The organism is Allobosea sp. 2KB_26 (genome assembly GCF_052115715.1).
Classification (GTDB): Bacteria; Pseudomonadota; Alphaproteobacteria; order Rhizobiales; family Beijerinckiaceae; genus Allobosea.
Map to the genome: position 1 here is coordinate 167,726 of NZ_JBFRHE010000001.1, position 55,806 is coordinate 223,531.

The window sequence follows — 55,806 nt, forward strand, 5'->3', positions numbered from 1 at the left end:
GACGAGGTGCAGTATCGTCTCGCCGCCACCATTGCTCTTGCCCTGGTGGCCGCGAGCCCTTCGGGCTTTGCCCAGCAAGTGCGCCCCCGCCCTGCCGCACCGGTCCAGCCGCCAACCCTGTCGGCCTCGCGTAGCGCGATGGCCGGCTCGATGTTGACGGTGTTCGCCAGCAAGGCGCCGGCGCAATCGCAGCTCGCGATCGCGCGCCCGGGCGATCCGGCTGAATCGGCCATCGTCTCGGTCATTCTCGGCGCCGTGTCCGCAACCGCGATCACGACCCCCGGCGAGCCCGGCAGCTATGAACTCCGCCTCATCCGCCAGGATTCCGGCAAGCCCGAAATCCTCGCCAGGCAGCCCCTGGCGGCGACGGTCCCTTCGGCGACCTTGTCGGCGCCGGACCGCGCCAAGGCCAAGACAAGCGTCCCGGTACGCGGGATCGGCCCCAATGGCGAGCGCGATCGCGTCGTCATCACGGCGCCTGATGCAGCCGTGGACGCGGCAGGCCCGTCCTTCTTTCCGGCAGAGAATGTCGAAGCGCTGCTGGAAGCACCGGACACGCCGGGCAGCTATGAACTTCGCTATGTCATGAACGCACCGCTGAGCGGCCAGCGTATCCTTGCTCGCCGTCCCCTCACGATCGAGTAGCGATCATCCTGGGCACGTGCCCGAGCATCGCGATCGGATGTCTCAAGGCGTGCGATAGCGCGGAGCTCTCCGAACGAGACGGCTCCACAGTGAGTTTGCTGGTCATCCCGCAGAGGCCGCCCAACCGAGCGACCAGGTTCCCTTCGTCGAGGACAGATGTCAGCAGCAGCACGTGCGGATCACCCCGCTGACGTCACGCCAGCGGTTGGCTTGGTCAGCACGGCACGACATGCTGTGTCGTCGCATGCACCTTGGTCCCGACAGCAAAAAGCGCCCGGATCGGGATCCGGGCGCTTCAAGTCATTCAATCAGGATCGCAGGGCTCAGGCAGACATCGCCTTGCGCATGTTCTCGCTGACCTTCTCGAGGAAGCCAGTGGTCGAGAGGAACTTCTGGTCGGGACCGACCAGCAGCGCCAGATCCTTGGTCATGTCGCCGGCCTCGACAGTGTCGACCGTGACCTTCTCGAGCAGCGTCGCGAACTTGGCGAGTTCAGCATTGTTGTCGAGCTTGGCGCGGTGGCTGAGGCCACGCGTCCAGGCAAAAATCGAGGCGATCGAGTTGGTCGAGGTCTCCCTGCCCTTCTGATGCTCGCGATAATGGCGTGTCACCGTGCCGTGCGCGGCTTCCGCCTCGACGGTCTTGCCATCCGGCGTCATCAGCACCGAGGTCATCAGGCCGAGCGAACCAAAACCCTGCGCCACGGTGTCGGACTGCACGTCGCCATCGTAGTTCTTGCAGGCCCAGACATAGCCACCCGACCACTTCATCGCCGAGGCGACCATGTCGTCGATCAAACGATGCTCATAGGTGATGCCGAGCTTGTCGAATTCAGCCTTGAACTCGGCCTGGTAGATTTCCTCGAAGATATCCTTGAAGCGGCCGTCATAGGTCTTGAGGATGGTGTTCTTAGTCGAGAGATAGACCGGGTATTTGCGGATCAGACCGTAGTTCAGCGACGCGCGAGCGAAATCCCTGATCGACTCGTCGAGATTGTACATCGCCATGGCGACGCCGGCGTCGGGAGCCTTGAAGACCTCCTTCTCGATCACGGCGCCATCGTCGCCGACGAACTTGATCGAGAGCGTACCCTTGCCGGGGAACTTGAAATCGGTGGCGCGATACTGGTCGCCATAAGCATGGCGGCCGATGACGATCGGCTGCGTCCAGCCCGGCACGAGGCGCGGCACGTTCTTGCAGATGATCGGCTCGCGGAAGATCACGCCGCCGAGAATGTTGCGGATCGTGCCGTTCGGCGACTTCCACATCTGCTTGAGGTTGAACTCCTTCACTCGGCCCTCGTCCGGGGTGATGGTGGCGCACTTCACCGCGACGCCGTGCTTCTTGGTGGCGTTGGCGGCATCGATCGTGACCTGGTCATTGGTCGCGTCGCGGTTCTCGACGGACAGGTCGTAATAATCCAGCTCGAGGTCGAGATAGGGGAAGATCAGCGTGTCCTTGATCTTTTGCCAGATGATGCGGGTCATCTCGTCGCCGTCCATGTCGACGACGGGATTGGCGACCTTGATCTTGCTCATGTGATTTCGACCCCTGCTGCTGGCCAGTCTGGAACGTTTCCGGGCTGCAGCCATAGCTCCGCAGCCCGCCCGCGCGCTTCCTAGCGGGTTACGTGCCACTGGGGAAGCACGGCTTTTGGCCGAGTTGCCCAAGCCTCATGCCGCACTGCCTTCATGCTGCACTGCCGCAAAAACTGCACCTTCCCGTTCTAACTTCGATTTGAGAGCGCCGCCGAGGAAGAATGCCGACTTTGTATCACCATCCCTGCAGTATTCGTGCTGGCCGGCCCATCGGGGCTCGGGCCGGCATCGTTGCCCTCCTCCTCGCCACGGGCTGGGCGGCGAAGGCCAATGACGACGGTGCCTACAGCCCGCGCTTCCCCATTCCCAAACCTATCCTCACCCACGAAGAGCCTGAGGACGCGGTCGAACCACAGGCTCAAGAGGCACAGGACGATCTGGACGCCGTGCCGTTCGATCCGGCTCTGAGCGCGCGCGCAAACTGGCCCGCCACGCCGAAGGCCAACCGGCAGTTGCCCAGGGAAATCCCGCTCAGCGTCATTCGCCAGGGCTTTTCGACACGTGGCCCGGCAGGGTCTGCGCCCGAGCGGAGCGTCGGCCTCCAGCTCGGCGCCGACACGTTCTCGGTCTCGACCAAGCTGATCGCACCGCCCGGGCGCGAGCAGGTCGGCGACGCACGCATCGACTGGAAATTGGCCCGGCCCGTCGCCAACAAGGGGCCCGGCTTCATCTGGACGATCTCGACGGGAGGCGGCAGCAGCACGGCCGGAAAGCCCGAGCAGAACGCCAATCTGCTGGTCGGCTTCCGCCATCAGCTTCTTCAGCATCTGACCATGAGCTCGCAGCTCTCCATGGCCGGCAGCTATGTCTTCGCCCCCGACGGCGGTCCGCACTCGACCCTCGTGCCTGAGGTCAAATTGACCGCCGACCTCGCAGCCCTGGCCGATCTCTCCTGGGAGGCCTCTCTGGATCTGGCGCTGGCACGCCAGATGCCGCTGGTCGCGAGCCAATATGAGACGCGCGGCACCGCCCTGCTGCGCCTGAAATACAGCCTCGAATGAAGGGACCCTGCTCTGCCTTTGCCGGCCTTCCGTGATCGCGCCGGTCGCTCTAGCCTTGGGGCATGACAGAGACTCCCGCTCCCAAATTCGCTCTCGTAACCGGCGGTACACGCGGCATCGGCTCAGGCGCTGCGCTCGCGCTCGCCCAGGCCGGCTACGAGGTCATCGCCACCGGCCTCACCGATGAGGAGGTCGCAGCCTCCCCGCCTCACCCCGCGATCCGTCACGCCAAGCTCGATGTGACCAGGGATGATCAGGTCGCGGCCATCGTCGCGCTCTGCCCCCGGATCGATGGGCTGGTGAACTGCGCCGGCATGATCCAGCGCGGCGGCAAGGAATTCGAGATCGAGGCTTTTCGCCTGACCATCGAGGTCAACCTCACCGGGTCGATGCGGATGTGCGTTGCAGCCAAGGACAAGCTCGCCGCCAATGGCGGAGCGATCGTCAACATCGCCTCGATGTTGACCTTCCACGGCTCGCCCTTCGCCCCGGGTTACGCCGCATCGAAGGGCGGCATCGGCCAGCTCACCAAGTCGCTCGCCGCCGCCTGGGCGCTTGAAGGCATCCGCGTCAACGCCGTTGCTCCCGGCTGGATCGCGACCGAGTTGACCAGGCCGCTGGTCGAGGACGCTGCCCGTTCGGCGCCGATTCTGGCGCGTACACCACAGGGTCGCTGGGGCGAACCCAGCGATGTCGGCGGCGCCATAGCCTTCCTGCTCTCGGATGCGGCCAGGTTCGTGACCGGTGCCATCCTGCCCGTGGATGGCGGGTACCTCGCCGTCTGACACCACCTGCATCGGCAGAAAACACCAAACGCAGCAACGACATAGAACCGCTTCCGGAATCACCCCGGCAACGACTTGAATCAAGATCTCAGGCAGGAAACGCCATGACCAAACCGAACCCCATGCCCGTCGAGGCGAGTGTCGAAGAGCGGTGGACGCCCTATCGCCACCCCCAGCCGAAGGATTCCCCTCCCGAACTGATCGTGCCCAATGTCATTCCAACCGACGAGCGGGTCTGGGTCCCGGTCGATGACAATGTCTGGTTCCGCCCGCTGCTCTTCTGCGTGACGCGCGGCTACTGGATGAACCTCCTGAAAGTGCGCCGCGCCGGCGTGCTCTCGCGCCACCGCCACCCCCTGCCCGTGCACGGCTATGTCCTCAAGGGAAAGTGGCGCTACCTGGAGCACGACTGGGTGGCGACGGAGGGGTCCTATGTCTACGAGGCGCCGGGCGAGACCCATACGCTCGTCGTCGACCCGGACGTCGAAGAGATGATCACCATGTTCCAGGTCAATGGCGCGATGATCTATGTCGACCCCGACGGCAAGTGCCTGGGCTATGACGACGTCTTCACCCGCATCGACAAGTGCCGCGCGCACTACGCGAGCAACGGACTGGGCGCGGAGTACGCGGACCAGTTCATTCGCTGACGACCCGTTTCCGTGCCGGATCGACACGCGTCGATTCGGCAGAGTGGGCGAATCCTAAACGGTCTCTCGGCTAGTTCCGGTCAAACCGACCGAAGCCTGTGCCACCTCTGGAGAACCGTTTATGCGCGCCATCCTCGCCCTGCTGATGTGGATGTCGGCGGCCAGCTTCCTCTCGCCAGCCAAGGCGCAATCGGACTTCTATACGGCGACATCTGCCGAAATCGCCGGAGGGCGTCCCGGAACGTTGATCCGGACCGAGATTCTGAACGGAACGCCCGAAGGCGCCAGCGCCTACCGGATGCTCTACCGCTCGATCGGTCTCGACGGACGGCCGATCGCCGTGTCCGGGGTCGCGATCGTCCCGCCCGGCCCCGGTCCGGCCGAGGGACGCCCGGTCGTCGCCTGGGCGCACCCGACGACCGGGGTCCAGCCGCAATGCGGACCGTCGCGCTCCGGCGGCATTTTCCAATCCATTCAGGGCCTGCGTCCGATGCTCGCGCGTGGCTACATCGTCACGGCAACGGACTATCCCGGCCTGGGCGCCCCGAGAATCCATCCTTATCTGGTCGGCGCCAGCGCGGCCCGCTCCGTCGTCGACTCGGTGCGCGCAGCCGCCCAGCTTCCCAATGCCTCCGCCGGACGGCGCTTTGCCGTCTGGGGCCACTCGCAGGGTGGGCACGCGGCGCTGTTCACCGGCATCCTGGCGAAGCGTCTCGCACCCGAACTCGACCTCGTCGGTGTTGCCGCCGCCGCGCCTGCGACTGAACTCGCAACATTGCTGTCCGACGACATCGACACGGATGGCGGCCGGAACCTGACGGCAATGACCTTGTGGTCCTGGACGCGCGTCTACAAGGCGCCCCTGAACAAGATCGTCAGTTCGGAGGCGATCCCGATGGTCGATCAATTGGCCGCGGATTGCCTGGAAAGCCTGACGGACATCTTCAGCAGGCTGCGCCCGACCAAGGCGCTGGAGCGCCGCTTTCTTGTCGACAACGCCTTCGCCGAGCAGCAGCCTTGGCGCGCGCTTCTCAGCCGCAATACCCCCGGCCTCCTGCCGCGCAGCATCCCGGTCTATCTGGCACAGGGCACGAGCGACACGCTCGTCCGGCCCCAGGTGACACGCGATTACGCAGACAAGCTCTGTCGCGCCGGCAGCGCGGTGCAATTCGAAGCTTTATCGGGCGTCGGCCATCTCCTCGCAGCGCGTGACAGCGCCGAGGCGGCCATCGCCTGGATGGATCAGCGCTTCAAGGGCGTGTCGCCGCCGAGCGTGTGCGCCCAGTCGCAGTAAGGGTCTCGCTGCGACCGCTCGGTTCTGATCGGGCCAGCGGCAGGTTCGAAGGCTACCGCATCGGCCCGAAAAGTGGTTTGCAGTTTTCGGGAAAGCCGATGCAAACACAAAGCGTTAGATCATCGGACCGGACACGATTTCCGGTCCGATGATCTAACGCCCGAGCTTGGCGAGCTCGACCGCCGCCCGCAGCTCGATATGAGCCAGCACATCGTCGAGGCGCGGATCATCGGTCGTCTCGCGCCGCAACGACAGCGTCGTCTTGAGGCGTTCCAGCTCGGCAATCTGGACGCGGCCGGAGAGGAGCGCAGCCTTCAGCCTGTCGAGCCCGTCGAGAAGGTCATGCCCGCGCCTGGCCTGACGCTTCTTGCGCTCCTGCGCATCGCCTTCGGCCTGGACCGCGAGCAGGAGGTCGAGCGAACCCGCATTGCTGACCGTGCTTCCCTGTGTCGCCGTCGCGGATTCGCGGCCGGGCAATGAGAACGACGCCGCGCCGGCCCGCCGCGTCTGGCTGGCCGAGCCAGCCCCGATAACGGGCGTGCGCGGGTCGATACGGATCATGACGGCCTCGGTTGACGATGCGCCAAGCCTTGGACCCGCATGGTTAACAAGCGGTGAATCGCCCGGCAAAAACTGCCGATCCGGCAAGAACGACATAGCGACAACGGCAAGCGCCAGACAGAGCCAACATTACAACAGGCTGGCAAATAAGGGTTTTCAGTAAACCAGCAGTTGGCACGCCCCTCGCAAGGCATGAACCACTACTGTCTCATTCACGCCGGTGCCCGATGGTTCGCCTGCCCTCCCTGAAACGCCTTGTGACGCCGCTGGCCGCGCTGCTGGCTATCGGCCTGTCCTGGGCGGCGGAACCGGCGCAGGCGCTCTCCCGCATCAAGGACCTCGCCGCCGTCGAAGGCGTGCGCAGCAACCAGATCCTCGGCTATGGCATCGTCGTCGGCCTTAACGGCACCGGCGACACGCTCAACAACACGCCGTTCACCAAGCAGTCGCTCCAGGCCATGCTGGAGCGACTCGGCGTCAATACCCGCGGCGCGAATATGCGCACCGCCAATGTCGCCGCCGTGATGGTGACCGCGAACCTGCCGCCCTTCGCCACCCAGGGCACGCGCCTCGATGTCACGGTCTCCGCGCTGGGTGACTCCAAATCGCTGCAGGGCGGCACGCTGCTCGCAACGCCGCTGCTCGGCGCCGATGGCGAGGTCTATGCCGTTTCGCAGGGGCCGGTCGCGATCTCGGGCTTCTCGGCCGAGGGCGACGCCGCCAAGATCACGCGCGGCGTGCCGACGGTGGGCCGCATCGCCAATGGGGGCATGGTCGAACGCGAGATCGACTTCGCGCTGAACAAGCTGAAGACGCTGCGGCTCTCGCTGCGCAACCCGGACTTCACGACAGCGCGTCGCGTCGCCGCTGCGATCAATGATTTCCTCGGTGGCGATGCCGCGGAGCCGACCGATCCCTCAACCGTCGTGCTGCAGATCCCGCCACGCTTCCAGGGCAACATGATCCGCATGCTGACCGAGATCGAGCAGCTGCGGGTCGAGCCTGACCAACTCGCCCGCATCGTCATCGACGAGCGCTCCGGCATCATCGTCATGGGCAAGGATGTCCGTGTCTCCACCGTCGCCGTCGCGCAGGGCAACCTGACGGTGACGATCAGCGAGCAGCCGGAAGTCAGCCAGCCCGAACCTTTTGCCCGCGGTCGCACCACGGTCGTGCCCCGCACCAACGTCAAGGTCGATACCGAAGGCGGCAACAAGCTCGCCCTCGTCAAGGAGAGCGTGACGCTCGCCGAGCTCGTCGACGGACTGAACGCCCTCGGAATCGGCCCGCGCGACATGATCTCCATCCTTCAGGCGATCAAGGCCGCCGGCGCCCTCCAGGCAGAAATCGAGGTGATGTAATGACCGCCGCACTCGCCCTTCCCGCTGCGAAACTGGCGCTCGGCGTTGCCGGAAGCCTCGTCAACGGCCTGGCAAACGCGCTCGATCCCGCCAAGGCGAAGGCCAAGAAGCAGGCCGACGAGTTCGAGACCGTCTTCCTCGAACAGGTCACGGACAAGCTGATGGCCTCCAGCGAGACCGAGGGGCCGCTCGGCGAGAACGGCACCGGCGGTGGCGTCTATCGCTCGATGCTGACCCAGGAATATGCCCGCAATCTGCAGCGCGCCGGTGGCATCGGCCTGTCCGATCCGATCATGCGCAGCCTGCTGCAGGTCCAGGAACAGGCCACCGCGGCGACAACGACCGGAGCTGCCCGTGTCGCTGGCTAGGCGTGTACTGGATGAACGGCCGCGCATCGCAAGCGCTCTCGAGGCGCAGGCTCTGATCGAAGCCGTGCTGGAGACGCTTGGGGCCCTGTCCCATGTCGTTGGCGAGGAAACTGAGCTGGTTCGCGCCGGCAAATTGTCGGACGCGATGGAGCGCGAGCCGCGCAAGACCGAGCTTGCCGGCATCTATATGCGCGGTGTCGAGCAGGTGAAGCTGAACGCGGTGGCACTGGCACGTTTCGTCCCCGATCAGGTCAAGCGCCTGAAGGCCGCTCATATCGCGTTCCAGGACCTGATCGAGATCAACCAGATCGTACTTGCGACCGCGCGGGCGGTCTCGGAATCGATCGTCCGCGATCTCGCCTCCGAGGCGAACCGCCCGATGCGAGCCGCCGGTTACGGTCCGACGGCAACTGTGGGAGCCGGCGCCTTTGTGCGACCGAACTCCGGGCCGCTCGTGATCTCCCGCAGTCTCTGAACCGCGGGGGGAGCCAGGAGGCGACCTTCCCCCGGGAAGCCCCGCACTAAGGCGGCGGCTGCCACGTCAATCGTCAAAATTTACCTAATCTCCTTACGGAAGATTCAATCTCCTCCGCCATTGTCGATATGATGCGAAGGGTGCGGCTTGTCCGCGCCTTCCGTACGACGGCCGCGAGGGGCGGCTGTTATCCGACTCCAGAAGGAGTGAGTGATGGATTTCGGGGCCTCGACGAGGGCGACGGCGGTCGGCGCCTATCACGTGACCGCCAGAAGCGATGCGGCGGCGACCAAGGGCAGCATCCCGGTCGAACTGCCGGCGGCGCAAACCGTCCAGTCGACAGCGGCAGGCGAAGCCGTCCATCTCGACCTGCAGGCCCGCTCTGAGCAGGCTCGGCGTGATGCCGCCGCCGCGAAGCAGAACGCGATGCTCGACGATCAGTCGACGCGCCAGCGCGAAAGAGATCTGCGCGACGTCATTGAGCGACGCCTTGTGATCGACCCCCGCACCCGAACCGTCGTCCTTCAGAAGAAGAACAAGGCGACCGGTGAGATGATTTCGCAGCTTCCGGATGAGATGCTGCTGAGATTACGCGTTTATTCGCGGGAACTCGCCGAACGCTCCCGGCAGGCAGACGAGACCGCCGCCCGGCATTATGTCGAGCGAAGCGCCTGACGCGCAGCCGCGTTTCCTCTCGTTTGCAAATCACCGCCCGCTCCTGCGGGCGGTCTGCGTTTGGATCCACCGAAACCTGATCAGGCTATTATCAAGCACTTAACCATGCCGCGGCTTTGCCCAATCTCGCGGCAATTCGATCAGTGAAATTTACCAGTCATTACGGGTTGGCGACCGAGTGTCCTCCGGTCGCGGCCAGAAGGCCACGACGCCAGAAGGCACCATCCCAGAAGGGTATTCTACAATGGCTACCGTTTCCGTTTCTGCCGGCGTCCGCGCCGCGCTCGGCTCGCTCGGCTCCACCAAGACCGAAGCTCAGCAGGCCCAGTACCGCCTCGCCACCGGCAAGAAGGTCAATTCGGCCGTCGATAGCCCGGTCAACTTCTTCACCGCCGCCAGCCTGAACGATCGCGCCGGCCAGTTCACCGGTCTGCTCGACGGCATCTCCAACGGCATCCAGACGATCCAGGCAGCCTCCAAGGGCATCGACTCGATCACCAAGCTGGTTTCGTCGCTGCAGTCGACGGTCAAGCAGGCTCAGAACGAAGCCGCCGCAAACCGCCCCACGGTCGCAGGCACAGTTGCTCTGGGCAAGGCCTCTGAGGCGACAGCGACGAACAGCTCGATCCGCGACGTGGCGCTAAACAAGGTGCTTCAGGGCACTGCGGCCGATGCAACGGCGTCCTCCGGCGGCAACCTAGGTTTGGCTGCTGGTTCGACAACGATCCGCCTGACATCAGCCAGCGCGACGCCCGTTACCTATGACATCACCATTGGCGCGACGACAACCGTGCGCGACCTGGTCGAGAATATCAACAAGTCGGGTATCGCGACTGCTTCAGTCGGCAATGACGGCAAGCTTTCCGTGATCGGAACTGGTTCCGACGCCCTGTCGGTCCAGGCTGGTGCTATCGCTGGCGCACCACCTGTCTTTACGGCAGGCGCAGCAACCGAGAACGAATTGCTGTTCGGTACGGGCACTGTCACCACCGCCGTCACCAAGGCCGGATCCTCCGCCACGCGCACCTCGCTCGTCGCGCAGTTCAACGACCTGCGCGACCAGATCGATGCGCTCGCCAAGGATTCCGGCTTCAACGGCATCAACCTGCTTGGCGGCGACAAGCTCTCGATCACGCTGAACGAGAAGACCGGCAGCAACAAGAACAAGATCGACGTGCAGGGCGATCTGCTGACGTCGGAATCCCTGGGTATCGGCAAGGCCAACGATCTCAAGGTTTCGATCGCCGGCGAATTCAGCCTGCAGAACGACAATGACCTCGCCAAGGCAGCCGATTCTCTGACCAACTCTCTCTCATCGCTGCGGGCCACGTCGTCTTCACTGGGCTCGAAGCTGCAGGTCGTTCAGACCCGCCAGGACTTCAGCAAGGACCTGATCAACACGCTGACCCAGGGTGCCGACAACCTCGTCCTCGCCGACACCAACGAGGAAGGCGCCAAGCTGCTCGCTCTGCAGACTCGCCAGCAGCTTTCGCAGACCGCCCTCACCCTGTCGAACCAGGCTGACCAGGCCGTCCTGCGGATGTTCTGATCCTTCGTCCGCAGAAGCGGGCATGCCCACAGAATGTGGGCCGAAGACAACAAGCGGCGGGGCGCGAGCCCCGCCGTTCTTATTTGCCGGCGCCCTATCGTCGCAGATCGGGCCGGCAAAGCGCCGTTTCTGGCGGAATTAACGGAATATTATCCTTAACGAGGAATTGTCGGGTCCACAGCAAAACCGGAGCAGCGCAGAATCGCGCTTTCAGGGGACCACGATGGCCAACACGATCCTTTCCAGCGGCGTCCGCAACAACCTCCTGACGCTTCAGCAGACGACCGCGCAGCAAAGTGTCATTCAGAATCGCCTCGCCACGGGCAAGAAGGTCAATTCGGCCATCGATAATCCGGTCAACTACTTCACTTCGTTTAATCTGAACGATCGTGGTGAGCAGTTGACGGGCTTGCTGGACGGCATTTCGAACGGCATCCAGACCATCACGGCCGCGTCCAAGGGCATCGACTCGATCACCAAGCTGGTTTCGTCGCTGCAGTCCACCGTCAAACAGGCTCAGAACGAGGCCGCTGCAAACCGTCCGACGGTCGCCGGCACATTGGCCCTCGGCAAAGCCTCTGAGGCAACCGCGACGAACAGCACGATCCGCGATGTGGCGCTAAGCAAGCTGGTTCAGGGCGCAGTATCCGATGCAACGGCGGCTCTGCCAGGTAACGCCGGATTGGCTGCTGGTTCGACGACGATCCGCCTTACATCGGCCAGCCCGACCCCCGTCACCTACGACATCACCATTGGCGCGACGACAACCGTGCGCGACCTGGTCGAGAATATCAACAAGTCGGGTATCGCGACTGCTTCGGTCGGTAATGACGGCAAGCTGTCCGTCATTGGAACCGGTTCGGACGCCCTGTCGGTCCAGGCTGGTGCGATCGCTGGCGCGCCACCTGTCTTCACGGCAGGCGCAGCAACCGAGAACGAATTGCTGTTCGGTACGGGCACTGTCACCACCGCCGTCACCAAGGCCGGCTCCTCTGCCACGCGCACCTCGCTGGTCCAGCAATTCAACGACCTGCGCGACCAGATCGATGCCCTCGCCAAGGACGCCAGCTTCAACGGCATCAACCTGCTCGGCGGCGACCGGCTCTCGATCACGCTGAACGAGAAGACCGGAAGCAACAAAAACAAGATCGACGTGCAGGGCGATATGTTGACAGCGGAATCGCTGGGCATCGGCAAGGCCAACAATCTCAAGGTTTCGATCGCCGGCGAGTTCAGCCTGCAGAATGACAATGATCTCAACAAGGCGGCAGATGCCTTGACGAACGCAATCTCATCACTTCGGGCCACCTCGTCCTCTTTGGGGTCGAAGCTCGCCGTGGTGCAGACGCGTCAGGACTTCACCAAGGAACTGGTCAACACGCTGACGATCGGCGCAGACAAGTTGGTCGCCGCCGATCCGAACGAGGAAGGCGCCAGCCTGCTCGCGCTGAACACGCGCCAACAGCTCTCGCAGACCGCGCTCTCGCTGGCCAACCAGGCCGACCAGGGTGTGCTCCGGCTCTTCGGCTGATCACGCCGAAGGACCGGACCTCCCCTCCCAAACGCCAGAAGGCAGGATCGTCATGGCTCTCAAAGTCGAGCTCAAGCCAAACGAGCGCATCATCATCGGCCAGGTGGTGATCCGCAACGACGAGCAGCGCACCCGTTTCTTCATCGAAGGCGACGCGCCGATCCTGCGCGAGAAGGATATTCTCACCGCCGCGAGCGCCGACAGCCCGGCGAAGAAGATCTATCTCGCCATCCAGCTGATGTATCTGGCGCAGGACCCGACGCATGAGCACGAGACCTATTTCGAGCTCGTGCGCGACTTCATGAAGGCAGCGCCAAGCTCACTGCCGCATATGACCGAGATCAATAACCGCATCTTAAGCGGCGATCTGTACAAAGCACTCAAGGCAGCCAAACAGCTGATCGCCTACGAAGCGGAACTCATCGAGAATGCAACACGGGTTTAACGCGTACGCCTCTGCCGCCAAGACTGCCCAGTCTGCCGTCTCCCCTCGCGAACTCGAAGCATCCCTGCTCCTGAAAGCCGCCGTCCGGCTTCAGTCGATCACCGATGATTGGCTCGGCCGTCAGCGAGAACTCGACGACGCCCTGAACTATAACCGCAAGCTCTGGACCCTGCTGGTCTCGGCCGTCATCGCCGAGGACAACCCGTTGCCGGTCGAGATCAAGCGCAATATCCTGGGCCTCGCCAATTTCATCTTCAACCAGACCTTTCGCATTGCCGCTAGTCCGACACCGGAATCCTTGACCGTGCTGATCGGGATCAACCGCGACATCGCTGCCGGCCTGCGCGGACGCTGATCCGCCGGCGCGCCAGGCATCAGCCGAAACCCCAAACGAAAACGGCGCCAGATTCGGGCGCCGTTTTCGTTTCTGCTTCGCCTCGATGATTCAGATATAATTCGTCAGCGTGAGCTTCGAGAGGATCGCGGTCGTCTGGTAGCTCGCCTGGAGACGTGTCTGCAGCGCCAGGATCTGCGTTGCCACCTCTTCAGTTGTGACCTCTTCGACCCCGGCGAGCGTGGTCGTCAGGTAATTCTGGGTAGCGGTATGGCGCTCCTTGGCGCTGGCCAGGGCTTTCTGCGCCGTGCCGAGCTCGACGATGATCTCGGCCGGTTTCTGGGTGCCGTTGGCGTAGCCAATCGTGTCGTTGACGCGCTCGGCCAGGGCTTCGTAGCGATCCTTTGAATTGGCATCGCCGGCCGGGAAGGTCTCGGCAGCGAACACGGCAAACTGGGCCAGCCCAATCTTGAAGGCCTCTTCATTGGCGCGGGCGCCGATGCCGACGGTCTCGGTCTGATCGACCTGCACCGTCGAGGTCGCGCGCGCCGAACCCGGCGCATCATCGCCCTGGTACCAGATCACCGTATTCGCCGCAGTGCCCGGCGCAGGCGCGGCCGTCGCGGTGGCGAAGGGCGGGCCCGGTACACGCACCGGCGGATTGCTGCGACTGCCGTCGAAGACGTTCTTGGCCGCGACCTGGGCCGACGAGGCCGAGAGCGTCGTCTGGGCCTCCTTGCCGAACGCGGCCGAGACCGAAGCGCGCAGATTGGCAGCCGTGGCGTTGACGTCGGCACCGATCTCGAACGTATCCGCCGCGTTGCCACTGGTCCCGGGTGCACGCGCCGTCAGGACGATCTCCTTCTGGGTGCCATCGGGCAGATCGACCTTGAAGCGCAGCGTGTCGCCGGGCTGCGGTTGAGCAGCGACATTCACGGAGATGTCGGCCGGCGGACCCGCGGTATAGGTCGGCACCAGTCCCGCCGAGGTCGTCGTGGCGGACTTCAGCTTAAACCCGTAATTGGGATTGGCGGCCTCTTCCGCGATCGTCGCGGTCGTGCCGGCGCCACCCGCCGTGAGGCGCCCGAGCCCGGTCACGCCGAGATCGGCCTCCTTGCGCTCGGCGATCAACTGCTTCAGCCCGGCGCGGCCGGCACCATCGCCATCCATGATCAAGGAATAGCTGACCACCGGTTCGATATCCGACGTCCGCCCCGAGAACAGGTAGCGCCCGCCGACATTGGTGTTGAGCAGGTCGAGCGTCTGCTTGAATTTCTCTTCGGCCAGCAACTGCGGCGCCGTGCGGCCGCTGGCACTCTCGACATAGCTGCCGGAGCGCGCATCATTCTTGGTCTCGGCCGTCATCTTCGCAAAATTCTCGACCACCTTGGTCGAGAGCTTGAGATTGACGTCGGCAAGCTGGATCCCAGAGAGCCAGGAATCCAGGGAGGCCTTCTTGGCGTTGAGGTCCAGGCTGGTGCGCCGCTCGATTCCGAGATCGCCATAGCTGGTGACCTTCTTGCCGGTATCGAGCTGGCGCTGCAGGTCATCGAACTTTGCCCGGGTCGAGACGAATTCGCTCGGCCTGGCGGCGCGATAGGCTCCGGTGCCATAGGAGGTAATCGTCATGATGGCGTCCCTCAGACTCTCATCAGCATGTCCATCATCTCCTTCACGGTGGAGATGATGCGGGCATTGGCGGCATAGGCGTTCTGCAACTCGATCAGCGTCGCCATTTCCTGGTCGACATTGACCTGCGAGGTCTCGGCGAAGCGGCTCTGCACGGAGGCAAGCGCCACCTGCTGGCCTTCATCGAGGCGCTTGGCATTTTCGACCGCCTGCCCCTGCGATGCGACGACGCGCTGCACAAAATTCGAGACGGTGATGTTGGAGGTGGCCGTCGAGCCGTCGAGGCCGACCGCGTTGGTGACGCTTCGCAGTCCCTTCGTCAGCCGGTCGAGCAGCATCTGCGGCCGGGTGGCGTCGCCCTGCGGCGTCGCTGGCGTGGTGTTGAAGACGACCAGCTTCGAGCGGTCTGCGATCAGGCCAGGATTGACCGTGATACGGCTGGCAAAACCCACGGCCTGGGACCGACCTTCGAACGAGCCGGTATAGGCGCCGTTGCCGTTCCCGGCGTCGACGAAGAAGGGCAGTTCGGGCGATCCGTTGGCACCGGACAAGCTGGTAGCGGTCGGTCGCGCGGTCAGGCCGAGCACGTCGCGGGTATTGCCCGCTCCGTCGTCGACGATGCGCAGCATCGAACCGGTATTCGAAACCGTGAACCCGCCGCCGATCGCGGCCTGGATCTGAGCTGCCACCGAAGCCGGCCCGCCCGAGAAATCAATGCCGACCACGGTGTTGTTGGCATCGCCGCTGGCCGATGCCGGCAGCGGCAGCGATGCGCCGGATTCCACACGAACGAAAGTAAAGCGCCGCGTCGCCCCACCAGGAGTGACCTGGTAGTCGAGCGTCACGCTGTTGCCGGACTGAAGCCCGGCGAGGTCGACATCGAAGCCTGACGCCGCGCCTGCAGTAACGGCAGTTCCCGCGATTTCCCGATCAGACAAGGCGCTCGAGAGCTGCGCGGCCATCTCGTCGAGCTGGGCCTGCATCTGCACCAGCGTCTTGTCACGAAGCTCGAGATTGGCCGCAATTTCGCCTGACCGGAATACCTTGTTGGCGATCGCGTCGATCTGGTTGCCGGAATTGTCGGTCATCGTGATGGTGCCGACACCACGCGTCGCCGCGTTAGGGCTCCATTGCGACTCCGGGCCAAGCGCCGAGCGCCCGTCGAAGCTGAACTTCACCGCCGGACGGCCGTCGAAGATCTGGGCACCTGATCCGGTGACGATGCTGAGCGAGCCGCGCGCATCCTCGCTGGTCTTGATGTCCATGTATTGCGAGAGCTCGGAGACGATCCGGTCGCGCTGGTCCTTCAGACCCGCTGTCGCCTGGTCGGTCTGCCCCTGCACGATCCGGGCATTGACGCTGGTCAGCGAGTCCAGCAGCTGGTTGATCTGGTTGACGGCACCGCCGATCTTCGTCTCGGCCTGGGTGCGTTCAGCCTGAACGCCGGCAGACAGCCCGTTCAGGCGGTTTGCGAGCTGGCTGGCTGCATCGAGCACAGCCGTGCGGTTTGTATAGGATGACGGGTCGTTCTTCAGCGCCTGGAGCGAGGTGGTGAAGGAGCTGTAGACCGAATCCAGCGCCGTCGCGCTTCCCGGTGCTCCGAACAGCTTGTCGAGGTTCGAGAGCGCATCCGCCCGGGTCGAGGTGTAGGCGGCGCCGGCGCTTTCCTGCCAGAGCTGATGCTGGACGATCTTGTCGAGCAGGCGCTGAACGGCCGTGCTCGACGTGCCGATCGTCGCGCCGCTCAGCGTATCTGAGGTGCTGACGACGCGCCGGACATAGCCGGCGACGCCGGCATTGGCGACATTCTGCGAAACGACGCCGATACCGGTCTGCGTGACATGCAGCCCGGAAATCGCAGTGCCCAGGGAAGTACTCAGACCCATCGTCAACTCCTGCCGTCACCGGCGATCCTCCTGGATCGCCCAGAACCGCCTCCGCCGGCGGACAAGGCCGCTCAGCGGATGATGCTGAACACGTCGCGCAGCATTTCCTGCGCAGTGCTGATCACCTTGGTGTTGGCCGAGTAGGCCTGCTGAGTGACGATCATCTTCGAGAATTCGTCGGCGATGTCGGTGTTGGATTGCTCGACATTTCCGCCGATGAGCTGGGAGGTGCCGAGACCGATGATCGGCGGTCCGGATTCGATTGTCTCCTCGAAGGCGCCACCGTCGAGGCGCTTCAGGGCGTTGCCGGCGTTGAAGCGGGCCACCGAGAGCTGAGCCATCGCGACGACCTGGCCGTTGCTGAAGGTGCCGATCACCTGGCCTTCGGCCGAAACCGAGACGCGATCGAGCGTGCCGGCGGTGTAGCCGTCCTGGCGGATGCTGCGCGCGTCGATCTGGCCGCTGACATCGCCGTTCTGGGTCAGGCCATTGCCGCCGGTCGTGAGGTTGATGCCGGAGATCGCCGTGCCCGCGATCGTCATGTTCGGCAGCGTGATGTTGCCGCCGGCGGGGCTCGTCATCTGGCCGGTGGTACCGAAAGTGATATCGACATTCGCATTGCGATAAGCCACGGCGCCGCCCGTCGCGCTGGTATTCTCGGCAACGAAGAGGTTCCAGGTGTCGACGGTCGCCGGAACGGCCGGCGGACCCACCTGGGCCGGCGCCGCATTCGTGGTCTTGGCCCAGCGCAACTCGACGCTCGTCGCCTTGCCGAGCGCGTCATAGACGGTAACGGACCCGCCCGCGATGGAATCGCTCAGGAATCGGGTGACGTCGGCGCCGGTCACGAGACCGGTTCCGCCGGCGGTCGTGGACAGCGGATTGGAGGTGTAGCCGGTGGCCTTCAGCAGCTCGGAACCCGGAACTGTGGTCTTCGCGTTCGTCGTGCCGGGATAGGCCGGGATATTGGCGCGATACTCGATCGAGGTCGTCGCCTTGGCCGGGAACTGTTCCTTGGTGATGCGCAGCACTTCTGGCTGGGTGCCGACCAACTGGCCCGTGACGGCGTCGATCTTCAGCCCCTTCAGATAGTAGCCCGCGCCATTCACCAGATAGCCATTGGCATCGAAGTCGAAATCGCCGCGGCGGGTATAGAGATTGCTGTTGGTGAACTGGGTATTGGCTCCAAGGCCGCTCTGGCGCTGGTCGACGACGAAGAAGCCATCGCCGTTGATCGCAACGTTGGTGTCGATGCGCGTGGCCTGGAGATCGCCCTGGATCGTGTTGGTCGCGCGGCTATAGGCCGCGACCGAACCCGCGATCTGGCGATTCAGAGCCGAATCCGGAACCAGATCCGAAAACGTCGTATCGACACGCTTGAAGCCGGCCGTCCGCGAATTCGCGATATTGCCCGAGATATTTTCGAGCGCATAGGACTGCGCCTGCATGCCGGAAACTGCCGTCGTCAGCGCGCTGAAGACACCCATGATACCCTCGCCTCAACCCTGGCGCCCGGATGGGCGCCCAATACGTCGAGGCAGCCACTGCACGGCCTGTGCCATGCAGCAGGATTCTATTTTTCAACGACTTGGATGGTTTCGAAACCGTATCACGGTGGATTCCGCCCGGCAGTTTCCGTGCCGGCCGGCAAATCTTGCCGAGCCATGACTCAACTGGAAGCAGTGCCGCGCCAGGACGGAAGGTCGCTTGCAACATCCGACAGGGTCGGTGGCTTGGCTTCGATGAATGGCAGGGGCCGACAGACGGCGAGCGCAGCGAGCCCGACGCGCGCCGTCAGCAGGCCATTGAGCACGCCCTCGCCGAGCTTGGCCGACAGCCGTGCGGCGAGCCCCTGCCCGACCACCTGCTGAACCAGTGCATCACCGGCCGCGATGCCGCCTGTGACCACCAGATGCCCCAGCACCTGCCGCGCCAGCCGCAGCAGGCCCAGCGTCCCGGGACGGCCGGCATAAATGCCGGCGATCGCTCGCAGCAATCTGGCGCAGGCCACGAGCACGAAGACGATATCGATCAGGGCCCGGGGGCTGACAGCCGTAACCAGCGAGACCCGGCGCGCAGCCAGCGCGATCTGCGCCTGCGCCGCAGCATCGAGCGGCGTCATCAGGCTCCGCTCCGCGACCGTCAGAACATCATGCGGCGCAAAGAGCTGAGGCAGGCTGTCCTCCAGCTCTGCCCTGTTCTTTGCGGTCTCGGGCCGCGCAGCATAGAGGCGCTGGAGTTCGCCCGTGATCGCCTTGGCTTCGTCGAGAGTGCCACCGGCAAGCACCGCGGTGGCACGCAGCCGCAAGGACTCGACGCGCCGCTCGCGGAGGATGTCGCGCAGAACCTTGCCCAGCATCACCAGAAGGGCGAGTACGGCGACCGCCGCCGAGGCCAATGCCGCATAACCCAGCACCGGGCTCTCATTCATCAGCGAGGAGATGGTCCGCTCGGCCCAGACGCCGATCGAGAGTGTCAGGAAGGCGGACAGGCCCGCAACGAACACGCTGCCCCAGCTGAGGCCCTTACGGTTCGCAGCCGGGACGGCGGCCGGCTCGACCGGGTCGAGCGGTTCGCTTTCGGACAGGACAGCGACCCCCGTCGTCATGCGTGGAGGGTCCTCGCCCGGCACGGTGGCATCGAGACGCACGGCGCGGGGAGCCTTGCTCATGGGTCCGCCTCCCTCCATCACGCCAGCCTGTCACCGATCAGGAATTCGAGCGCACGGTCGAGGCGAATCTGCGGCGGAGGCTGGCTCCGCCCTCCCGCATCCGGCAGCACCAGCGGCGGCCTGAAGCGGGGCGCCCGCACCTGCCAGGACTGCGCCTTCGGATCGAAGATCGCCTCGGGCCGCTCAGGCAGCTCGCCCGGGAAGATCGCCGCTTCGGCGATGCCGTCGAAGACCTCGTCGCCGACCCTCTCGCCCGCCTCCGGCACGCCCGCGATCGCCGGCAGGTCCTCGCGTCCCTGCTTGATCCTGACTTCCCTCGTCGCCCGGACCGCCGCCAGCGCCATCGCCTCGACCTTGGCGCCGGCGCCTTGCGCCCGCGCGGCCGCGCGGGCCACGAGATGTGACATCACCGCCGCCAGCCGGTCGTGACTGGTATGGTGGATATGGTCGGCCTTCGTCGCCGCGAAGAGGACGCGCTCGATGCGTGGCGCGAACAGGCTCGTCAGCCAGGAGTTGCGGCCGACGGAAAAGGCCGTGAGGGCCTGGCCAAGCGCCGTTTCAAGATCGGCGAGCGCCGGTGGGCCTGCATCGAGGGCCGCCAATGCATCGACCAGCACGATCTGCCGGTCCAGGCGGGCGAAATGATCACGGAAGAACGGCGTCACCACGACCCGCTTATAGGCCTCGTAGCGATCTGCCATCAGCCCTGCCAGCGTGCCTGGCGCGACCTCGGTATCGGGAGCAATCTCGAGCGGCGCGAAGGTCAGCGCCGGTGAACCTTCGAGATCACCCGGCATCAGGAACCGCCCCGGCGGGGTCACGGCGACGGCTTCCGGATCGGCGCGCAGCCTTGCGAGATAGGCCTTGAACAGATCGCTCGCGGCTTCCGCGGCGAGTTCGTCAGGCGGCCCCGACGGATCGCGGACAGCAAGGTCATCGAGCCAGGGCTTGGCTGAACCGATCCGGTGGGCCTTGCGCGCATCTGCGATCGCCTGCCGCGACCAGGCCTTGTAGTCGACGCCGATCAGCGCGAGGTCGAGCAGCCATTCGCCGGGATAGTCGACGATATCCAGTGTCAGCGTCGCCGGCCCCTTGAACCAGCCGGACGCTCGCTCGTAGTCGATCTCGACCCGCAACTCCGCAATGCGCCGGGTCGACTCGGGCCAGCGCCGGTCGGGGCCTGACAGGGCGGCGCGGTGAGCCTCATAGGGAAAGCGCGGCACATCGGGATCCGGTTGAGGCACCAGCCGCACACGTGTGATCCGGCCATCGGCCGCCGCCTTGAGCACCGGTAGCCTGGCGCCCTCGATGAGATTTTGGATCAGCGCCGTGGTGAAGACCGTCTTGCCCGAGCGCGACAGTCCGGTGACTCCCAAGCGCAGGCGCGGCCGGGCTAGTCCAAGCAGGCTGTCACCGAAGGCCAGCGCAGCATTGCGCGCCTCGTCGAGATAGGAGGGGGGGCTCATGCGGTAAGGAATGGAGCAGGACCGCTCATTCGTCCGGCCCCTCACCCAGCGACGCGGGTGTCACGAAACGCTCGAGCCGGCCGCCGCGCGGCGCGACATCACGCCAGTCTTCAACGGCGAAATCGAGCACGGCCAGTCCACAGGTCGGGTATTTCTGTGCCATTCGCGCCGCCGCATAACGGTCACCATGGCCGGTCAGCTTGGCAGCCAATTCCTCGAAGCCGGGATTATGCCCGATCATCAGCAGCGTGCGGACATTGGCTTCGGTGTCGTGGACGACCTGCAGCAACCGCTCGGGCTTGGCCTCGTAGATGCGCGGTTCGAGATGGCTTCCGGGTCGCTCCGGCAGCATTGGCCCGACCAGTTCCCAGGTCTCGGTCGTTCGGCGCGCAGGCGAGACCAGCACGAGATCGGGCAGCAGCATCTCTTCTGCCAGATAGCGCCCCATGACAGGGGCTGCTTCGCGGCCTCTGACCGCTAGCGGTCGCTCCCGATCGGTGAGACCGGTGGACCAGCTCGACTTGGCGTGGCGAAGAAGCAGAAGGCGCAGCATAATCAGAACCTAACCATCTGCTTCGGGTTTTGCGAGAGGCCTCACACTACTCTCAGGCCTCCGCGGTCCCGCCGCCCTCCTCTTCGCCCGGCTCGTAGCGCAGCAGGTCGCCGGGCTGGCATTGGAGCGTGTCGCAGATGCGCGAAAGCGTATCGAAACGCATGCCACGGACCTTCCCTGACTTGAGCTGAGAGACCTGCTGCTCGGTCAGGCCGATGCGCTGGGCCAATTCCTTCGAGCGCATCTTTCGACGCGCCAGCATGACATCGAGTTCGACGATGATCGGCATCGCCCTGTCCTACACGAAACTCTGATTCTCGTCAGAGAGGCGCATTGCCTCGCGCAGCACCAGCCCGAAGGCGACAAGGACTGCGCCCGCGGCGAGCGCGCCGAACATGCCGGGATCGAGCGTGATTGCAAGCTGCCTGCGGCCGGCCGGATTATCATAGGTCAGCGCCACGCTCTGCAGGGCCCGCGCAACCGGGGTCGCTGCACCAAAGAGAATGAGCAGCCAGCCGATCCGACTGAGTTCGACGGCATTGACGACTTCGAGGACCCGTCCCTTTCCGAAGCGCCCGAACAGGTTTGCCAGACGCAGCATCGCGTAGATGAACAATCCCGCCGGAACAGCGCCGACAGACAGTGCCAGCCAGTAGCTGCGCATCGCCGTCGTCGGCGGCGCGACAGTCACGCCAATAGTGCCGCGCGCATGATTGGCGAGGCTTTCAGGGTCGCTCCACAACCAGGCCATGCCGAATCCCATGAGCAATGCTGCGGCATAGCTGGCGAACCGTGCTGCCATGCTGACGCGCTTCAGCCTGGCCAGCGGCGCCTCGCTCGACCTCAAAGTGTTTTCCGCGCTCATTTCATTCTGCCCTCGATTGACAAAATTAAACTAATAGATGAATTTTTGAATGTCTAGGCCACAACCTCATTTGAAATTAACGAGCCTCATCATGCGTCCCTCCCTGTCCGCTTCCATGATCGTGGCCGCCTTTGCCGGCGCGTGCGGCCATGTCCCGCTGAGTTCCCTGCCGAAACTGTCGCGGATCGACATGCGCAGCACGACCCTGGCCGATCTGCGCGCCGCCATCAGCCTGCCGTCCGATATCCGCTCTTTGCCGGGCAGCGTCACCATGACGATCGTGATCAACCCCAGGGACGGCGGACGCCATGAGCGCAAGGTCGTGCTGGAGGAAGTGCGCGACGCCACCGAACTCGCCGCAACGCCGGTCATGGTCTCGCCGGGACGGCGTCTGACCGTGTTCCGACTCAGCCCCGCGGATGCAACCAAGCTCTCGGTCTTCCGCGAGGAGCTGCTTGTCGGGGCCAGCAACAGCGGCAATCGCGGCTCGCTCGCGCTCGGTGCCGACAAGGCCTGTCGCACCGGTGAACTCGGCAACAAGCCAATCCTGAGGACGAGCTATCTGAAGACCTCGGAAACGCAAGACTATGTCGTGGTCGCGCGCGATTTCGACCTGCGCGAAGCGGTGCGCGCAGTCGACCCCAAGATCGATCTCGCGGTGGCGATCCCGCCCTGCGATCCCTGAGCGGTCAGCCGCTCAGCGGCTCTCCCGCCTCACCATGAAGGCGAGCTTCTCGAACAGGCTGACATCCTGCTCGTTCTTGAGCAGCGCTCCGTGCAGCGGCGGGATCAGCTTGCGCGGGTCGCGCTCACGCAGGACCTCCGGGCCGATATCTTCGGCGACCAGCAGCTTCAGCCAGTCGAGCAGCTCCGAGGTCGAGGGCTTCTTCTTGATGCCCGGAACCTCGCGCACCTCGAAGAACAGGCGCAGCGCCTCCTCCATCAGCCGCTTCTTGATACCGGGGAAATGCACCTCGACGATCGCCTGCATCGTCTGCGCATCGGGAAAGCGGATGTAGTGGAAGAAGCAGCGGCGCAGGAACGCGTCCGGCAGTTCCTTTTCGTTATTGGAGGTGATGATCATCACCGGGCGCTGCGCGGCCCGAACCGTCTGGCCGGTCTCGTAGACATGGAACTCCATGCGGTCGAGCTCAAGCAGCAAGTCGTTCGGGAACTCGATATCGGCCTTGTCGATCTCGTCGATCAGCAGCACGGGTCGTTCGCTCGAGGCGAAGGCGTCCCAGAGCTTGCCGCGCTTGATGTAGTTCGAGATGTCGGACACCCGCGGATCGCCGAGCTGGCTGTCGCGCAGGCGGCTGACCGCATCATACTCGTAAAGACCTTGCTGGGCCTTGGTCGTCGATTTGATGTGCCAGGTGATCAGCGGCGCCTTCAGAGCCGATGCTATCTCCTCCGCCAGCACAGTCTTGCCGGTGCCCGGTTCTCCCTTGACCAGCAGAGGCCGCTCCAGCCGGATCGCCGCGTTGACTGCGACGGTGAGATCCTCGGTTGCGACATAGGAATCGGTGCCGGCGAAACGCATGGAAACCCCTTCGAACGATGCGGGCGGACGCTACGGGCCGTCTCCGGGAACGGCAAGTTTTTTGCTGGAGTCCGCACAAGCGCTTGTATCGCAAGCTCTTGGACCGCAAACATGAATCGCCCCTGAATCGGCAGTGCGAGGATAGCTTGGCAGCCACGATCGACCCCTCGGCCTATAAAGACGCCATCGTCGTCCTCGCCACGGCCGGCGTAATCGTGCCATTTGCCAAGCGCTTCCGTGTCAATTCGATCGTCGCCTTCATGGCCTGCGGCGCGCTGCTCGGCCCGTTCGGCTTGGGCGGCCTCGTCTCCTCCGTGCCGTTGCTGCGCACCATCACCGTGTCCGACGCCAACGCATTGGCCGGGCCGGCCGAGATCGGCGTCGCCTTCCTGCTTTTCGTCATCGGGCTCGAGCTCTCCTTCGAGCGGCTGATGACCATGCGCAGGCTCGTCTTCGGCCTCGGGCTCGGGCAGGTCGCGTTCTCTGCCGCGATCATCGGCGGCTTTGCCTTCCTGCTGAAGCAGCCGGCGGCCGCGGCGTTGATCATCGGCTTCGGCCTTGCCTTGTCCTCGACCGCCATGGTCGTCGAACTACTCTCGGCAAGGCGCCGCATGATGACATCGGCAGGCCGGACCAGCTTCGCGATCCTGCTCTGCCAGGATATCGCAGTCGTGCCGCTGCTCTTCCTCATCGCCGTCCTCGGTGCGCAGAATGGCGGCTCGCTGGTCGCCGGCCTTGCGCAGGCCCTCGTGCACGCCTTCGCAGCGATTGCAGGCATCGTCGTGGTCGGGCGCCTTGCGCTTCGTCCCCTCTTTCGTCTCGTTGCCTCGACCGACAGCTCCGAGAGTTTTCTTGCCGCAACTCTGCTGGTGGCACTCGGCACGGGACTTGTGGCGGCAACGGCCGGCCTCTCCATGGGCCTCGGCGCCTTCATCGCCGGCCTGCTCCTGGCTGAGACAGAGTATCGGCGTGCCATCGAAGTCACGATCGAGCCGTTCAAATCCCTGCTGATCGGCGTCTTCTTCCTGACCGTCGGCATGAGTGTTGACCCCGCGCAGCTCGCGGCTGAGCCCGCGATCATCCTCGGCATTGCCGCCGGCCTTCTCCTGACCAAGGCGCTGGTTGTGCTGGGCCTGGCCCGGCTCCTGTCTCTCTCCGCCTCGACAGCGATCGAAGCCGCGATCATGGTCGCTCCGGGCGGCGAGTTCGCCTTCGTGCTGCTCAACGCGGCTGTCGGCGCGAAGCTGGTCGATCACCACGCGGCAAGCCTCGTGCTTGCCGCGGTATCGCTCACCATGGTGACGTTGCCATTATTCGCCCGTGTGGCACGCCACATGGCGGCACGCTTCGCGGCACCAGTGGCCCTGCCCGAGGAAGCGACGATCCTGCCGCCGGACGATCATGCGGGGCGCGCGATCGTCATCGGTTGCGGCCGGGTCGGCAGGCTCGTCGGTTCGATGCTGGAAGAGCACAAGAAGCCCTATATCGCCCTCGACTCCGATCCGATCCTGATCGCGGGCCAACGGCGCGCGGGCCGGCCTGCCTTCTTCGGCGACGCGACCAAGCCAGACTTCCTGAAACTCTGCGGCGTGGTCGACGCAAGCGCCCTGATCGTCACGATCCACAACCACCGTGCGGTCGATGAGATCGTCAAGGCGGCAAGGGCTCTGCGCCCCGATCTCGTCATCGTGGCGCGCGCCCGCGACGCCGCCCATGCCCGGCATCTCTATGAGCTCGGGGTCAACGACGCAGTGCCGGAAACCATCGAGGCCAGTCTGCAATTGTCGGAGGCAGCGCTTGTCGGGCTTGGCGTGCCGATGGGCCTCGTCATCGCCTCCGTGCACGAAAGACGGGACGTGTTTCGGCGCGAGCTCAAGCCCGCTGCTGCTCCCGCGCCTGCGCTTCCCCGGCACGGGCGTTCGCGAAGGTTGTGATGCTCTGGGCCGGAGCGCGCTGGGAGATCCGCCGGATATGTCCGTAGAACTGCTCAGCACTGCTTTGCCAGCTATGGCCTGCGGCAAGTCCCAGGCAGGCTTCGCGCGGAATGCGCAGGGCCGCTAACGCTGCGCCGCGCAGATCCTCGTCCAGCACAGCAGCACCGCTGCCGGCAAAGACATCGCTCGGCCCCTGCACTGGAAAGGCCGCGACGGGCAGCCCGCTTGCTGCGGCTTCGAGCAGCACGATGCCAAAGGTGTCGGTCAGGCTCGGAAAGACGAAGACATCCGAAGACGCATAGATCGCAGCCAGTTCCTCGCCCTCGCGCGTGCCCAGGAACGTCACGTCCGGGAAGGCGCGCTGCAGGTCGGTTCGTGCGGGACCGTCACCGACGACGACCTTGCTGCCGGGCAGGCGCAGCGACAGGAAGGCATCCAGGTTCTTTTCGACCGCGACGCGCCCGACACTGAGGAAGATGGGACGCGGGAGATCGAGCACGCTTGGCTGGCGCGGATGGAACTGCTGGAGATCGACGCCTCGCCCCCAGCGCAGGATGCGCTCGAAGCCGTTCTCTTTCAGTTCGGCCTCGACCGTCGCGGTCGAGACCATGACCCCCGCAGCCGCCCCATGAAACCGGCGCAGGAACTGGTAGCTCCAGCGTTCCGGAATGGGCCAGCGGGCCGCGACATATTGCGGGAACCTTGTGTGGTAGCTCGTCGTGAACGTGCGCTTCTGGGCGAGGCAGACGGCGCGGGTCAGCCAGCCGATCGGCCCTTCCGTCGCGATATGGATGTGGTCCGGCCCGAAATCGGTGATGCGCCGGGCGATAGCGCCCTGGGTTGCCAGCGCGATGCGGATATCGGGATAGGATGGCAAGCCAATCTGCCGAAACCCCTCGGGCGTCAGCATATGCGGCGTCACGCCGAATGACGGCCCCGCCTCGGCCATCCGCTCCAGCGACCGGACGACCCCGTTGATCTGGGGGCGCCAGGCGTCCGTCGCGATGAGGACGCGCATCAGGCCGCCTCGCTGACCAGGGCCGGCAGCGGGATCGGCCGCGCGGGCTCGCTCTTCAGCCGGTATTGCGGCCAGCGAATAACCTCGAAGCGGCCGTCATGGTGTTCGACCACCGCCGTGCAGCTTTCGACCCAGTCGCCTGTATTGATGTAGGTGAGCCCGTCGATCTTGCGATGTGCGGCGTGGTGGATATGGCCGCAGATCACGCCGTCCGCACCATGGCGGCGCGCCTCGGCGGCAAGGCAGGTCTCGAACTCGCCGATATAGTTGACCGCGTTCTTGACCTTCTGCTTGGCCCAGGCCGAGAGCGACCAGTGCGGCAGGTGGAGCAAGCGACGGACCTTGTTGACGACCGTATTGGACGCAAGCGCGACGGTGTAGGCCCAGTCGCCCAGCAGCGCGAGCCATTTAGCGTTGCGCACGACCAGATCGAACAGATCGCCATGGATCACCAGCATGCGTTTGCCGTCGGCGGCCTCATGCAGAGCATGGTCCGCGATGTGGATGCCGCCGAACTCGCTCCCTGCGAAATCGCGCAGGAAATCGTCGTGGTTGCCGGTGATGTAGATCAGCCGCGCCCCTTTGCGCACCTTGCGCAACAGCTTCTGCACGACATCATTATGCGCCTGCGGGAAGTACCAGCCGCTCTTCAGCCGCCAGCCGTCGATGATGTCGCCGACCAGATAGATCTGCGGGGCATCATAGGCCCGCAGGAATTCGAGCACGAGATCGGCCTGTGCTCCACGCGTTCCCAGATGCAGGTCGGAGATGAAGATGCTGCGAACCTGCTTCGCCTCGTCCTCGTCGCTCATGCCGCCAGCCCATCTTGTTGCATTGCTTGCGGCGTGTGTCTGATTTGCATTGCGCTTTGATGACGCAGACCGCAATCCATGGTTCTGCTCGGCTGGGCATCAGCAAAAGCTCCGGAGAAACGCGATGGATTTGGGTATTGCCGGCCGTACGGCCATCATTTGCGCCTCGAGCAAGGGACTCGGCCGGGGCTGCGCCGAGGCTCTCGCCGAAGCCGGTTGCACCGTGGTCATCAATGGCCGCGACGCCACCACGCTGGAGGCCACGGCGAGCCAGATCCGGGCGAAATATGGAGCGACCGTGATCGCCGTCGTTGCCGATGTCTCGACCCGCGCTGGCCAGGACGCGTTGCTCGCCGCGGCACCGGAGCCGGATATCCTGGTCAACAACAATGGCGGCCCGCCGCCGAAGCCATTCCGCGAGATCTCGCGCGAAGCACTTCTCGAAGGCGTCATCCAGAACATGGCGACACCGGTTGAACTGATGCAGCGTGTCGTCGACGGCATGATTGCGCGCGGCTTCGGCCGCATCGTCAACATCACCTCGATGAGCGTGCTGACGCCCTTGACGGGGCTCGATGTCTCGTCGGGAGCACGCGCCGGTCTGACCGCCTTCTTCTCCGGCGTGGCCCGCGAGGTCGCCTATGCCAACGTCACCATCAACAACATCCTGCCCGGCATGTTCGATACTGATCGGTTGAAGGGCTCGACCACCAAGATGGCGGCGATCAAGGGGATCACGCCCGAGGAAATGACGAGGGGGCGCATGGCCGAGATTCCGGCGAGGCGCTTTGGCAATGCAGAGGAGTTCGGCAAGGCCTGCGCCTTCCTGGCAAGCGCCCATGCCGGCTACATCACCGGTCAGAACCTCTTGATGGACGGCGGCGTGTTCAAGGGCACGTTCTGAGACGCGGGCCAGGCCACCATCAGCCCCGGGGAGCGTTACTCTCCGGGGATTCATTGTTGGTCCCTGCCGCGCAAGAGCGGGATGCTGCGCCCTTTGACGGCACGCATGCGTCACCACGGGCATCAGGGTTGCATGCATTGCGCTTGGACCCGACGCGCGAACGTGATCTAGAGGGACCAAGTCTTTTATAAGACTCTCTCCCCCGACACGTACGCGCAGCACCGTTGTCTCCTCTCCTCGGCATCACGCTCAAGCTGATCTCGGCTTTGTCCTTCACCCTGATGTCAGCTGGCATCAAGGCGATTGCGGCGCGCTATCCGACAGGGGAACTCGTTTTCGTCCGGTCCTTCTTCGCGCTGATCCCGCTGCTGCTCTGGCTGGGCTGGCGCGGCGAAATTCCCGCTGCCCTGAAGACCAAGAACCTGCGCGGCCATTTCAAGCGCGGAGTGATCGGCTCGACCGGCATGTTCTGCGGCTTCGTAGCCTTGAGCTTTCTGCCCCTCCCGGACGCGGTCGCGCTCGGCTATGCCGCTCCGCTCGCAGTCGTCGTACTTGCCGCTCTGGTACTGAAAGAGCGTGTTCGGATCTATCGCTGGAGCGCGGTGACCATCGGCTTCATTGGCGTGCTGATCATGCTGTCCCCGCATCTCGGCAGTTTCCAGGTCGCCGGCGACAATGCACCGGCCATCGGCGCGGCTTTCGGCCTCGCCGGCGCCTGCTGCTCGGCCTTTGCCTCGATCGAGGTGCGGCAGCTGACCATGACCGAGCGCACTGGCGCGATCGTCTTCTATTTCACGCTGATGACGACGACACTCGGCCTCTTCACGATCCTGCTCGGCTGGCGCATGCCCGATCTTCAGGATGCCGCGCTCATGGTCGCGATCGGCATCCTCGGCGGCCTTGGCCAGATCTTCCTGGTCCAGGCCTATCGCTATGGCGACGCCTCGCTGATCGCGCCGTTCGAATATTCGACCATGCTCTGGGCGGTCGCGATCGGCTGGTTCGTCTTCGGCGACTGGCCGGCTTCGGCTGTGCTCGTCGGCGCAGCCATCGTCATCGCGTCCGGCATCTATGTGATCCTGCGCGAGAAGCAGCTCGGCCTCCTCAAGCGGGAGACGCGCGAGGTCGGCCCGACGCGGGCGACCTGAGAACTCGCGCAAAATCATGTGAAGAGGCCCTGGACGAAGTCCCTTCTCGGCTGTCGCCCGCCCCTCCTCGGCTTGCTCCTTCCAACTGGAACAGGCATTGTCCGGTTAGACAAACGTTTGTTCGCTTCCGCAAACGAACAGCATTCGTGTGACAGGTATCAGGATGGGTATCGAGACCAAGGAACGTGGCGGGCGCGAGCTCGAATCCGGGGCCCAGGTCATCTCGGGTCAGCTCGGTAAGACGATCCAGCGCCTGCGCAAGGCTTATAATCTCTCGCTTTCCGAACTCGCGGAGCAATCGGGCGTTGCCAAGTCGATCATCAGCCAGATCGAGCGCAACGAAACCAACCCGACACTGGCGACGATCTGGCGTCTCTCGCAGGCCCTCGACATTTCGATCGAGCGTGTACTGTCGAGCGGCGAAGAGGAAGCCTTCATCGACAAGACCACCCGTGCCGACACGCCGATCCTGGTCTCAGAGGACGGCAAGCTCAGGCTTGCCATCATCGGCTGGATCAAGACCGTCGAGTGGCTGCAATGGTACGATGTGCAGGCCGAACCCGGCGGCGAACTGGACTCCGAAGGTCATCAGCGCGGCTCGATCGAATCGCTCTCCGTGACCTCCGGCGAGTTCGAGGTCGAAGTCGGGGACGTGATCCAGCGCGCCAAGGCTGGCGAGACGCTGCGTTATCGCTGTGACCGCCGCCATATCGTCCGCTGCGTCGGCGACCAGCCAGGTTCCGCCCTGATGGTCTGCATCCTCAAGGCAGCGGTGATGGAATAGGCGCCAAAGCGTCAGCCCGAGAGGTGCATTGCGGTTTTTCGGAAAAGCCGCTGCGAATGCAGAAGGTTAGATCATCCCGGGCGCCCAAAGGCAGACCGGAATGACATTGCGGACCTAATCGGCAATTCGGCTGCGCGGCCTATTCGGCCTTCTTGGGCCGTGGTGGGCCGGCGACCGCCGGCAGCGACTTGATGAACTCCGCCATCGCCATCCGATCGGCATCTGACAGCTGCGCAATGTTGCGCACCACCGGCGCCATGCTGCCGCCGACGCTGTCGAAGCTCGGCGTGAAGCCGGTCTTGAGCATTTCGGCGATCTCCGACTTCGACCAGTTCGCCAGTCCGTCGGCATGCTGAGTGATGTTCGGCACGAAACCCTTGCCCTCCGGGTCGGGGCCTCCGGCAAAGCGCGTCGACGGAATGATCGCGCCCAGCGCATTGCGGTTGGAATGGCATTCGGCGCAATGGCCCGGTCCCTGCACCAGATAGGCGCCCCGGTTCCATTCCTCGCTCTTCGTCGGGTCCGGCCGGAACGGCGTGCCATCGAAGAACAGCAGCTTCCAGCCGCCGACAGCGCGGCGGATATTGAAGGGGAAAGGCAGATCGTGCCCTGGTGCACGTCCTTCGACCGAAGGCAGGGTGCGAATATAGGCGAAGAGATCGGCCAGGGCTTTGGGTGGCATCAGCCGGTAGGAAGTATAGGGAAACGCCGGATAATAATGTTGTCCGGATGGCGAGACGCCGGTCGCCATCGCATCGACGAAATCCTTCACTCCCCAGTTGCCGATCCCGTCCCGCGTATGCGGTGAGATGTTGGGTGCGTGAAACGTGCCGAAGGGCGAGGGCAACGCAAGCCCACCGCCAAGCCGGAGCTTGTCATCCTGGCCGGGCGTTGCATGGCATGAAGAGCAGCCCCCCGCCGCAAAGAGCAGCTTGCCATTCTCGACATCCGGCGGCGGCAAGGTACCGATCTCGGGCGCCGGCGAAACGACGCGGGGATCGGTGAAAACATAGAAGCCGGCTAGTCCCAACAGGATGAAAATGCCGAGCGTGAGGAATAGGCGGCGCATCAAGCGTTTCCCGGTTTTGCTGGTACCTCAACGCTCCGAAGACTTCAAAAGTTCGAAGCGCAGGCCTGACAGGAATGGGCGGGCTCATGGAGGAGCCCGCCCATCAACCCATGTTCGAGCGCGCCGCGCAACCGCGCGGCGCTGCTGAACTTACTTCTTGATGCGATAGACCTCGTGGCAGGAGCCACAATTCTTGGTCGCAGCGCCAAAGGCAGAGCGGAAACTGTCGAGGTCCTTGGCGGCGGCACCACCGGCCACGGCTTCGGTTTCGAACTTGGCGAGAGCGGTCTTGAAGCCCCCCTGATCCTCCCAGATCTTTGGCCCCGCCGTGGTCTCGCCGCCCGACTTGGCCGTTTCCGGGTACAGGGCCGGCAGCCTCTTGGCTGCATCAGCGTAAACCTTGAAGATCGTCTGAACCTTGGCGGAATCGAAAGCTGCCTCGCCCTTGGCGATGGCCGCGCCCTCGCGCGTTGCCGCGCCAACGGCCTTCATCGCATCGCGGCGCTGGGCGATAGGGTCAGACTGCGCGACGACGGCCGAAAGGCCGAGAATGAGGCCAGCAGCAACGACTACGGTACGGATCATGCGGGACTATCCTTTTCGGGGAGATGCGGTGCCGGACAGGCTCCGCTTAGAACTCCTCCAGATCAGCCTATCCGCATGACAGCGCCAAGTCGCATTTTCGTGAACGCACCGGAATTTGCTCCAATCAATCCCGCGCCAATGCGGACAGGTTGCCCACAACCTTGCGGCAGTTTGGAATGGCCGGCGTGCAGGGCAAATACTAAAGGGCGGACTCCAGTATGGAGACCGCCCTTAACCCAAGTCTGATCGCGCGCCGCGGCAGGCGCAGCGCCAAGAAATCTATTTCTTGATCCGATAGACCTCGTGACAGCTTCCACAGTTCTTGGTCACGTTTCCAAAAGCAGAACGGAAGCTGTCGAGGTCCTTGGTGGCACTCGCCGCGGCCACTGTGGCCTCCGTCTCCAGCTTGGCAAACCCAGCCTTGAAGCCGGCTGGATCCTCCCAGATTTTGGGCCCGGCCGTGCTCTCGCCGCCCGTCTTGGCAGTATCAGGGAAAAGGCCGGGCATCTTCTGAGCCGCGGCAGCGTAGACCTTGAAGATGGTCTCGCTCTTGCTCGCGTCAAAGGCGGCCTCGCCCTTGGCCATGGCCGCGCCATCGCGCGTGGCGGCGCCCACTCCCTTCATTGTATTGCGACGCTCGGCAATCGGATCCGATTGGGCAATCACGGTCGAGAGCGTCACAACTAGGCCGGCGGCGACGAGTACGGTACGTATCATGCGTAAGCCTCCTCCCGGAAAGCGCGGCGTCGAGCGCGCCGCTTAGAAGCCTTTCAGATCAGCCGATCCGCATCACGACGCCAAGTCGCATTTCCGTGAACACATCGGAGTTAGAGGCGCTTACGCCTGGATCACTGCTGATAGCCTGCAACTTTCAACGCCCCGAACACCTTCTTCGGCGTCGCGGGCATATCGATCGCCCGGATACCGGCTGCGCGGTCGAGCGCGTCCACCATCGCATTCATCACCGCCGGACAGGCCCCGATCGCACCGGCCTCTCCGGCCCCCTTCACGCCGAGCGCATTGGTGACACAGCGGACATTGCGGGTCTCGAAATGGAAATTTGGAACGTCGACCGCGCGCGGCAGGGCGTAATCCATGAACGTCGCCGTCAGCATCTGGCCGGAGCTATCGAAGCGAATTTCCTCCATCAGGGCCTGGCCAATCCCCTGGGCGGCACCACCATGGACCTGGCCCTCGAGCATTAGCGGGTTCAGCGTCACGCCAAAATCGTCGACCACGACATAGTTGGCGATCTCGGTCGCGCCTGTGCCGGGATCAACCTCCAGCTCGCAGATATGCGTGCCATTCGGATAGGTCGCTTCCGGCGGCGTCCAGCTCTGATGGACCCTGAGCTTGTCAGCCGTTGCTCCAGGCAGAGCGGCAATGGCCTTGAGGTCGAGCGCCTTGTCGGTGCCGACGATCCGCACCGCGCCATCGACGATTTCCAGATCGCCGATACCGGCCTCGAGTTTTTCGGACGCAAGCTGCTTCAGGTTCTCAGTCAGGATCGAAGACGCCTTATCGAGCGCAGCGCCTCCCACGGGAATCGAGCGCGAGCCGCCGGTGCCGGAGCCGGTCTCGACCCGGTCGGTATCGCCCTGGACAACGCGGATGCGGTCCATCGGGATATCCAGATGCTGCGCGACGAGCTGCGAATACGCCGTCTCGTGCCCCTGCCCGTTCGACTGGGTGCCGATCAGCACGGTCACCGTGCCGTCCTTCTCAAGGATGACGGTCGAACTCTCCGGACCGCCGCCGCCGCAGGCCTCGATATAGCAGGCCATGCCGATGCCGCGAATCTTGCCGGCCTTGGTCGAGGCCTTGAGGCGCGCCTTGAAGCCCTTCCAGTCGGCGACATCCATGGCGCGGCGCATATGCCCCTCGAACTCGCCGGAATCATAGACCGGCCCGGTCTGGGTCGAATGCGGCATCTCCGCTGGCTTGACGAAATTCTGCGCCCTGACGGCGTCCGGCGTCTTGCCGGTTTCGCGCGCGATGGCATCGACCAGCCGCTCGATCAGGTAGGCGGCCTCCGGACGCCCGGCTCCGCGATAGGCATCGACCGGGGTGGTGTTGGTGAAAACCCCACGAAAGCGCACATGCACGGCCGGAATATTGTAGCAGCCCGGCGTCATCGTCGTGCCGACCCAGGGGATGAAAGGTCCGTACTGCGAGAGATAGGCGCCCATTTCCGCGGCGAGATCGACCTTGAGGCCGATGAACCGGCCCTTCTTGTCGAGCGCCATCGTAGCCGTGGTCAGATTGGCGCGACCATGGGTGTCGGCAAGGAAATGCTCGGTTCGGTCCGCGACCCAGCGCACCGGGCGTTTCAGCTTCTCGGCCGCCACCATGGTCAGCGGGTATTCGCGATACATGAAGATCTTGGTGCCGAAGCCGCCGCCGACATCGGGCGTGATGACGCGGATGCGCGAGGGATCGACCTTCAGGATGTAGCCGGCGAGGATATCGCGCGTGCCGTGGCTGCCCTGGCTGCCGAGCGTCAGCGTCCAGCGTTTCGAATCCTTGTCGTATTCGGCGATGCAGGCGCGCGTCTCCATGTAGTTGGAGGCGAGACGGTTGTTGACGATCGTGACGGAAACGATGCGATCGGCCTTGGCGAAGGCCTTCTCGGTCTTCTCGGAATTGCCCTGCTCGGCCTCGAAAGCAACATTGCCCTCACGCCCCGGCCAGACCTGCGGTGCCTTGGGAGCGAGCGCTTCGGCGATACCGGTGATCGAAGGCAGGACCTCCCAGGCGATGTCGATCGCCTCGGCCGCGTCGCGGGCCTGGCTCAGGGTCTCGGCAACGATGAAGGCGACCGCCTCGCCGACATGACGCACCGTATCGGTCGGCAAGATCGGCACCGGATTCGGCTCCACCGATTGGCCCGTAACCGTCGTGATCAAGCCCTTGCACGGAATGTCGCCGAGATGCGCCACGTCCTCGCCGGTCAGGACCAGCTTCACGCCCTTCATCTTGCGGGCGGCATCCTTGTCGCGGATCGTGAACTTCGCATGAGCGTATTGCGAGCGTAGCACGAAGGCATGCAGCGCTCCCTCGACGGCGATATCGTCGGTATAGCGCCCCATCCCGGTGGTCAGGCGGTGATCCTCGACCCGGCGAATGGGCTGGCCGACTCCGAACTTCATGGGGCGCATGGGCTTACATCCTTGAAAGTACGAAAATCTCGAAACCGTCGCTTAGGAAACTGGAGCAGGATCAGCGTCGCGTCAGCCCCCCGGAGGCAGAAAGCTGCGATGCATCACACGCAAGGCCCGGTCCTATTGCTCGACGGGCTCGCCGCGCATCGCCCAGTCCTTGAAGCCACCACGATAATGGCTGTCGATATCGAGCCCGGCCGACTGCGCGAATTCCAGAGCCCGCAGCGAGCGCACGCCGGCCGCGCAGGAGAACACGACGCGCTTTCCAGGCGGATTGGGCAGGTCGGCAGGGTCGAACTGGGACAGCGGCCGCGAGACCGAGCCGGGAATATGCCCCGCGGCGAATTCGTGCGGCTCGCGCACATCCACGATCAGAATGGAATCAGCCGCGAGGCCGGCTTTGATGTCCTCGATATCGAGATCGTTCACGGTCACTGCTGCCATCCAGTCCAGGCTAATCCAGTAGCTTCACCAGATAGAGCGTGAGGGCTGGAAATGCCACCACGATGCCAAGCCGGATGATATCGGAGAGCACGAAGGGCAGCACCCCGCGATAGATCCGCGTGACCGGGACATCACGCGCCAGCGAAGCGACGACGAAGACATTGAGGCCGATCGGCGGGCAGGTCATCCCGATCCCGACTACGATCAGGACGAGGATGCCGAACCAGATCGCGATATCGTCGACAGGCATGCCGAAATCGAGTGCGGTCACGATCGGGAAGAACACCGGCAGCGTCAGCAGGATCATGGCAAGTTCGTCCATGACGCCGCCGAGCACGATGTAGAAGACGAGCAGACCAACCAGGACCGAATAGGGTTGCCAGCCCGATGCAGCGATCATCTCGGCCGCCGCGGTCGGCACCTGGGTCAGCGCCAGGAAGGCGTTGAAGATCTCGGCTCCGAGCAGGATCGCAAAGATCATCGCCGAGGTCTCGGCCGTCTGCAGGATCGCCTCGGCGATCGCCTTCAGGCCCAGCGTCCGCCGGAACACGCCGATCATCAACATGACAAAGGCCCCGACCGAGGCACCCTCGGTCGGTGTAAAGATCCCGCCGTAGATGCCACCGACCACGACCAGCGCGACCAGCATCGCCGGGATGACCCCGAGCAGTGGGCCGAGCCGGTTGCGCCAGACGATCCGCTCGTGCGCCGGACCGAGTGTCGCGTCGAGCCGGGTCATGATCGCGATGGTGATGCAATACATCGCAGCCGCCATCAGGCCCGGGATCAAGGCCGCCTTGAACAGCTTGGCGATGTTCTGCTCGGTCGAAATCGCATAGACGACCAGGATCACCGAGGGCGGGATCAGGATACCGAGCGTGCCGCCGACGGCGGTGACGCCGCAGGCGAAGCCGGGGTCGTAGCGGTAGTGCCGCAGTTGCGGCAGCGCTGCGCGCGCGAAGGTCGCCGTCGTCGCAACCGAGGACCCGCAGATTGCGCCGAAGCCCGTACAGGCCCCGATCATCGCCATCCCGAGCCCGCCACGGCGATGGCCGACGAAGGCCGACGCGGCCTTGAACAGGTCGGATGCCAGGCCCGAGCGCTCGGCGAAAGCCCCCATCAGCACGAAGAGGGGAATCACCGACAGCGTGTAGTTGGCGAAGATCTGATAGGGCGTCGTCTTGATGTAGTTGAGGAAGGGCTCCAGCCCGTTGAGCTGGATGTAACCGAGGCCACCGACCAGCATCATCGCCAGCCCGATCGGCAATCTGACGGCCATAAGAGCGAGAAGCGCGACGAAACCCGTGATGGCGAGGGTGAAGCCGCTCACGCGCGCGCCCTCGCCAGCCGGCTGGCGCTGACGAACGAGGTCAGAGAAACCAGTGCGGCCAGCACGGCGCAAATGGCGATTGGAAGATAGCTCGGCACCTGCAGCACCATCGTATTCTCACCGCTCGCGAAGGCCGCCAGTGCGCCGGCAGCGAGCCGCCAGGCGATCAGCGCCATGACCAGGCCATAGACGATATCCCAAAGCGCATCGATTGCCCTTTGCCAGCGCAAGGGCAGCTTCAGCGTGAAGGTGTCGACGAAGATGTTGCCGCGCCGAAGCTGGCAATAGGGCAGAAAGCAGAAGGCGGCGACCGCCGTCGCCATCTGCACCAACTCGAAATCACCCGGGACGCCAGCCGCGCCGATCAGGTCGCTGCGCAAGGTCACGCTGACGACCACCATGGTCGCCAGCGCAATTAGCAGAACGCCACCCGCGATGGCGATCCCACGCACCAGAGCATCGAAGCCCGGCATCGTTGCCTCCCGGCCTCTGACCGCCATGATGCGCCGTCAGGCCGCCTTCTCGTGCTTGGCGAGCGCCGCCCTGGCGCTCTCCAGCAGCTTCGCCCCGTCGAGCCCCTTGTCCTTGGCGGCCTTGACCCAGCCGTCGATCACCGGTTCGGTCGTCTTGCGCCAGCGCGCGGCCTCGGCTTCGTCGAGCGTGGTGATGGTATTGCCGCGCTTGCGAACCATCTCGGAGACCACGACCGCCTGCTCGTCCCAGACCCTGCCGGCCATGGCAGCCGCAACAGCGCCGGAGTTCTTGTCGAGAACCGCCTTCAGTTCAGGCGCAAGCGAATCGTATTTCGCGCGGTTCATCGCCAGGATGAAGGTCGCGACATAGAAGGTCGGCGAGCCCGGAATCTCGGTGTGATACTTCACCAGCTCCTGGACCTTGATCGACGGCACGACCTCCCAGGGCACGACGCAGCCATCGATGACGCGCTGCGCCAGCGATTCCGGCACCTGCGGAATCGGCATCCCGATCGCATTGGCGCCAAGCGTCCGCAGGGCTTCGCCGGCAAGGCGGGTCGGGAAGCGCAATTTCAGACCCTTCAGGTCCTCCATCGTCTTCACCTGCTTGTTGGCGTGGATCAGCCCGTGATCATGCGCCCAGAAACAGATGGGTTTGACGTCCTTGAACTCGTCCTTGAGGTTCTGCTCGGCGTAGTCCGTCAGAGCCAGCGAATTGACCAAGGCCCGCTTGTTCGAGACGAAGGGCAGCTCGAAGGCTTCGATGCCGGTGAAACGTCCCGGCGTATTGCCGGGCAGCGTCCAGACGATATCGGCAACGCCGTCACGGGCCTGGTCGAAGAGCTGCGGCGGCGTTCCGCCAAGCTGCATCGACGGGAAGATATCGATCTTGATGCGGCCATTCGATTCGGCCGCGACCTTGTCGGCCCATGGCTTCAGGAACTTGGAATGGCCATTGGCGACAGGCGGCAGGAAGTGATGCATCTTCAGCGTCACCTCCTGCGCATTGGCGCGAGTGACACGCATCACGGCCGGCGCGGCAACGGCCGTGCCGGCAAGCGTCAGGAATTTGCGGCGGTCAAAAGTCATTCATCCCCTCCCCAGAGGCCTGCTCAGGCACAGCATGACGGTCCATTCCCGTAAGGAATGCCTTGTCTGCCTTATTGGTATGACAGATGAGCGCCAAAGCGCGACTGACGCAAGTGCCGTCCGCCTGAAATTGAAGCGGTCACGGCGAGCCTCAAAACGGCATGCGGGTAACGCCGCATGCCGTTGATTGAAGGGGGTGGAAGCGGATCAGGCCTTGGGCGGAATACGCAGCACCCAACCGGGCAAGATCAGGTCGGGATTTTTCACCGGCGGCGTATTGGCCTTGACGATCTCGGTGTATTTCGCGCCCTGCCCCTTGCCATAGTGCTCCTCGGCGATCTTCCAGAGCGTATCCCCCTTCTTGACCGTGTAGAACACGGCAGCCGGGGCCTCCTTCGTCACCGCCAACTCGGACTCGACCTGCGCCACGCCTGTCGTGTTGCCCAGTGCAAGAATGATCTTCTCGGCCTCTTCGGTAGAGACCGCCTTGCCGGAGACCTTCACCTTGTCGCCGTCGATCTGGATATTGACGTCGGAGGGCAGCCCGTGCCCTGCCAATTCCTTCTGCAGAGCGTCGGGGGTCGCCGCCTGCGCCGAGCCACCGAAGATCTTCGCACCGGCTTCCTTGATGAAACTGAACAGACCCATAGCTTATCCTCCAGTGTCGGGGTTGGTATGAAGCCCGCTTGCCCCTGCAAGTTCAAGTTGAATTGCGTGATGCCGGCAAAGGGGGCGATATGCCGGCACGTTTCACCATGACATGGCAGATTGCGCGCTGCGGCAGCTTCCCTCCATGCCTGCGGGCTGGCAAGAAGCTCGCGTCCTCAATGGAAGGCTCTTCCCATGCTCACCTTGGCCCAGGCCCAGACCATCCTCGCCAGCACGCTTGCCCATGCCGAGAAATCCGGTTTCAAACCGCTCGCGATCGCCATCATCGATGCGCGAGGCGCGCAGAAGGCCTTCGCGGCACAGGACGGCACCAGTCTGAAACGCGGCGAGATCGCACTTGGCAAGGCGCATGGCTCCGTGGCGCTCGGCCTCGGCTCGCGCGCCCTGCACAAGATGGCGCTCGAGCGCCCCTATTTCATTGAAGCAGCAACCCATGCGGTCGGCGGATCGCTCGTGCCGGTCCCGGGCGGCGTGCTCATTCGCGATAGCGCCGGCGTGCTTCTCGGCGCGATCGGAATCTCAGGAGACACCTCGGACAATGACGAGGCCGCGGCCGTCGCCGGGATTTCCAGCATAGGCCTTGTTGCTGACACGGGCGCCTGAAACAGGAAATTCTTCTCTTTTCCGGCTGCCGCCCATGCTCGGGCGGGGGTTTTCATTGCATCGCAGCAGGATTTGCTGCATCGGCTCCCGCGCATGGCCGCAGGGAACATCCCGAGGGAATTCACGATGAGTGCCGATATTGCCAACGAGAACGTCGCCGAGAGCGAGGTCATCGAAACCGACGTCGTGATCGTCGGCGCGGGTCCGTGCGGCCTGTTCGCGGTGTTTGAACTCGGTCTGCTCGATATCCGCGCCCATCTCGTCGACATCCTGCCGAAGGTCGGCGGCCAATGTGCCGAGCTTTATCCGGAAAAGCCGATCTATGACATTCCCGGTTTTCCGATGGTCACGGGCCAGGGCCTGGTCGACAATCTGATCGAGCAGGTCAAACCCTTCGGCCCGACCTTCCATCTCAACCAGATGATCGAGTCGCTCGAGCCGACCGGCACGGCGGAGGCGCCCCGCTTTCGGGTGCGCACCGATGCCGGCACCGTCTTCAACACCAAGACGGTGCTCGTTGCCGCCGGGGGCGGATCGTTCCTGCCGAAGAAGCCGCCGATCCCGGGAATCGAGGCCTATGAAGGCAACAGCGTCTTCTACGCCGTCCGGAAGATGGAAGCCTTCCGCGACCGCGAGATTCTGATCGTCGGCGGCGGCGATTCCGCGCTCGACTGGACTCTGAACCTGCAGCCCCTCGCCAAGCGAGTGACACTGATGCACCGTCGCGACGATTTCCGCGCTGCGCCGCATTCGGTCGAGCAGATGCGGGCACTGGTCGCAGACGGCAAGATGGATCTGAGGATCGGTCAGGTCACCGGCCTGAAGGGCGACGGCACCACGCTGGAAGCCGCGATCTGCCGCGACAGTGCCAACGAGGCCTTCGAGGTCTCCTGCAATACCCTGCTGCCCTTCTTCGGGCTGACGATGAAGCTCGGCCCGATCGCGAGCTGGGGTCTGAACCTGCACGAGAACCTGATCCCGGTCGACACCGAGAAATTCGAGACCAATGTGCCTGGCATCTTCGCCATCGGCGACATCAACACCTACCCCGGCAAGCTCAAGCTGATCCTCTCAGGCTTCCATGAGGCAGCGCTCGCCGCCCAGAAGGTGCACCGGTATGTCTATCCGGAGAAGCGCTTGACCTTCCAGTACACCACCTCCTCGACCAGCCTGCAGAAGAAGCTCGGCGTCGCCTGAGGGCTAAACAAAGCGAAGCCCGCAAGGCTTCGCCTCGAACAATTTGGGGCCCGGCGATGCGTTCGTGTCGCCGGGCCTTTCTTCTTTGGGGGGCGATCTGACGCATCGGCCCAAAACTGGATTGCGGCTTTTCGGGAAAGCCGATGCAAACGCGGAAAGGGTAGTCCATCGGACCGGATACGAGATCCGGTCCGATGGACTAACGAACCAGGGTCGCAGTCTGCGGCGCTTGGCCGTGGTCGCGGCTTTCGAACCAGCCGCCATCTTCATAGAGACGCGGATTGGGCGTCGTGCCGGATCCCGCCGCGACGCGCGGCTCGGCAGCCGAAGGAGCCTCCTCCGGCACGATCGGTTCGACGCGATCGCGCAGCTCTGCAATGGCGCCCTCGACCGGCTTGAAACTGAAGCGCACGGTATGCGTCCCCGCCGGCACCTGCACGGCACGGAACAGCACATTCGCCCTCAGGATATCGACCTCCGCACCGTCGAGCTCCGCCCGCCACCATGGATGCCAGATGTCGTTGAGCAGAACGAAACCAGGCTTGTCCGTCGTGACCGTGATCTCGACTTCGGTGTTCTGATAGCGCGTCAACTTGGCCTCGGCTTGCGCCGAAATCGGTCCTTCCGGCACCGCATCCGGCGGTACGCTATCGAGCAGCACAACCTGCTGTGGATCGATGTCGGGCCACTGGCCCGCCGATTTCATGCCGTCGAAATCGGCGAGTTGCCAGCCGCCGACGAACATGGCGCGCGGCAGCGCCCGTGGGTTCTCGTAGATGTAGCCATCCCCCGTGAAGGCGATGAGCTTGAGATCATCCGACTTCAACGCGTGATCGACCTGACCGATCGGAATACGCGTCGCGATGTAGCGCAGGCCGAGGAGATCAGCGAGGCGGCAGCGATAGGAGGGGAAAAGCGGTGTGAACTTGCGCTGGTCCGGCGCGGCGATCGAGTCACGCGTGCCGACCGCGTCCGAGAAATCGGCCAGCCGCAACGGATTATAGCCGAGCGTATGGTCAAAGCCGTGAACCATCCCGACATTCGGCCATTCGAACCCCATGCCGAGCAGCTCGACGCGGTCGCGACGTGGCGACCCGGCCGGCTGGGCAACCAGTTGCTTGAGAATCTGGACGGTCTCGTTCTTCGTCTCCTGACGGAGCACGTCGTAGAGCTGCGGGGACAGCGCAGTCGAGTCGTTGGGGCCGTTATTAACGCCAAGGTCGGCCCCGACGGCGCCGGCGACCACGAGCACGCTGGCAAGCGGTGCCAGCGCTCCGCGCCAGCGCGTCAGCGCGACAAGCACCAGCGCAGCCCCCGCAAACCAGAAGGCCGCCGAAAGGCTCGGCCACCAGGCATCGGCAAGATGCCCCTCGCGCTTCGAGACGAACAAGGCCGCAGCGACGAGCCCAGCGACGACCACACCGGCAACACCGAGATCGCGATGCAGTGAACCGAGACGCTCCTCGCTCAGAAGGCGATGCAGCACGTAGCCTGCGAGCAGCGCACCAAGCGCACCGATCAGGAAGGTCGCATCGGCCGGGCGGCGGAAGACCTTCACGCCCGGCAAATACTCATAGGCCGCCTGAAACAGCGGTGTGTAGCGCCCGAGCGCGAACAGAACCATGAAGACGAAGAGCAGCGTCAGCGGGCGGATCGCCCTGTCCCAGAGCCAGCCGCGGCTCAAGCCCGGCGCGATCAGGAGCAACAGCGGCAGCGCGCCGACATAGACCTGCCCCATATTCTGCGACAGGAAGAGCTCCTTGGCATCCCAGGCCGGGCTGTAGGGGCCCCAGAAATCCACGGCCGGATCGCGCGCACCGAAGAGATCGGCCACGAAGGCCGTCAGCAGGGAGGCCGGGTGCAGCGAGCCACGGCCAGCTTCAATGAGGTCGACCTCGGGACGCGTCGTCGCCTCGGCGAAAAGCCAGGTCCAGATCAGCGGCAGCAGGATCGTCGCAAGGCCGGCGAGGCTCGCGACCGAAATCGGCGCCAGGCTCGCCCGGACAGCCGCCCAGCCGCCGGAAAACCAATGCGCGACGACCATGCCGATCAGCACATAGGCGCCAAGCAGCGCCACCTGATCGGGCTCCAGGACCATCAGGCCGGCAGCAAAGCCTGCCAGCGCGCCAGCGCGCAGCGACGCGCACTGAAGCATGCGGGCCGTCAGCCAGAAGGCGATCGCAAAGAACGCAAGGCTCGCGATCTGACCGACATGCTGCACCCGCCACGCGGCCGAGGCGCCAAAGGCGAAGACGAGCGCAGCAAGTAGACCGCCGGCAGGGTGCCAGCCGCGGTCGCGGAAGAACATCAGGAAGGCCAGCCCGCCAACGAGCAGGTGCGCCAGCACATAGGCATCGACCATCCGGAAGCTCGGCGAGGGCGTCAGCAGCGCAAGCAGGATGGCGGGCGAGAAGATCAGGGATTGCGGATCGGCAACCTGCGGCGAACCGCCGAAGACATTATGCGTCCAGAACGGCGACTGGCCGCTATGCAGAGCCTGGGCGAGAAACTGGATCTGGGCCTGGAAATGCGCCTTGGCATCGAAGGGAATCGTCACCGCCCCCGAAAGCCAGGGCCAGCACAGGATGCTCCACGCACAAACAAATCCCAGGGCCGCCAGCCAATAGCCGGCGACCTGCCCTTCAAACCGCTTCACCCGGACCCCCAAGGTCCCCCGGCACGGACGGTCCCGGTGTGGGAACCTTCTTCCAGCCCAGTCAGTATTGCTGACCTTGGCAAGGCGCACGTGAACCGAAACTGAATGGGTTCACATTTTCGTGCCCCGGTCGAAAACAGGCTGAACGCTTTGGAAAGTCCGGCGCTTCAGCGCTGCGCGGCGAGCCACGCTCCGAGCGTACGCCGCTCTGCCTCCGTCATGCCGGTCAGATTATTGGGCGGCATCGCATGGGTCATCACCGCCTGCGTCCGGATCGCGCGGGCCTGAACGGCGATCCGCTCCGGCTCATGCAGCCAGATCCCCTTGGGCGCGGTCTGAATACCGGGCCAGGATGGCTCCGGCGCGTGGCACATGGCACAGCGTCCCGTCACGATGTTCGCCACCTCGGCGGGCGGCAAGCTCATCCCCGCCAGAAGTACCGATCTGGCTGGCTCGATCGCCTTCAGGCCAAGCCGTTCGCGCCCGCCGGGTGACGATGCCATCGCCAGCCAGAAGGCGAGCCAGAGCGCAACCAGCGCAACGGCCCAGGTCCACCACGGCGATTTCGCGTGGTCGGCGTGGCGGACATTGTAGAAATGCCGGATCAGCGCGCCCGCGATGATGATCAGCGCCACCAGGGCCGGGATGATCGCCGAATTTGCATATGTGACGGGGTAGTGGTTCGACAGCATCAGGAACAGCACCGGCAGGGTGATGTAATTGTTGTGCGTCGAGCGTTGCTTGGCCTGCTTGCCGAGCCGCGGGTCGGGCTTCTCGCCTGCCGTCAGGGCGGCGATGACCTTCCGCTGGTTCGGCATGATGATGAAGAAGACATTGGCGGTCATGATCGTCGCCATCAACGCACCGGTATGGATCAGCGCGCCACGCCCTGAGAAGACCTGGCTGAAGGCGTAGGATGCGGCGATGACGTAGCCGAAGCCGAGCAGCCCGAGCACGACCTCGTTCCTGCCCAGCGGCGACTTGCAGAGCCAGTCATAGAACAGCCAGCCCAGGGCCAGCGCGGCGATGCCGATCGCGCCGGCAGCGAAGGGCGATAGCGCCATGACCGCCGGGTCGATCAGATAGAGCTCCGACTGAGCGTAATAGACCCAGACCAGCAGGAAGAAGCCCGAGATCCAGGTCCAGTAGCTCTGCCACTTATGCCAGGTCAGCTCTTCCGGCATGCGCGGCGGGGCGACCAGATATTTGCGCATCTCGTAGAAGCCGCCGCCATGCACCTGCCAGGCGCGCTCGCCCTCACCTACTGGGATGTCGGCCTCGGGCCGCAGGGACGCGTCGAGATGGATGAAGAAGAAGGATGCACCGATCCAGGCGATCGCCGTGATCACATGCAGCCAGCGCAGCAGCATGCCGCCCCATTCCAGCAGATAGGCGTCAAGCATGGGGAAGCCCCTCTAGCGCAGGGCGCGCAATTGATTGACAGGGCCGAATCCGGGATGGAACCTTCATGATGCGTCCAGACTAGGGTTGGCCTTTTTCTGAACGCAAGCTTCGCCACGAACAGCACACAGCATCAGCGGTTCGGCCGGCACGTTTTCAAGGGATTGAATTGGGATGGGACGTCTCTCGACGCATGTGCTCGACACGGTCAATGGCAGGCCGGCCGCAGGACTGACGCTCGCTCTCGATCGCCTGTCATCCGACGGCAAGCGCGAGCGCATCGTCGAGACCACGACCAATGCCGATGGACGCACCGACCAGCCCTTGCTCACCGGAGAGGCCGTCCAGCCCGGCACCTACGAACTCACCTTCGCGCTCGGCGCCTATTTTCGTTCGCTCGGCACCGCCATGCCCGAGCCGGCCTTCCTCGACATCGTGCCGATCCGCTTTGGCATCGCCGACGCGGACGGCCACTACCATGTCCCGCTCCTGGCCTCGCCCTGGAGCTATTCGACCTATCGCGGCAGTTGAGGCATCGGCCCGAAAAGCAGGTTGCGGTTTTCGGGAAAGCCGATGCAACGCAGAAGCCTAGACATCGCCGCCCGGACCCAATCCTGGCGCGCCCCGCCAAGTCAGAACCACCCTCGCGAGCATCAGCCATGAGCGACCAGACCTACCCCCGCGACCTCGTCGGCTATGGCCGCAATGCCCCGCATCCGCATTGGCCGGGCAATGCCCGCATCGCCGTGCAGTTCGTGATCAATTACGAGGAAGGCGGCGAGAACTGCATCCTGCATGGCGATGCGGCCTCGGAGGCCTTTCTCTCCGAGATCGTCGGAGCCGCCCCCTGGCCCGGTCAGCGCCACATGAACATGGAGTCGATCTACGAATACGGCTCGCGTGCTGGCTACTGGCGACTCTGGCGCATGTTCACCGAACGCCACCTGCCGGTGACGGTGTTCGCCGTTGCGAGTGCGCTGGCCCGTTATCCCGAGATCGTCACATCGATGAAGGAGGCAGGCTGGGAAATCGCCACCCATGGGCTGAAATGGATCGATTATCGCAGCCTCCCCGCCGAGCAGGAGCGCGCCGATATCCATGAGGCGATCCGCGTCCAGCGCGAGCTCACCGGCGAGAGACCTCTCGGCTTCTACCAGGGGCGTTCTTCCGAGAACACGACGCCGCTGATGATGGAGGAAGGCGGCTTTCTCTACACCGCCGACGCCTACGCTGACGAACTGCCCTACTGGATCACGGGACCGAAGGGCCCGCAGCTCACGGTGCCCTATACGCTCGACGCCAACGACATGCGCTTCGCCACGCCGCAGGGCTTCAACACCGGCGAGCAATTCTTCACCTATCTCAAGGATTCCTTCGACACCCTCTATGCGGAGGGAGACGAGGCGCCGAAGATGATGTCGATCGGGCTGCATTGCCGGCTCGTGGGCCGCCCGGGGCGCGCCGCGGCGCTGGCCCGTTTCCTCGATTATGTCCGCAGCCATGATCGCGTCTGGGTCGCAACCCGGCTCGATATCGCCCGTCGCTGGATCCGGCAGCATCCGCCGGCCGGCGGCTACCAGCCATCAGAGCTCCCGAAGGCCCTTTTCGCCGAGGTTTTTGGCCGGGTCTGGGAACACTCGCCCTGGATAGCCGAAGCAACGTATGACGCCGGTCTCTCGCCCCGTGAGGACAGTGCGGAAGGCCTGCACACGGCCATGGCGAAGGCGATGCGCTCCGGTTCGCGCGACCAGCAGCGCGCACTCCTCCTCGCCCATCCCGACCTCGCCGGGAAGCTCGCGGCCGCCAAGGAACTCACTCCGGAATCCACGATCGAACAGGCCTCGGCAGGCCTTGACCGGTTGTCCAGCGACGAGCGCGCGCGCTTCACCGCGTTGAACGAAGCCTACAAGGCTCGCTTCGGCATACCCTTCATCATCGCAGTCAAGGGGCTCACCAAGAACGAGATCGTGGCCGCCTTCGAAGAGCGCCTGAAGAGCACGCCGGAGCAGGAATTCCTGACCGCGCTGGTCCAGGTGGAGAAGATCGCGCTGCTGCGGTTGCGGGACCTGCTGCCGCCAGGCTGAGGGCGCTACAGCCCGCTGACCAGATGGCCGCCATCGACGGCAACGACCGAGCCGGTCATGAAGCGGGCTGCGTCCGAGCAGAGCAGCAGGAACGGGCCGTCGAGATCGGCGAGGTCGGCGGCGCGGCGCATCGGAATGCGCCTGATCAGGGCCTTGCCCTCATCGGTCTCGAAGAAGGCGCGATTGAGATCGGTGACGACATAGCCCGGCGCCAGCGCGTTCACCCTGATCCTGTGGCGCGCCCATTCTAGCGCCAGCGCCTTGGTCATCTGGACCAGTCCCGCCTTCGAAATCGCATAGGGCGCGACGCTGAGCGCCACGCGCTCGCCGAGAATCGAGGCGATATTGACGATGGCCCCGCCGCTGTCCTGCGCGGCCATGAAACGCGCCGCCGCTTGCGCGGCAAAAAAACAGCCCTTCAGATTGATGTCGAGATGCGCGTCCCACTGCGCCTCGGTCAGGCTCAGCGCGCGCTCGGGATCGGCAACGCCGGCATTATTGACCAGCAGATCGAGGCCACCCATTGCAGCGTGCGCTTCCGAAATGCCGGTCTCGACCGCGGCGACCGATCCGATATCGAGCGCGAGCGGCGTCACCTTGCCCGGCAATCCAGCGCAGGAACGAGCCAACTCGGACAGCCGGTCGAGGCGGCGCGCGGCGGCGACTACATGCGCACCTCGCGCCGCGAGAAGCCGGGCGAAATACTCGCCGAGCCCTGAAGACGCGCCGGTCACCAGCACGCGCTTGCCCTGCAGATCCTCGAACATGCCGCTTCCTTACCGCCCTCCGATGCAACGCGAAGGGACACCGCCGCAACGCAGAGGTCAACCGGCCTATAGACTGTCCTCAGTGGCGGCGGACCGTGCTGCGCTGCGGAACAGGCCGATCTCATCCGCGTTCTCACCAAGGGTGCGGCCAGGAGGGATCACATGTTCCGGATTCTATTGATCATCGCCGTCATCGCCATCGGCTTTGACGCGGTCGTTCATCAGGGCGCCTATACCCGCGAGATATGGCTGGGCCTTGTCGGCCTGACCAACTCCCTGCTGGGCAGCATCAAGCAGTGACGCCCGGGTGCGGAGCACTCAGGCTGCGGCACGCTCCTCGACGAGGGTCGCGATCGCATCCAGCATCTGCGTGTCGTCGCCAGCCATTCCGTCCATCGCCGCCATGCGGATGATGACCGTGGCGGCGACCGTTTCCTCGACCGTATCCTCGGCATAGGCGTAGAAGATCGTGGCGTGCTGACCGTCGCGATGGCAGCGGCCTTCGATCTGCTGCAGCTGGATCGCGCTGTGCCGCATATCGTGGACGACCAGCGACCGCTCGCGCTCGCCCCCGGCCATCTCGCCGCGATGCAGGGAGATCGACTCGGTCACCGTAAAGACGACGACGTCGAGCGCCCCGGTCTGGAAGGCAAGCCGCGTCTCTTCATTGGCCTGCCCGCTATGCTCGCCATTGATCTCGCCGACCTTCCAGCCGCGCCCACGCAGCGTCTCTGTCAGCATGCCGCTCGTCTCGAGAAAGGCGACGGAAATCGCGACCTGTTCGTCATTGCCGAGCAGATCCTCGACGAAATCGGCCGTGCCTGGAATACGCAGCAGGCTCGCCTTCTGGCGGAACCGCAGATCGGCGGCCCAGCCCGCCGGCTTGCGGGTCGAACCACCGGCAAGGCCCAGCTCGCGCCGGAACTCGCGCCATGTGGCGTCGTAGAGCCGACGTGCCGACGCATCGAGCGCAATCGGCGCCAGTTCGCGCTGCACCTCTGGCCAGCCGGCGATCTCTTCCGGCCGCCGGCGCAGCCCGATGGCGTTCTCGCCCCTGTACAGCAGGTCCGACATGAGCTTCCGGTCGGCCTCGTTCGACTCCCAGCTCCAGTTCTTCCAGCGCCCCTTGGCCCTCCCGATCTTCAGGCGCTTCATCAGCACGCGAAAACCGTCGAGATCGGCGCTCGGAGCACCGGCTGCCTGGGCCAGCAGAGATCCGAGATAGGAGAGCTCGTGCGGCGACTGGCCCGCGGTCGCACTCATGTAAATCGCGAAGCGGGCCGCCGCAGCCATCTGACGGCAGACCAAGCCTTGCTGGGAGTTCGGATTGCGGATGCGATGGGCCTCGTCGATCACGACGATCGGCCAGATCCGCTTCGGCGTTCCGAGTTTGGCGAGCTCGTTGTTCTTCGCCCGCGTCGAGCGCTTCTTGCTGTCGGTGGGGGCTGCAAGCAACGACTTCGTCCGCTCGAAATTCATCAGCGTGATCTTCTTCGGCGGCAGGCCGGAATGCGCGATGGTGCGCCGCCATTGCGGGATCGCGCCCTTGGGGCAGATCACCAGCACCTCGTCCTCCGGCATCGCGGCAACGGCGAGCCAGGCCGAAAGCGTCTTACCGAGTCCGGTCAGATCGCCGAGCAGGAAGCCCGGCTTGCCGGCCGCCCGGGCGGCAAGGATCGCATCGCGCGCGACAAGTTGGTGTGGGTGCGGGATCATGATCTCCGACAGCGCCACGCCTCTTCCGGTCGGCTTCGTCATGCTCCCTCGGCTTCCCTTGTTTGAGCAGGCATGGCCGCCTGCACGGTGCGCGGCGTCGCCGCTGCAGCCACGGCATCGGCGGCTTGCAGTTCCCCGATCAACAGGGTGATGAAGTTCGTCACCAGCCGCGGCAGCACGCGGCCCGACATGGTCTGCACTTGCAGGCTGCGCGGCGGCAACTCGCCATCCCTGAGCGGCAGCGCGACGACCGAGCCATCGCGGACCGAGGCGCCGAAGGAGATGCTGCTGGCGAACATCACTGCGCCACCAAGCTTGCAGAGATGTCTGAGGCTCGCGACATTGGTCGTGACCAGAACCGGGTCGACGGTCAGGCCCCGTGCCGAGAAATAGATATCGACGATCCTGCGCACCGTCGCCTCGCCATCGAGCACCCCGATCGGATGGGCGAAAATGTCCTCGATATGGATCGGCGCCTTGCTCGCCAGCGGATGATGCGGCGCGACAAAGGCATAGGTCTGGGCCGCACATTGCCAGTTGATCGTCACCCCGCGCTCCGGCTGCAGCACGAAGGTCAGGCCGATATCGATCGACCCGGTGCGAATATGCTCGGTCACGACCTGGGGCGATATCACCTTGAGATCGAAAGCAACATTGGGATGGTGCCTCCGGAAGTTGTAAATGACTTCGGGGATGAAGCTGACGGCAAAGCCCTCGGTGACGCCGAGGCGGATCAGGCCCTTGCTGGCGCTGCGCAACTCGCGGATTTCGTTGACGATCTGCTCGCTCTCGAGCTCCAGGCGCTGGGCATAGGCGGCAAGCGTCTGGCCGGCCTGGGTGAGGATCATGCCGTGCGAGCGCCGCTCGAACAGGCCGGCGCCGAGTTCCTTTTCCAGATTGGCGATCTGTCGGCTGACGGCTGAGCCGGCAACGCGCAGCCGCTGTGCCGCGGCGCTGACAGACCCTGTTCGCGCCACTGCCAGGAAATATCGCAAGGCCGGAGTTTGCATGATCGGGCTTTAGCGATGCTTTGCCGGTTCGGCAACGATCCCTTCTATTCATTCTTATGGCGGCAAGCGCTTTCCTTAGGCAGATTTCAAACTGCGTACAGAGCGACGGATCACCGTTGCCACACGTGGCTACACCAAGACGAGCGATAACGCTGCGAGGGGAAGAAGTATGAGATTTGTCACGAAGGCCATCGCGTTGGCCCTGGCTTCGACGACTCTGGCCGCAGCGGGAGCAGCCACGCCGGCATTCGCCCAGAAGGCCGCCAACACCGTCCGCTTCGCCTATGATCAGGCACCTGAGAACGTCGACCCCTTCTTCAACAACGTCCGTATCGGCGTGATCATCGGCGCCAATGTCTGGGACACGCTGGTCTATCGCGACCCGGTCACCAACGAATACAAGGGCCAGCTCGCCAAGAGCTGGAAGCAGATCGACGACAAGACGATCGAGTTCGAGCTGCGCGAAGGCGTGAAGTTCCACAACGGCGAGGAGTTCGACGCCGATGACGTGGTCTACACCCTGAATTTCGTCGCCAAGCCCGAGAGCAAGGTCGTCACCCAGGGCAACGTCAACTGGATCGAGAAGGCCGAGAAGCTCGACAAGTACAAGGTCCGCCTGACCACCAAGGAGATCTTCCCGGCTGCAATCGAGTATCTCGCCGGTCCGGTGGTGATCCATCCGAACGAGTATTACGAGAAGGTCGGCCCCAAGGGGCAGAACGAGAAGCCGGTCGGCTCGGGCCCCTACAAGGTCACGAACTACGTCCCCGGCAAGTCGATCACCCTTGAGACCAACAAGGACTACTTCAAGGATTCGCCCAAGGCGCAGGCCAAGGTCGGCAAGATCGAAATCCGCTTCATCCCCGACCGCCAGACCCAGATGGCCGAGATGCTGTCGGGCGGTGGCGACCTGATCATGCACGTGCCCAAGGATCAGGCCGACCAACTCAAGACCGTGCCGATGCTGCAGGTCGTCTCCGGCGAGACGATGCGCATCGTCTTCATGCAGATGAACATCCTCGAGAATACGCCCTCCCCGGCGCTCAAGGATGAGCGCGTCCGCAAGGCGATTATCCACGCCATCGATCGCGAGGCGATGGTCAAGAACATCGTCGGCGACGGCTCACGCGTCATCAATACGATCTGCTTCCCCTCGCAGTTCGGCTGCACGGACGAGGGCGCCGCGCGCTATCCCTACGACCCCGCCAAGGCCAAGGCGCTGCTCGCCGAGGCTGGCGTCAAGGACCTCACGCTCGATATCGTCGCCTATCGCGAGCGCAATCAGACCGAAGCGCTGATCGGCTATCTCCAGGCCGTCGGCATCAAGACCAACCTGCGCTTCCTGCAATACGCCGCGATGCGCGAGCTGATCGCCACAAACAAGGCGATGCTGACGCACCAGACCTGGGGCTCGTTCTCGGTCAATGACGTCTCGGCCAACACGCCGAACTATTTCGCCTTCCGCAGCGAGGACATCACCCGTGATCCGCAGGTCCGCGACCTGCTGAACAAGGGCAACAACTCGGTCGCGCCGGAGGTCCGGAAGGAGGCTTATAAGGAGGCGCTGAAGATCATCGCCGACAAGGCCTATGCCGCGCCGCTCTATTCGCTGCCGGTCTATTACGTCGCGAACAAGGACCTGCTCTTCAAGGCCTATCCGGACGAGCTCGTCCGCTTCTGGGAGATGAGCTGGAAGTAGCACGCTCTCCGCTCCGATCGAGCCAAGCGTCTCCCCGGATCGGTGCTGATCGCGCCGATCCGGAATCCATGCCAGAGCGTCACGGATGGGGGTTCAGATGTGGATCCCGGCTTGCCGGTGCGCTCGGGCCGGGATGACCAGGGATTCCATTCCCCATGAACATCATTGGAAGCACCCCGTGTTAGGCTTCATTCTCAAACGGCTGGGCCTGGCGTTGCTCGTTGCGCTTGCCGTCTCGGCCATTGCCTTCTTCCTGTTGCGCCTGTCAGGCGATGTCGCGGTCGCGATCGCCGGCGAGGGCGCGCAGCAGGCCGATATCGACCTGATCCGCGAGACCTACGGGCTGAATCGGCCGATTGTCGTCCAGTATCTCGACTGGCTCTGGCGGACGCTCTCCGGCGATCTCGGCACGTCGATCTATTTCAAGACGGACGTCGCCTCGCTGGTGATGGCCAAGCTCCCGGTAACGCTGATCCTCGGCCTGACATCGCTCGCCTTCGCGCTGCTGATCTCGATTCCGCTCGGCGTGCTCGCGGCGATCTACGCCAATAGCTGGATCGATCGCGTTGCCCTGGGCATCGCCGTCGTCGGCCAAGCGATGCCGAACTTCTTCTTCGCGCTGATCCTGGTGATGCTGTTCTCGATCACCTTGCGCTGGCTGCCGGTTTCCGGCTCCGATAGCTGGCTGCACTATGTCATGCCGACCGTGGCGCTCGGCTACTACGCAGCGCCGGCCTTCATGCGGTTGATCCGCGCCGGGATGATCGAAGTGCTCTCCGCCGATTACATCCGCACCGCCCGCGCCAAGGGGCTGCCCCCCGGAAAGGTCGTCTTCAAGCACGCGCTGCGTAACGCGGTCGTTCCCGTGGTGGCGCTCGCCGCCGTTCAGCTTGGCTTCCTGCTCGGCGGCTCGGTGGTGATCGAAACGATCTTCGCTCTCGATGGGCTCGGCTACCTCGCCTACCAGAGCATCACCTACAAGGATTTCCCGGTCATGCAGGTCGTCGTCCTGCTGCTCTCGGTCGTCTACGTCCTGCTTACGCTTGCGGCCGATATCGCCAATGCCTGGCTCGATCCGCGCATCAGGGTGGCTTGATCATGAGCGAAACCGCACTCTCCGCTCCCGACGCGCCCGAGCTTTCCGAAACCCGCAAGCTGCTGCGCCGCATGCTCGGCCAGAAGGCCTTCGTCTTCGGCGTCGGCCTGCTGCTGCTCTTCATCGCAATCGCACTGCTCGCGCCGGTTCTGGCGCCGCATGATCCCTATCTGCAGAACCTGACGGCCCGCAATGTGCCGCCGTTCTGGTACGAGAAGGGCAACTGGGCCCACCCGCTCGGAACCGACCCGCTCGGGCGCGACTATCTCTCGCGCCTGCTCTACGGCGCCCGGATCTCGCTGCTGATCGGCATCAGCGTGGTCATCATCTCGGGCCTGATCGGCACGACGATGGGCCTGCTCGCCGGTTATTTCGGCGGCCGGATCGACATGCTGATGACGTTCCTGGTGACGACGCGCCTGTCGATGCCAGTGATCCTGGTCGCGCTCGCAGTCGTCGCCATCGTCGGCTCCTCGCTCTGGATCGTCATCCTGGTGCTCGGCCTGCTGAAATGGGACCGGTTCGCGGTCGTCATGCGCAGCGCAACCCAGCAGGTCCGCTCGCTCGACTATGTCGCCGCCGCCCAGGCCGCCGGCGCCTCGACCACGCGCATCATCCTCGGCGAAGTGCTGCCCAACATTGCGCCGCATCTCATCGTCGTCGCCACGCTGGAAGCAGCAAGCGCCATCCTGCTCGAAGCGGCGCTCTCCTTCCTCGGGCTCGGCGTGCAGCCGCCCCTGCCCTCCTGGGGTCTGATGATCTCCGAAGCCAAGGCCTACATGTTCTTCTCGTTCTGGCTCATCGCCCTACCAGGCACGGCGCTCGCCGTGCTCATCTTCGCGATCAACCTCGCCGGTGACGGCCTGCGCGACGTGATCTCGCCGGAGGGTCGCACCTGATGCAGACCTCCGACAACACCGTGATTCTGGATGTCGACGGTCTCACCGTCGACATCGCCACCCCGCGCGGCCCGCTCCATGCGGTCCGCGATCTCTCCTTCAAGGTCGAGCGCGGCAAGACACTCTGCCTCGTCGGCGAGTCCGGCTGCGGCAAGTCGATGACCTCGCTTGCGATCATGGACCTGCTGCCGAAGGCCGCGAAGCGCAGCGCACGCAAGCTCGGCTTTGCCGGCGAAGACCTCGCCAGGGCTGGCGCCAAGCGCATTAACAGCCTGCGTGGCAACCGCATGGCAATGATCTTCCAGGAACCGATGACAGCCCTCAATCCGGCCTACACCATCGGCGACCAGATGACCGAGGCCTATCGCCTGCACAAGAAGGCGAGCGAGACGGAGGCACGCGAGCGCGCCACCCATCTGCTCGACAAGGTCGGCATCGCCAACGCCGCGCAGCGTCTCGGGCAATATCCGCACCAGCTCTCGGGCGGCCTGCGCCAGCGCGTGATGATCGCCATGGCGCTGATGTGCGGCCCGGAACTGCTGATCGCCGACGAACCGACCACCGCGCTCGACGTCACCATCCAGGCGCAGATCCTGAGGCTGCTTGCCGAGCTCCAGCAAGAGTTCGGGATCGCCATGGTGCTGATCACGCACGACCTCGGCATCGTTGCGCGCATCGCCGACTGGGTCGGCGTGATGTATGCCGGGCAGATCGTCGAGGAAGGCCCGACGGAAGCAATCTTCCGCCAGCCGCGCCACCCCTACACCCAGGGACTGATCGACTGCATCCCCGTCCCCGGACGGACCGAGCCGGGCGGCAAGCTCGGCGTCATCCCCGGTGTCGTTCCCTCGCTCGTCGGCGAGATCAGAGGCTGCAGCTTCCGCGATCGCTGCAAGCATGCACAGCCCTCCTGTGCGCAAACCCCACCCTTGCGCCACCGGCCTGACGGCCAGAGCTGGCGCTGCATCCTGGAGGACGCGGCATGAGCGGCGCTCTCTCGACTCCCAACCTCGCGCAATCCGAGATCCTGCTCGAGGCCCGCGAGCTGACCCGTTCCTTCTCGGTCAGCCAGGGCCTGTTCAAGGGCAAGCGCACGCTGCACGCGGTCAACGGCGTATCGCTGGCGATTGCCAAGGGAGAAGTGCTCGGCATCGTCGGCGAATCCGGCTGCGGTAAGTCCACGCTGGCGCGCATGCTGCTCGGCCTGCTGCCGCCGTCGAGCGGCGAGATCGCGCTCTCCGGTGAGAATGTCGGCAAGCTCGGGCGGCTCGGCATGGCCAGGCGGGTGCAGCCGGTTTTCCAGGACCCGTATTCCTCGCTCAACCCGCGCCGCACGATTGCCTCGATCGTCGCGCTGCCGCTCGCGGTGCAGG

Annotated in this window: 55 protein-coding genes (1 of these 55 running past the window's edge); 28 read left to right on the top strand and 27 right to left on the bottom strand. The window is 64.4% G+C overall.

What is annotated here, in order from left to right; genetic code table 11:
* Window positions 1–6: 6 nt before the first annotated feature.
* A complete protein-coding gene (locus AB4099_RS00850) occupies window positions 7–645 on the top strand; it encodes a hypothetical protein (RefSeq protein WP_441476705.1) in 639 nt (212 codons plus the stop codon).
* Between the two features lie 323 nt (window positions 646–968).
* Here AB4099_RS00850 and AB4099_RS00855 read toward each other — a convergent pair whose 3' ends face one another.
* Window positions 969–2,183, bottom strand: coding sequence for an NADP-dependent isocitrate dehydrogenase (locus AB4099_RS00855; RefSeq protein ID WP_113513532.1), 1,215 nt, complete (start codon window positions 2,181–2,183; stop codon window positions 969–971).
* A gap of 221 nt (window positions 2,184–2,404) precedes the next feature.
* Between AB4099_RS00855 and AB4099_RS00860 the strand changes: the two genes are divergently transcribed.
* From AB4099_RS00860 to AB4099_RS00875, 4 genes are all read left to right on the top strand, one after another.
* Window positions 2,405–3,244: a hypothetical protein gene (locus AB4099_RS00860; RefSeq protein ID WP_441476706.1), complete on the top strand. Its 840-nt coding sequence runs from the start codon at window positions 2,405–2,407 to the stop codon at window positions 3,242–3,244.
* 62 nt (window positions 3,245–3,306) lie between these two features.
* Complete coding sequence (locus AB4099_RS00865; RefSeq protein WP_441476707.1) at window positions 3,307–4,029, top strand: SDR family NAD(P)-dependent oxidoreductase; 723 nt, start codon at window positions 3,307–3,309, stop codon at window positions 4,027–4,029.
* Between the two features lie 104 nt (window positions 4,030–4,133).
* Window positions 4,134–4,679, top strand: coding sequence for a 2,4'-dihydroxyacetophenone dioxygenase family protein (locus AB4099_RS00870; RefSeq protein WP_441476708.1), 546 nt, complete (start codon window positions 4,134–4,136; stop codon window positions 4,677–4,679).
* A 121-nt stretch (window positions 4,680–4,800) separates the two neighbouring features.
* On the top strand, window positions 4,801–5,973 hold the full coding sequence (locus AB4099_RS00875) for an alpha/beta fold hydrolase (RefSeq protein WP_441476709.1): 1,173 nt from the start codon (window positions 4,801–4,803) through the stop codon (window positions 5,971–5,973).
* Window positions 5,974–6,126: 153 nt separating this feature from the next.
* Here the strand turns inward: AB4099_RS00875 and AB4099_RS00880 are convergent, their stop codons facing one another.
* Entirely contained in the window at window positions 6,127–6,534 is a 408-nt protein-coding gene (locus AB4099_RS00880; RefSeq protein WP_113513540.1) for a flagellar assembly protein FliX, read from the bottom strand.
* Between the two features lie 227 nt (window positions 6,535–6,761).
* Here AB4099_RS00880 and AB4099_RS00885 point away from each other — a divergent pair, with 227 nt between their 5' ends.
* From AB4099_RS00885 to flaF, 8 genes are all read left to right on the top strand, one after another.
* The gene (locus tag AB4099_RS00885) at window positions 6,762–7,895 is read left to right on the top strand and encodes a flagellar basal body P-ring protein FlgI (protein ID WP_113513542.1); all 1,134 of its coding nucleotides are present in this window, start codon (window positions 6,762–6,764) and stop codon (window positions 7,893–7,895) included.
* Complete coding sequence (locus AB4099_RS00890; RefSeq protein ID WP_113513544.1) at window positions 7,895–8,263, top strand: rod-binding protein; 369 nt, start codon at window positions 7,895–7,897, stop codon at window positions 8,261–8,263. Before AB4099_RS00885 ends, AB4099_RS00890 begins: the two co-directional genes overlap by 1 nt.
* Complete coding sequence (locus tag AB4099_RS00895; protein ID WP_441476710.1) at window positions 8,250–8,738, top strand: hypothetical protein; 489 nt, start codon at window positions 8,250–8,252, stop codon at window positions 8,736–8,738. The genes AB4099_RS00890 and AB4099_RS00895 overlap by 14 nt, the downstream gene beginning before the upstream one ends.
* Window positions 8,739–8,951: 213 nt before the next feature.
* The gene (locus tag AB4099_RS00900) at window positions 8,952–9,413 is read left to right on the top strand and encodes a hypothetical protein (RefSeq protein ID WP_441476711.1); all 462 of its coding nucleotides are present in this window, start codon (window positions 8,952–8,954) and stop codon (window positions 9,411–9,413) included.
* Window positions 9,414–9,657: 244 nt separating this feature from the next.
* Window positions 9,658–10,962, top strand: coding sequence for a flagellin N-terminal helical domain-containing protein (locus tag AB4099_RS00905; RefSeq protein WP_113513548.1), 1,305 nt, complete (start codon window positions 9,658–9,660; stop codon window positions 10,960–10,962).
* 223 nt (window positions 10,963–11,185) lie between these two features.
* On the top strand, window positions 11,186–12,493 hold the full coding sequence (locus tag AB4099_RS00910; RefSeq protein WP_113513550.1) for a flagellin N-terminal helical domain-containing protein: 1,308 nt from the start codon (window positions 11,186–11,188) through the stop codon (window positions 12,491–12,493).
* A gap of 52 nt (window positions 12,494–12,545) precedes the next feature.
* Entirely contained in the window at window positions 12,546–12,938 is a 393-nt protein-coding gene (gene flbT, locus AB4099_RS00915) for a flagellar biosynthesis repressor FlbT (RefSeq protein ID WP_113513552.1), read from the top strand.
* On the top strand, window positions 12,922–13,293 hold the full coding sequence (gene flaF, locus AB4099_RS00920) for a flagellar biosynthesis regulator FlaF (RefSeq protein WP_113513554.1): 372 nt from the start codon (window positions 12,922–12,924) through the stop codon (window positions 13,291–13,293). Before flbT ends, flaF begins: the two co-directional genes overlap by 17 nt.
* A 90-nt stretch (window positions 13,294–13,383) precedes the next feature.
* On the opposite strand, the gene AB4099_RS00925 is transcribed toward flaF, so the two are convergent.
* From AB4099_RS00925 to AB4099_RS00960, 8 genes are all read right to left on the bottom strand, one after another.
* The gene (locus AB4099_RS00925) at window positions 13,384–14,901 is read right to left on the bottom strand and encodes a flagellar biosynthesis protein FlgL (RefSeq protein WP_441476712.1); all 1,518 of its coding nucleotides are present in this window, start codon (window positions 14,899–14,901) and stop codon (window positions 13,384–13,386) included.
* Window positions 14,902–14,912: 11 nt separating this feature from the next.
* Complete coding sequence (gene flgK, locus AB4099_RS00930) at window positions 14,913–16,787, bottom strand: flagellar hook-associated protein FlgK (protein ID WP_441476713.1); 1,875 nt, start codon at window positions 16,785–16,787, stop codon at window positions 14,913–14,915.
* Between the two features lie 71 nt (window positions 16,788–16,858).
* On the bottom strand, window positions 16,859–18,274 hold the full coding sequence (locus tag AB4099_RS00935) for a flagellar hook protein FlgE (protein WP_113513560.1): 1,416 nt from the start codon (window positions 18,272–18,274) through the stop codon (window positions 16,859–16,861).
* A 182-nt stretch (window positions 18,275–18,456) separates the two neighbouring features.
* On the bottom strand, window positions 18,457–19,458 hold the full coding sequence (locus AB4099_RS00940; RefSeq protein ID WP_441476714.1) for a YcjF family protein: 1,002 nt from the start codon (window positions 19,456–19,458) through the stop codon (window positions 18,457–18,459).
* A 17-nt stretch (window positions 19,459–19,475) separates the two neighbouring features.
* Window positions 19,476–20,924, bottom strand: coding sequence for a YcjX family GTP-binding protein (locus AB4099_RS00945; protein ID WP_441476715.1), 1,449 nt, complete (start codon window positions 20,922–20,924; stop codon window positions 19,476–19,478).
* Window positions 20,925–20,949: 25 nt separating this feature from the next.
* Window positions 20,950–21,477 carry a SixA phosphatase family protein gene (locus AB4099_RS00950; protein WP_113513566.1) on the bottom strand — a complete coding sequence of 176 codons (528 nt, stop codon included), beginning with the start codon at window positions 21,475–21,477 and terminating at the stop codon, window positions 20,950–20,952.
* Between the two features lie 52 nt (window positions 21,478–21,529).
* Window positions 21,530–21,766: a helix-turn-helix domain-containing protein gene (locus AB4099_RS00955; protein ID WP_113513568.1), complete on the bottom strand. Its 237-nt coding sequence runs from the start codon at window positions 21,764–21,766 to the stop codon at window positions 21,530–21,532.
* Window positions 21,767–21,775: 9 nt separating this feature from the next.
* Window positions 21,776–22,342, bottom strand: a complete 567-nt coding sequence (locus AB4099_RS00960; protein ID WP_441476716.1) for a DUF2975 domain-containing protein — start codon at window positions 22,340–22,342, stop codon at window positions 21,776–21,778.
* 91 nt (window positions 22,343–22,433) lie between these two features.
* Here AB4099_RS00960 and AB4099_RS00965 point away from each other — a divergent pair, with 91 nt between their 5' ends.
* Window positions 22,434–23,027 carry a hypothetical protein gene (locus AB4099_RS00965; RefSeq protein WP_441476717.1) on the top strand — a complete coding sequence of 198 codons (594 nt, stop codon included), beginning with the start codon at window positions 22,434–22,436 and terminating at the stop codon, window positions 23,025–23,027.
* Between the two features lie 12 nt (window positions 23,028–23,039).
* Here AB4099_RS00965 and AB4099_RS00970 read toward each other — a convergent pair whose 3' ends face one another.
* Window positions 23,040–23,885, bottom strand: coding sequence for an AAA family ATPase (locus AB4099_RS00970; protein ID WP_441476718.1), 846 nt, complete (start codon window positions 23,883–23,885; stop codon window positions 23,040–23,042).
* A gap of 146 nt (window positions 23,886–24,031) precedes the next feature.
* Here AB4099_RS00970 and AB4099_RS00975 point away from each other — a divergent pair, with 146 nt between their 5' ends.
* Complete coding sequence (locus AB4099_RS00975; RefSeq protein ID WP_441476719.1) at window positions 24,032–25,819, top strand: cation:proton antiporter domain-containing protein; 1,788 nt, start codon at window positions 24,032–24,034, stop codon at window positions 25,817–25,819.
* On the opposite strand, the gene AB4099_RS00980 is transcribed toward AB4099_RS00975, so the two are convergent.
* Together AB4099_RS00980 and AB4099_RS00985 are read right to left on the bottom strand one after the other, a co-directional pair.
* Window positions 25,758–26,837 carry a glycosyltransferase family 4 protein gene (locus tag AB4099_RS00980; RefSeq protein ID WP_441476720.1) on the bottom strand — a complete coding sequence of 360 codons (1,080 nt, stop codon included), beginning with the start codon at window positions 26,835–26,837 and terminating at the stop codon, window positions 25,758–25,760. The two genes, AB4099_RS00975 and AB4099_RS00980, sit on opposite strands and share 62 nt — an antisense overlap.
* The gene (locus AB4099_RS00985) at window positions 26,837–27,649 is read right to left on the bottom strand and encodes a UDP-2,3-diacylglucosamine diphosphatase (protein ID WP_441476721.1); all 813 of its coding nucleotides are present in this window, start codon (window positions 27,647–27,649) and stop codon (window positions 26,837–26,839) included. Before AB4099_RS00985 ends, AB4099_RS00980 begins: the two co-directional genes overlap by 1 nt.
* Before the next feature lie 124 nt (window positions 27,650–27,773).
* Here AB4099_RS00985 and AB4099_RS00990 point away from each other — a divergent pair, with 124 nt between their 5' ends.
* From AB4099_RS00990 to AB4099_RS01000, 3 genes are all read left to right on the top strand, one after another.
* Window positions 27,774–28,553 (top strand): SDR family oxidoreductase, encoded by a 780-nt coding sequence (locus tag AB4099_RS00990; RefSeq protein ID WP_441476722.1) that lies wholly within the window; start codon window positions 27,774–27,776, stop codon window positions 28,551–28,553.
* Window positions 28,554–28,777: 224 nt separating this feature from the next.
* Window positions 28,778–29,701, top strand: a complete 924-nt coding sequence (locus AB4099_RS00995) for a DMT family transporter (RefSeq protein WP_113513582.1) — start codon at window positions 28,778–28,780, stop codon at window positions 29,699–29,701.
* Window positions 29,702–29,864: 163 nt separating this feature from the next.
* On the top strand, window positions 29,865–30,485 hold the full coding sequence (locus AB4099_RS01000) for a helix-turn-helix domain-containing protein (RefSeq protein ID WP_043237595.1): 621 nt from the start codon (window positions 29,865–29,867) through the stop codon (window positions 30,483–30,485).
* A 139-nt stretch (window positions 30,486–30,624) separates the two neighbouring features.
* On the opposite strand, the gene AB4099_RS01005 is transcribed toward AB4099_RS01000, so the two are convergent.
* The 9 genes from AB4099_RS01005 to lysM form a co-directional block, all read right to left on the bottom strand.
* Window positions 30,625–31,554 (bottom strand): c-type cytochrome, encoded by a 930-nt coding sequence (locus tag AB4099_RS01005; protein ID WP_113513584.1) that lies wholly within the window; start codon window positions 31,552–31,554, stop codon window positions 30,625–30,627.
* A gap of 150 nt (window positions 31,555–31,704) precedes the next feature.
* Window positions 31,705–32,139 (bottom strand): c-type cytochrome, encoded by a 435-nt coding sequence (locus tag AB4099_RS01010; RefSeq protein ID WP_441476723.1) that lies wholly within the window; start codon window positions 32,137–32,139, stop codon window positions 31,705–31,707.
* Window positions 32,140–32,418: 279 nt separating this feature from the next.
* Entirely contained in the window at window positions 32,419–32,856 is a 438-nt protein-coding gene (locus AB4099_RS01015) for a c-type cytochrome (protein ID WP_113513588.1), read from the bottom strand.
* A gap of 131 nt (window positions 32,857–32,987) precedes the next feature.
* Window positions 32,988–35,297, bottom strand: a complete 2,310-nt coding sequence (locus AB4099_RS01020; protein WP_113513590.1) for a xanthine dehydrogenase family protein molybdopterin-binding subunit — start codon at window positions 35,295–35,297, stop codon at window positions 32,988–32,990.
* Window positions 35,298–35,420: 123 nt separating this feature from the next.
* Entirely contained in the window at window positions 35,421–35,744 is a 324-nt protein-coding gene (locus AB4099_RS01025) for a rhodanese-like domain-containing protein (RefSeq protein ID WP_441476724.1), read from the bottom strand.
* A gap of 10 nt (window positions 35,745–35,754) precedes the next feature.
* Window positions 35,755–37,074, bottom strand: coding sequence for a TRAP transporter large permease (locus tag AB4099_RS01030; RefSeq protein WP_113513592.1), 1,320 nt, complete (start codon window positions 37,072–37,074; stop codon window positions 35,755–35,757).
* Window positions 37,071–37,547, bottom strand: a complete 477-nt coding sequence (locus AB4099_RS01035) for a TRAP transporter small permease (protein ID WP_162768070.1) — start codon at window positions 37,545–37,547, stop codon at window positions 37,071–37,073. Before AB4099_RS01035 ends, AB4099_RS01030 begins: the two co-directional genes overlap by 4 nt.
* Window positions 37,548–37,583: 36 nt before the next feature.
* On the bottom strand, window positions 37,584–38,636 hold the full coding sequence (locus tag AB4099_RS01040; RefSeq protein ID WP_441476725.1) for a TRAP transporter substrate-binding protein: 1,053 nt from the start codon (window positions 38,634–38,636) through the stop codon (window positions 37,584–37,586).
* 207 nt (window positions 38,637–38,843) lie between these two features.
* A complete protein-coding gene (gene lysM, locus AB4099_RS01045) occupies window positions 38,844–39,284 on the bottom strand; it encodes a peptidoglycan-binding protein LysM (protein WP_113513598.1) in 441 nt (146 codons plus the stop codon).
* Window positions 39,285–39,479: 195 nt separating this feature from the next.
* Between lysM and AB4099_RS01050 the strand changes: the two genes are divergently transcribed.
* Entirely contained in the window at window positions 39,480–39,908 is a 429-nt protein-coding gene (locus AB4099_RS01050) for a GlcG/HbpS family heme-binding protein (protein ID WP_441476726.1), read from the top strand.
* 126 nt (window positions 39,909–40,034) lie between these two features.
* Window positions 40,035–41,105, top strand: a complete 1,071-nt coding sequence (locus tag AB4099_RS01055; protein ID WP_113514041.1) for an NAD(P)/FAD-dependent oxidoreductase — start codon at window positions 40,035–40,037, stop codon at window positions 41,103–41,105.
* A 199-nt stretch (window positions 41,106–41,304) separates the two neighbouring features.
* Here the strand turns inward: AB4099_RS01055 and AB4099_RS01060 are convergent, their stop codons facing one another.
* Together AB4099_RS01060 and AB4099_RS01065 are read right to left on the bottom strand one after the other, a co-directional pair.
* The gene (locus AB4099_RS01060) at window positions 41,305–43,761 is read right to left on the bottom strand and encodes a hypothetical protein (RefSeq protein ID WP_441476727.1); all 2,457 of its coding nucleotides are present in this window, start codon (window positions 43,759–43,761) and stop codon (window positions 41,305–41,307) included.
* A 167-nt stretch (window positions 43,762–43,928) separates the two neighbouring features.
* Window positions 43,929–45,164 (bottom strand): urate hydroxylase PuuD, encoded by a 1,236-nt coding sequence (locus tag AB4099_RS01065; RefSeq protein ID WP_441476728.1) that lies wholly within the window; start codon window positions 45,162–45,164, stop codon window positions 43,929–43,931.
* Between the two features lie 172 nt (window positions 45,165–45,336).
* On the opposite strand from AB4099_RS01065, the gene uraH reads away from it, so the two are divergent.
* Together uraH and puuE are read left to right on the top strand one after the other, a co-directional pair.
* Window positions 45,337–45,693: a hydroxyisourate hydrolase gene (gene uraH / locus AB4099_RS01070; protein WP_113513606.1), complete on the top strand. Its 357-nt coding sequence runs from the start codon at window positions 45,337–45,339 to the stop codon at window positions 45,691–45,693.
* 128 nt (window positions 45,694–45,821) lie between these two features.
* Window positions 45,822–47,246, top strand: coding sequence for an allantoinase PuuE (gene puuE / locus AB4099_RS01075; protein WP_441476729.1), 1,425 nt, complete (start codon window positions 45,822–45,824; stop codon window positions 47,244–47,246).
* 5 nt (window positions 47,247–47,251) lie between these two features.
* Here puuE and AB4099_RS01080 read toward each other — a convergent pair whose 3' ends face one another.
* Window positions 47,252–48,013: an SDR family NAD(P)-dependent oxidoreductase gene (locus tag AB4099_RS01080; protein WP_441476730.1), complete on the bottom strand. Its 762-nt coding sequence runs from the start codon at window positions 48,011–48,013 to the stop codon at window positions 47,252–47,254.
* A gap of 162 nt (window positions 48,014–48,175) precedes the next feature.
* Between AB4099_RS01080 and AB4099_RS01085 the strand changes: the two genes are divergently transcribed.
* Window positions 48,176–48,313, top strand: a complete 138-nt coding sequence (locus AB4099_RS01085; protein ID WP_162768072.1) for a hypothetical protein — start codon at window positions 48,176–48,178, stop codon at window positions 48,311–48,313.
* An 18-nt stretch (window positions 48,314–48,331) separates the two neighbouring features.
* Here the strand turns inward: AB4099_RS01085 and AB4099_RS01090 are convergent, their stop codons facing one another.
* Window positions 48,332–49,771, bottom strand: a complete 1,440-nt coding sequence (locus tag AB4099_RS01090; protein WP_441476731.1) for an SNF2-related protein — start codon at window positions 49,769–49,771, stop codon at window positions 48,332–48,334.
* Entirely contained in the window at window positions 49,768–50,739 is a 972-nt protein-coding gene (locus AB4099_RS01095; protein WP_441476732.1) for a LysR family transcriptional regulator, read from the bottom strand. Before AB4099_RS01095 ends, AB4099_RS01090 begins: the two co-directional genes overlap by 4 nt.
* Before the next feature lie 169 nt (window positions 50,740–50,908).
* Between AB4099_RS01095 and AB4099_RS01100 the strand changes: the two genes are divergently transcribed.
* The 5 genes from AB4099_RS01100 to AB4099_RS01120 all read left to right on the top strand — a co-directional run.
* Window positions 50,909–52,438, top strand: coding sequence for an ABC transporter substrate-binding protein (locus tag AB4099_RS01100; protein WP_441476733.1), 1,530 nt, complete (start codon window positions 50,909–50,911; stop codon window positions 52,436–52,438).
* Window positions 52,439–52,616: 178 nt separating this feature from the next.
* On the top strand, window positions 52,617–53,534 hold the full coding sequence (locus AB4099_RS01105; RefSeq protein WP_441476734.1) for an ABC transporter permease: 918 nt from the start codon (window positions 52,617–52,619) through the stop codon (window positions 53,532–53,534).
* Between the two features lie 2 nt (window positions 53,535–53,536).
* The gene (locus AB4099_RS01110) at window positions 53,537–54,433 is read left to right on the top strand and encodes an ABC transporter permease (RefSeq protein WP_113513620.1); all 897 of its coding nucleotides are present in this window, start codon (window positions 53,537–53,539) and stop codon (window positions 54,431–54,433) included.
* Entirely contained in the window at window positions 54,433–55,419 is a 987-nt protein-coding gene (locus AB4099_RS01115) for an ABC transporter ATP-binding protein (RefSeq protein WP_441476735.1), read from the top strand. Before AB4099_RS01110 ends, AB4099_RS01115 begins: the two co-directional genes overlap by 1 nt.
* Window positions 55,416–55,806 carry the 5' end (the start) of an ABC transporter ATP-binding protein gene (locus AB4099_RS01120; RefSeq protein WP_441476736.1) on the top strand. Its footprint extends 623 nt past the window's final position, so the window shows 391 of its 1,014 coding nt (coding positions 1–391); its start codon is at window positions 55,416–55,418; its stop codon lies beyond the right edge, outside the window. Before AB4099_RS01115 ends, AB4099_RS01120 begins: the two co-directional genes overlap by 4 nt.

Excerpts from the sequence above, each read along its gene's own strand:
- AB4099_RS01085 (WP_162768072.1), top strand. The coding sequence starts at position 48,176 with ATGTTCCGGATTCTATTGATCATCGCCGTCATCGCCATCGGCTTTGAC.
- AB4099_RS00885 (WP_113513542.1), top strand. The coding sequence starts at position 6,762 with ATGGTTCGCCTGCCCTCCCTGAAACGCCTTGTGACGCCGCTGGCCGCG.
- AB4099_RS00900 (WP_441476711.1), top strand. The coding sequence starts at position 8,952 with ATGGATTTCGGGGCCTCGACGAGGGCGACGGCGGTCGGCGCCTATCAC.
- AB4099_RS01110 (WP_113513620.1), top strand. The coding sequence starts at position 53,537 with ATGAGCGAAACCGCACTCTCCGCTCCCGACGCGCCCGAGCTTTCCGAA.
- AB4099_RS01095 (WP_441476732.1), bottom strand. The coding sequence starts at position 50,739 with ATGCAAACTCCGGCCTTGCGATATTTCCTGGCAGTGGCGCGAACAGGG.
- AB4099_RS00875 (WP_441476709.1), top strand. The coding sequence starts at position 4,801 with ATGCGCGCCATCCTCGCCCTGCTGATGTGGATGTCGGCGGCCAGCTTC.
- puuE (WP_441476729.1), top strand. The coding sequence starts at position 45,822 with ATGAGCGACCAGACCTACCCCCGCGACCTCGTCGGCTATGGCCGCAAT.
- AB4099_RS00965 (WP_441476717.1), top strand. The coding sequence starts at position 22,434 with ATGCGTCCCTCCCTGTCCGCTTCCATGATCGTGGCCGCCTTTGCCGGC.
- AB4099_RS00870 (WP_441476708.1), top strand. The coding sequence starts at position 4,134 with ATGACCAAACCGAACCCCATGCCCGTCGAGGCGAGTGTCGAAGAGCGG.
- AB4099_RS01025 (WP_441476724.1), bottom strand. The coding sequence starts at position 35,744 with ATGGCAGCAGTGACCGTGAACGATCTCGATATCGAGGACATCAAAGCC.
- AB4099_RS00945 (WP_441476715.1), bottom strand. The coding sequence starts at position 20,924 with ATGAGCCCCCCCTCCTATCTCGACGAGGCGCGCAATGCTGCGCTGGCC.
- AB4099_RS00910 (WP_113513550.1), top strand. The coding sequence starts at position 11,186 with ATGGCCAACACGATCCTTTCCAGCGGCGTCCGCAACAACCTCCTGACG.
- AB4099_RS00960 (WP_441476716.1), bottom strand. The coding sequence starts at position 22,342 with ATGAGCGCGGAAAACACTTTGAGGTCGAGCGAGGCGCCGCTGGCCAGG.
- AB4099_RS00990 (WP_441476722.1), top strand. The coding sequence starts at position 27,774 with ATGGATTTGGGTATTGCCGGCCGTACGGCCATCATTTGCGCCTCGAGC.
- flgK (WP_441476713.1), bottom strand. The coding sequence starts at position 16,787 with ATGGGTCTGAGTACTTCCCTGGGCACTGCGATTTCCGGGCTGCATGTC.
- AB4099_RS01100 (WP_441476733.1), top strand. The coding sequence starts at position 50,909 with ATGAGATTTGTCACGAAGGCCATCGCGTTGGCCCTGGCTTCGACGACT.
- AB4099_RS00985 (WP_441476721.1), bottom strand. The coding sequence starts at position 27,649 with ATGAGCGACGAGGACGAGGCGAAGCAGGTTCGCAGCATCTTCATCTCC.
- AB4099_RS01005 (WP_113513584.1), bottom strand. The coding sequence starts at position 31,554 with ATGCGCCGCCTATTCCTCACGCTCGGCATTTTCATCCTGTTGGGACTA.
- AB4099_RS00865 (WP_441476707.1), top strand. The coding sequence starts at position 3,307 with ATGACAGAGACTCCCGCTCCCAAATTCGCTCTCGTAACCGGCGGTACA.
- AB4099_RS00970 (WP_441476718.1), bottom strand. The coding sequence starts at position 23,885 with ATGCGTTTCGCCGGCACCGATTCCTATGTCGCAACCGAGGATCTCACC.
- AB4099_RS01050 (WP_441476726.1), top strand. The coding sequence starts at position 39,480 with ATGCTCACCTTGGCCCAGGCCCAGACCATCCTCGCCAGCACGCTTGCC.
- AB4099_RS01115 (WP_441476735.1), top strand. The coding sequence starts at position 54,433 with ATGCAGACCTCCGACAACACCGTGATTCTGGATGTCGACGGTCTCACC.
- AB4099_RS00925 (WP_441476712.1), bottom strand. The coding sequence starts at position 14,901 with ATGACGATTACCTCCTATGGCACCGGAGCCTATCGCGCCGCCAGGCCG.
- AB4099_RS00880 (WP_113513540.1), bottom strand. The coding sequence starts at position 6,534 with ATGATCCGTATCGACCCGCGCACGCCCGTTATCGGGGCTGGCTCGGCC.
- AB4099_RS01035 (WP_162768070.1), bottom strand. The coding sequence starts at position 37,547 with ATGCCGGGCTTCGATGCTCTGGTGCGTGGGATCGCCATCGCGGGTGGC.
- AB4099_RS00950 (WP_113513566.1), bottom strand. The coding sequence starts at position 21,477 with ATGCTGCGCCTTCTGCTTCTTCGCCACGCCAAGTCGAGCTGGTCCACC.
- AB4099_RS01090 (WP_441476731.1), bottom strand. The coding sequence starts at position 49,771 with ATGACGAAGCCGACCGGAAGAGGCGTGGCGCTGTCGGAGATCATGATC.
- AB4099_RS00905 (WP_113513548.1), top strand. The coding sequence starts at position 9,658 with ATGGCTACCGTTTCCGTTTCTGCCGGCGTCCGCGCCGCGCTCGGCTCG.
- AB4099_RS01020 (WP_113513590.1), bottom strand. The coding sequence starts at position 35,297 with ATGCGCCCCATGAAGTTCGGAGTCGGCCAGCCCATTCGCCGGGTCGAG.
- AB4099_RS01000 (WP_043237595.1), top strand. The coding sequence starts at position 29,865 with ATGGGTATCGAGACCAAGGAACGTGGCGGGCGCGAGCTCGAATCCGGG.
- AB4099_RS00855 (WP_113513532.1), bottom strand. The coding sequence starts at position 2,183 with ATGAGCAAGATCAAGGTCGCCAATCCCGTCGTCGACATGGACGGCGAC.
- AB4099_RS01055 (WP_113514041.1), top strand. The coding sequence starts at position 40,035 with ATGAGTGCCGATATTGCCAACGAGAACGTCGCCGAGAGCGAGGTCATC.
- AB4099_RS00935 (WP_113513560.1), bottom strand. The coding sequence starts at position 18,274 with ATGGGTGTCTTCAGCGCGCTGACGACGGCAGTTTCCGGCATGCAGGCG.
- lysM (WP_113513598.1), bottom strand. The coding sequence starts at position 39,284 with ATGGGTCTGTTCAGTTTCATCAAGGAAGCCGGTGCGAAGATCTTCGGT.
- AB4099_RS00940 (WP_441476714.1), bottom strand. The coding sequence starts at position 19,458 with ATGAGCAAGGCTCCCCGCGCCGTGCGTCTCGATGCCACCGTGCCGGGC.
- AB4099_RS00860 (WP_441476706.1), top strand. The coding sequence starts at position 2,405 with ATGCCGACTTTGTATCACCATCCCTGCAGTATTCGTGCTGGCCGGCCC.
- flbT (WP_113513552.1), top strand. The coding sequence starts at position 12,546 with ATGGCTCTCAAAGTCGAGCTCAAGCCAAACGAGCGCATCATCATCGGC.
- AB4099_RS00955 (WP_113513568.1), bottom strand. The coding sequence starts at position 21,766 with ATGCCGATCATCGTCGAACTCGATGTCATGCTGGCGCGTCGAAAGATG.
- AB4099_RS00890 (WP_113513544.1), top strand. The coding sequence starts at position 7,895 with ATGACCGCCGCACTCGCCCTTCCCGCTGCGAAACTGGCGCTCGGCGTT.
- AB4099_RS01080 (WP_441476730.1), bottom strand. The coding sequence starts at position 48,013 with ATGTTCGAGGATCTGCAGGGCAAGCGCGTGCTGGTGACCGGCGCGTCT.
- uraH (WP_113513606.1), top strand. The coding sequence starts at position 45,337 with ATGGGACGTCTCTCGACGCATGTGCTCGACACGGTCAATGGCAGGCCG.
- AB4099_RS01015 (WP_113513588.1), bottom strand. The coding sequence starts at position 32,856 with ATGATACGTACCGTACTCGTCGCCGCCGGCCTAGTTGTGACGCTCTCG.
- AB4099_RS01040 (WP_441476725.1), bottom strand. The coding sequence starts at position 38,636 with ATGACTTTTGACCGCCGCAAATTCCTGACGCTTGCCGGCACGGCCGTT.
- flaF (WP_113513554.1), top strand. The coding sequence starts at position 12,922 with ATGCAACACGGGTTTAACGCGTACGCCTCTGCCGCCAAGACTGCCCAG.
- AB4099_RS01010 (WP_441476723.1), bottom strand. The coding sequence starts at position 32,139 with ATGATCCGTACCGTAGTCGTTGCTGCTGGCCTCATTCTCGGCCTTTCG.
- AB4099_RS01065 (WP_441476728.1), bottom strand. The coding sequence starts at position 45,164 with ATGCTTGACGCCTATCTGCTGGAATGGGGCGGCATGCTGCTGCGCTGG.
- AB4099_RS00980 (WP_441476720.1), bottom strand. The coding sequence starts at position 26,837 with ATGCGCGTCCTCATCGCGACGGACGCCTGGCGCCCCCAGATCAACGGG.